The organism is Glutamicibacter sp. BW77 (assembly GCF_002332285.1).
Classification (GTDB): domain Bacteria; phylum Actinomycetota; class Actinomycetes; order Actinomycetales; family Micrococcaceae; genus Glutamicibacter; species Glutamicibacter bergerei.
The window spans coordinates 16,473-69,713 of sequence record NZ_NRGT01000048.1; the positions used below are offsets into that span (position 1 = coordinate 16,473).

Genomic DNA, 53,241 nt, shown 5'->3' on the forward strand with positions numbered 1-53,241 from the left:
CATTCAGCAGTCATACGGCGATGACGATACGAGTAGTGATCGCGCAAACCAAGAGAACAACGACTCCTAGTCGTTGGGAACCGTTGGTTCCCGTGGGGATACCAAAATTATTGATAGCAGGAGCCCTCAACTTACAAGCTGAGGGCTCCTAGCTTTACCTTCTATGCAGCCTGAAGTCTGTGGAGATATTCAGGAGCAACAATAAAATCTCTGATTGCGCGCATTCAGTTCGCTGGTTCGTCCAACTCTCCGGGCAACCTAAAAAATCATCAGCCGTCTCTGGTCGACGTGAAAAATACTGCTCTGCCTGCCTGCAGCAAGCCAACCTCGCTGAAACACCAGCGGACCGTTCGGTTTCGGCATTGAGCTTGGCCAGGACGGTTTCCCAGAGTCCAGCGGCCGCTTATTTTTCTGGGTTGCTGAGGTTAATCCGAATTGGACCGCGAACGCGGTCGGCTTCTACTGGTTTACCTTTTTGCGTGGCTACGACCTCGCCCTGCGCGGCCATTTCTGCCGTTATTTGGCGCACTTGGTTCACATAACCGCGCCAGGAATTTTCTGGTCCGCTCACTATGCGTGCCACATCGCTGGGACAGATGGAAGTGCCGGCCCTTTTGCTCAACAGGGCCCGGATGGCCGCGGCAGTCCGGTCGCTTAATGCTTTCGGCTCGGGATCCTCCCACCAGGGCTGGCCGCGTTCTCCCAGTGCAACCTTTGCGTCATTCACCCTTTTTCTGGCGTCAGCTTTGCCTTCCTTCACCGCTCGGCGGGCGGACATCAGTTCGTCGACCAGCTCCTGATGAAGCTTCGGGGGAATCCAGGGATTGGAAGCCCTCCATTTCCTGCCGTTAATGACGAGGTAATGTCCGTCGGGCGTGGTTTCAGGTGCATTCTCTTCCGGTGTCATCAGCTTCCCCGTGTTCAGTGGTTTTGTAGCTTCAAAGATCTGATTCTGGGTGTGCTCCATAGTGCTTGCCAGCCATCAGTGACACCTTGCGACGCAACTAGTTGCAATCCGGTTGCCAGTAGTCCTCGGAACCTTGGGTAAGCCCGGAGGCTGTCCAACTTCGGGCAGATCCAGGTGCATGCGAGGGCGGGGAGCCACCCACTTCCAGTGAACCGCCGAGTGCATCCGCGCTCCGCCCGCTCAAGGCGCGCGGGTAACTGCTGTTTGCACAGACTTATCACGTTAAATTCGCTACGCGAAGCCTGAGCCACCTCTTCACCGCAGCCGTCATTTGCAACTTGCAGGAGCCGTCCCACAGGACACCTGCGAATAAAGCTCGTCTCCAGCGCCTCTACAGGCAGGTGATCCCTAGGGGATCACCTGCCTGTAGACGAGGAATAGCTATTTAGCTCTGGTTTCTATAATCGTTGATGCTGCCTTGAGCTTCGTGCTGAAGATGCTCAGTCTCACTGGAAGCCTCGGACTTGACGCGATCCATGGACTGCTGGGACGAGTCTTTGAGCTCTTCGGCTGCAGTAGCCACTGGCTCTTTCATATCCTGAGCAATTTGCTGGGCCGTCTCGGTGAGCTCGGTGGCCAGTGGTTCAACTTTGTCCTTGGCCTTCCCAACCAGTTCTTCCTCGGCACGAGTCGAGGGGATCATGGAGGACGCAAGCAGGCCGGCACCAAAAGCAATCAATCCTGCTGCGAGCGGATTGCCCCTGGTCTGATCAGCCACCTTATGCGGCGCATCATGAACTGCTTCCGAGGTTTCGTGCCCCAGATGCTGGGTACGCTCACTCATCTCTTCGCCCCTTCCCATCACTGATTCCTTCACCTTGGTCACGGAGTTCTTGAATTTTTCGCTCTGCCGATGGGCAATGCGAGTGGGACTAGCCTTGTCGACAATTGCGTCAATGTCATTGCGCAGCCCTTCCCGCGTCTGGGCAATGTCTGCCCTGAGTTCGTCAGCATTCTTGCTCATGGGGTTTCCTCTCTTGGAGTAAAAGCTGAAGGGATTTTCTTTACTGTGCCAGCGGTCTGAGGCAGGCCTTTGACCTCTTTGATCTTTTTGCGTCCTACGGCGGCCAGGATTCCAGCGATAATCGCCCAGATCGCCGCGATGATCAATGCCGCCCAGCCGTAACCAAGCCACTGCGCAACACCGACCCAGGCTGCCAATGAGAGGAAGAGCAACACGAAGTGCGCTGCGATCCCTGCTCCGGCAAACATTCCTGCGCCTTGGCCAGCGTTGCTTGCTGATTCTTTCAGCTCGGTTTTGGCAAGCTCTATCTCTTGACGGACGAGAACCGAAACATTCTGCGTCAGGTCGCTGAAGAGCGTACCCAGCGACTGCTGCTCCTCGTTTCGCGGATCTCCTGGTTCGAAGTCTGAAGGCGAATGTGTCATCGGTTCCTCCTACTTGTAATCTTCGGAGCGTGGATCCGCAGGAGGATATGAACGCAAGGGATCAACCACAACGGTTTCATCCGGAACCCGCGACTGCAGCTGCACTGGCTCAGCTTGCGGTGCCGCCGATTGAGTGAAATGCTCGTCAGCCGCTACGGGCGATCCGGCAGCGGGGACGGTGTCCTTCGCTGTGGGTGAACCGTTCTCCGACGCGATTCCCTTGCCGCGGGCATCTTGCTTTGAAGTGCCGGCATTGCGCGTGATCCGTCCTGCGAGGAGACCCGCGCCCAGGGCGATACCCAGGAACGCTCCGGGACGCTTGCGCGCAAACTGCTTGACCTCGTCGACTAAGTCGCCGGGTTCTCGTTGATCGAGCCAGTCGGCAATCTGACCACTGTGATGGGAGGCTTGGTCAACCAAAGTGGCTGCAGTTCCCGAAGCCTGGGACTGATCCAGCATGGAGCGGAACTCATCACTGATGTCACGCAGATTCGTCGCGACTTTCTGCTGCTGGAGTGAGGCTTGCTCACGCAGATCGGAGCTGAGTTCGCCCAGCAGGTCCGCTGCTTGCTCTTTGGCCTGTTCTCCAAGCAGAGACGCTTCATGCTTAGCGGTGTCCAGGACTTCCGTTGCGGCGTGCTGCCCTTCCTGCGCGAGGTCCTTAGCCGTCTCAGCTGTCTTGCTGGTATTGGACTGCGACGTCGTATCCTCCCGGTCCTGATCATCAGCGATGTCCAGATGTTCCGGAAGAAACTGATCGTTGCGCAGGTTGGGTGCGGCAGGTGGGAGAGTTTCCCGCCCAGTTGCCTGTTCCGGCAAATTCGGTGATGGGCTGGAGCTTGGAAATTGGTCGTTGCTCATTTCGTGCCTTCCACTAGAGTCTGAACTTGTCCCTTACGTGAGCAAGATTAGAGACCTCCGAGAATCGCGACAGAAATTATTCGAAATCATAAGGATTCTTTCAGCTTGGTGAACTGGGACACGCTGATCGGTGATCTGGTCACCGGGTGCAGCCGGTTACTATCCGAAAGAGATTAAAACTGCCAAGAATGGCTAACGGTAAAATTTCGCAGCCAGGCGCGGTAGGGCATCGCTTGCGAGGGCGAGCTGATCCACTGGGGTAGGGGAATTTTTACTTTGGCCATCCCCTTTTTCGAGCCTATATTTCAAGAACGTTAGCCGCTGGCCAAATCTGTATTTTGTCCAAAGCCTGTTTGGTGAGTTCTGGGCTACGGCACGTGGAGAAGGGAGAAATGTTTAGTTCGGAGGCCAAGCGGCAGGGGAATCGATGGAAAAACGCAGGAGCCCCGCGCGTTTCTGCGACGGGGCTTCTGCAAGCGGTCTGAACGCCAATCACCATCTAGCAAGAAGACGGTGAGCGCGTTTTGAACGTCCCCACGTTCTTAGGTCAACCGCCGAACCTACCTCTCAGGCTAAGCCCCGAACAAACTAAGCGCCTTCCTTTTCAGGGTTTGACTAGTTTTCGACTCGACAAGTGGCAGCGCGTCGGGGCACGTTGTGAAAGCACGGCAGCTGGCCACAGCATGTAAATCTGTGCAGAAATCCAGAGAATTTTTACCCGACGACTCGTACGCTATACAGACATCTCGCGACACCGTTTTCGGCTCCGATGGCTGCAGCAGAAACAGGCCGCGCGCTGCCTCCGACACTTGATGGAATTCTTCAACTGAAGCCGTGCAGAACGTAAGCCAGTCATTTCTCCTTATTCTCTGGCCTCGGGTTTGTTCCAGTTCGCTTCCTTTTCTTCTTCTGCTTCCTCGTGCTGGCGCTCTGCGGAAATACGCAGTTCCTTTCCTTCTTGGACATCTTTCTCTTCCTTGGCAACTTGTTTCTCGCTTGCCTTGATGTCACGAGGTGGCAGCTGGATAGAGCTTTCTGCGGCAATGCCTGATTGCAGCTGGCGAGCACGTTCGAGTTCCGCGTCGAACACCACCCCGAACAGAAGCGAAAGGTTTCCAATCCAAATCCACAACAGCAAAACGATCACGCCACCGATGGCGCCGTAGGTCTTGTTGTAGTTTGAAAAATTCGAAACGTAGAAGAAGAACCCCAGAGTCGCTAGCCCTAAGATCACCAAGGAGATGGCCGAGCCGAGGCTGAGCCATCGGAATTTGGGCTGCCGGACATTTGGTGTGCCGTAGTAGAGCAAGGCAATCATGAATACCGCGGCCAGAAGGATTACCGGCCACTTGGCGATATTCCAGACCATGATCGCTGTGTCCCCGAGGCCGATGAGATCGCCCAGAGTGCGGGCCAAGGGACCGGAGACAGCCAGCAGAACCGCTACGGTCGCCGCGCACAAGAGCAGCGCGAGGGTGATCAGCAGCATTACTGGTTTCAGTTTGTAGGCTGGCCGGCCTTCTTGCACGTCGTAGATCTGGTTGATCGAGCGGCCGAAGGCGCCCACATAGCCGGACGCGCTCCACAGCGCGCCTAAGAGACCAACAGCAAGGGCGAGTCCGGCAGACGGAGTAGAGGCGAGTTGCTCAATTGGCTGCTTCAACGTCTCGACTACCTGATCGCTTGCGAACTGCTCAAGAATGCCGACAATGTTCCGCGTCGTCGCTTCCGCCTGCCCCGCAATTCCGAGCAGCGAGACCATGGCTAGAAGCGCAGGGAAGATGGAGAGCATTGCGAAGTAGGTCAGCGAGGCGGCAAGGTCCGTGCACTTGTTGCGCGAGAACTCGCTGATTGATCTTTTGAAGGCATATTTCCATGAGCTGCCATGCAATTGCGTCGGGGAATCCGGCTTGGCTTCGTCTTCCGGTTCCGGGGCATCTAGATACTTGCGGCGGGTATCGGTGGCGGTGCCGTCCTCGGTCTGGACCCGGCTTTCACCCGGATTTCCGTCTGCCGAATGTGATCTGGACATTCCAAAACCTCCGCAACGTCGTTGCTAGTCAAATTTTAAGCATTCAATCAGAAGCAATCGAACCAGATCAACGGCTTAGATAGTTTACTCAGGTAGTGCGCTAGCTTTAGCTGATGGCCACCGGCTAAGAATCGCCCACGAATGCACCTTCGCCGGCTTCGAGCACAGCTCGTTTCGACTTGGTGAGTGGTTTTACTGGTTCGTGTCCTACGCGATGGAACTGATTCAATCACGGTATCGCATATCCCAGGACTCTCTGCAGTTTCACGTCCGGGAATCGACTCAGCCTGCGAATGGATGCAAACCACATGGTGTTCTCGCCGTGAACCGCATATGTGTTTTGCTGCAGGCCGCCGGGAAATTTTCCTCTGCGCCTGAATTCTGCGTCACGGTGTTCGTGTCCGTATCCGTGTTCCTTTAGACTTACCCAGAACAATCCCATTCTGCTTCACCTCAGGATGCGCGCCATGTGATTCAGCGAGGAATATTTCCGGTCGCTTCTGTCGAACCTTGTGGGATTGCTGAGTAAAATTCTGCGGTCTTGACCTATAGGTGTTACCGGCGAGTAAAGTATGAAACCTGCAGAACTATTGGACAACCAGGAGTTCATGGTGAACACTCCCCGTAAAGACATTCATCTGTCTCTCTCAGATGACCAGTATGATGACCTGACCAGCGCGCTGGAAGCCCACCGCGACTCCATGCAGCAGTTCGCCAGGGAGTCAGTACTCGGTTTCGGATTAGATTCCACGTATTGGTCTCACCGCGTCACCGAAGTCCAAGATCTGCTGGAAGCCGTCCGCCGGCTAGCAGCAGGAGAAAGCCCCGACGCGGTCAAGCAAGACCTACAGCACCACTCGCACGAGCACCCCCAGCAGTAGCCCGGGATTCGTCGTCAGACTCAGTGCGTTTGCTGCCCAAGGCAGATTGCTTTTAGCTGCCCTGGAAAGGCTGGTACAAGGATCATGGGTACAAGCGTTTCCCTTGGCGCAACGTATCCACCACGGCATTGAATGCAGGGATCGGATGCGCTACCGCGCAGGAATCCCAATACTTCACTCGGAAAGTCACTGACCCTCGATTTTGCGTGCGAATAAACAGCTCATTGATCTGGTCCGTGTCCTTTTCCAGATCGACTGACTGCAATGCGGGGTTCGGCATGGAAACATGCAAGAAGTTGAGCTCATCGGTCCCAGCATCGAGCATGGCAACCAGCACCGAACGACCGTGCATGGACACCAAGCCCATGACGTCGTTGACAGGTTCGGTTGGAACCGTCATGATAACTGGCATTCCCTGAACCCAGCCGTAGGCGGCGAGGTGGTTACGTCCTTCACGTGATCCAAGCAGTTCGGTCACGAGTTCGGCCGTTCGAGTACGTACAAGACGTCCTGGCATTGGTACTACCTCCACTATAGTTCTTGAATTTTCCGAGTGATCCCCATCAGCTTGGAACAAGACGCAACGCAGACTGGCGGCCCATCGTTGCGGTTCTCTAGTGTGCTTCCACCTTAAAAGATTAGAAGCAGCAAAGCCAGCAATAAAGATGAATGGCAAGAAAAGTTCACGTCAACACCTCGGCATCTGCTATTTCTCGGCTTCAATTCGCCTGAAATATGGACAGTTTGGTCGAATAGATCCGAGTAAAATTCCAGTCCCATCAGCCAAATTCCCGGAACTCCACGTTGATTATCATGAGCGTCGAAATATCCTGGAATTGAGATGGATGATCGGGCCTGAAAGCATGCATTTGTGGGAGCGGGCAATCACTTAGTGTGTGCCGGGTGCCGGAGTGGCATTTGCATCGCTGTTGTCGCTGCGAACATAGAGAGGTATTTGGTGGATGGCGGCGCTATGCGCCCAGAAAGCGACGCGGAACGGCATAAGCCTGTTATTGCTGTGCCTGACACAGAGCTCGGCGAGCGTAGTCCCAGACGGCAGAGGCGGGACTCTGGTGAAGACAGGGCTGGGAACGGTGACATGCCATAGCTGCAGTTCATCGTTGGGTGCATCGGTAAGCACCAAGAGTACGGCCCGCCCATGGATGGAAATAAAGCCCATCACGTCTTCAACCATCTCGGAACCTTGCGCAAAGACTACCGGCATCCCTGAGACCCATCCGTATGCCGCGAGATGCCTTTGAGCTATGGGGCAGTGCAGCAGTTCATTGAGGCGTTGGATCGCATGCGTGTGCAGTTCAGGGGTGTTCATATCTTCCTCCGTTGACAGCAGCTGTTCGAAAGCTGCTCGACCACGAGCTTCCTGAATCTATATTCAGGCGCATTCCCCGGGTTTCGCATTGCGCGCTCGGTGATCATCGTGGAGTGATCTTCTGAGGATATCTTCCTTGCCGGAGCTTATAAAGTCTCCAGCACCTCCGAATTTGCTGGAGGAATTATCAGCAACGAAGCCGGATTTCATAAAAGGACTGATCAGCCTAAAAATCGCCTTCTTATTTGATGCGCTGGATGTGCTGGACATCTCCATGCCGCGAGCCTTCTAACGCGATGAGATCTTCAACGTCCGCACGATAACTGGTTTGGCTGTTACGCGCCGTCCACCGCTAAGTCAAGATCTTTTGGAATCTTCAGAACTGGCTCCACCTGTCGACGGACAAATGGATTTTATAAGCTGTCCGTCTAGATTCCTTCGGATATTGGGCATAGTCTGGAGCACTACAATCAATTCGTCTTTGGGGGACCGGATTATTGTGCAACGCCGACACCACGTGACCTACCTATTGCCCAGAACCCAGCGAGCACGATATAGCAAACCGCTGATGATCTGGACAACTTCCGTGCTGTCCGCACTGAGCCTCACAGGTGCTCTGGCTTGGCCGCTACTGGCTCAGCCGGCAGACCTCAGAACAGGTTCGATACCGACAGCAATTGGATCCCTGGACACGGCAAGCTTTCACGACTATCCCATAGTTGTCAGTGAATTTGCGCCGTTGGCGGTCTTCGCTGGCTCCGGCAAAGAACTTGCAATTGATGGGCGCCCCGCAAATATCCCAGTCGTTCAAATTGGTGACAGCGGCCAACTGAATGAAAACGACGGCTTAACTACGTTCCCAAGTCAGCAGCAATCTGCGCAGGAACCGGCACAACGCGCATTATTGGCAGGACGAGTTGGGTCTGTGGGCAAACTGCCTGGCGGGCTTCAACTGATGCATCCGGTCACGACCCGGAGAATTTCGAGCCCTTATGGTTGGCGCGCAAATCCAACGGGTGCAGGGAACCAGATCCATATTGGACAGGATTACCCCATTGCCTGCGGCTCCCCGGTCTACGCCAGCGAATCCGGTCGAGTAGTCGTCGCCAACTGGGCCGGCCACTCGGGCCTGCGGGTCACCCTCGATCACGGATATAACGTGCATACCGGATACAGCCACAATTCGAAGCTGCTTGTTCGAGCCGGCCAGAACGTGCAACGAGGAGAAGTCATTGCCCTGTCGGGCACCACAGGCAACTCCACCGGATGCCACGTGCATTTTGAGGTGCTCCTCGATGGCCGGTGGAATGATCCTCGGCTGTATTTGCCTGCTAACCCTGGTCAGCCAGAAGCCATGATTGATTCCACTTCGCTGACTGTTGACGCTAGGAACGCACCCAAGGCAGAGTCGAAGAACAAGATTGAAAAAGAGAAGAATCCTGATGTGGTGGTGCCAGAAGATGACACGCCGGTCATACCGAAACCGGAACCTACGGTTTCGGCAAAGCCATCTGCTCCTCCGAGACCGCCAACGGTTGCGCCGACACCATCAACTCCTGCGCCACCTTCCAGGTCGCCAAGCGCTGAACCATCAAAAACTGCCATGCCAACATCATCGCCGACGCCGAGCAAACCTGAAGAAGTGAAGCCTACGCCGTCTTCGCCGACGCCGAGTCTGAGCCCTTCGCCATCGCAGAGCCAGAGCCGGCCGCCTGAACCCAGTGCCTCGCATATGGTCAGCCCAACGTCTACCACGTCGCCGTCGCAGACGCCTTCAGTACATACACCGAGCAGCAAGCCTACGGTGCCCGAAGCATCACGGACGCCCAGGGCTACAACCAGCCCAAGCCTTCAGCTTATTGAGGAAGTTCCGAGTTCTTCCCCGGTAGCTCCTCCAAAGCAGACTCCAACCGCCCGGGCAACTTCGAGGCACGAAGAGTCCAAGAGTTCAGTCTCTTCGCCACCGACTAAGTCCGGGGAATCCGGCAAGCAATAGCTTCCGGTCGGGTGCGAGCCAAAAGCCGGTGGCGTCAGCCCCTAAACCGGGGCATTGCGTCCGCGCCGAAATGCAGAGACGGTAGGGTCGCCGGGCAACCAGAAACGCCATGGAAACTCAGATCCGCCGGCAACACCGGCGACTCCCACTCGTGGACCAATGCAAATCTGCGCCGGGTAATCCAGTGGCGATTGCAGCGAGAAAGGGGAGGAGAACAAATCCAGTCCATCATGCTCAATCCGAGTGACGCCCAGCGACTGAGCCACGTTGCCAGGCCCGCGGGCCAGCTGGCGGCCTGGAATTCTGGTGCCGCTGCCTTGGCGTTTTCTGAGTCTTCTCTGTTGGGCAATCTCGCTTCCCTCGATTATCTCGCCCGCGCGGATGAGTACTCCCGAAGCGGAACCAGCTGGCGAACAGACAAAATTGATTGCGTAGTGCATTCCGTAGCTGAAGTACACGTATGCGTGGCCCGGCTCCAAAAACATCGATGCGTTGCGTTCGGTACGGCGGTCCTTTGAATGGCTTCCAGGATCGTACGGTCCGTGGGCGCCCACACCCATATAAGCTTCCACCTCGGTAATGCGCAGGGTCACCATTCCTTCGGCGGAGTCCACAGAAAATTGGGAGCCGAGTAATTTCGGTGCAACATGCAACGCGTCCTGAGTGAAAAATTCGCGGTTCATCTCTCAAGTATTAGCAGATCCGGTCAAAGTGTCGGTTGCCGCTGTGAAGATGCTGTTATCGGATGCATGGGGCATCGGATACCTCGCACCCACAAAGGAACATCAATGAAAAAGCACATGGTGACTTTGGCCAGCTTCTTGGCCTTGCTCTTTGCCCTGACCGCCTGTGGCGTTTCCACCCAAGATTTTGAAGCGTCTCAAGCATCTACCGCCGCACTGGACAGCGAGAAGCAGGCATTGCAGGCGGAACTTGATACCGTAAACGCCCAGCTGGAAACCGTCGAGGCAGAGGCGGCCAAGCTGCGTGAAGCCGAGGAGAAGCGCGAAGCGGAATCGAAGGCGGCAGCAGAGCGTAAGGCGGAAGAGAAAGCCGAGCAGGACAAGGAAAAAGCAGCGAAGGAAGCTGCCAAGAAAGCCGAAGCGGCCAAAGCTAACAAGGCAAAGAAGATTTCCAAGCGTGCACTGGCTCAGATTGTGAAGAAGCCAGACTCGAACATAGATAAGAACGTCATCATCTATGCCAAGGTCACCCAGTTTGATTCGGCCACTGGCCCTTGCATCTTCCGCGCTGACGTCGCCCACGCGCACGTGGGAAAGTACGACTACGAGCACAACTCAATGTTTACCGCCGGTGATGGTCTATCTGACTGCGACATTCTGGATGACGTACTGGCAGATGACATCATTCAGGTCACCGCAACGGTCACCGGATCCTTGAGCTACGACACTCAAATTGGTGGATCCACTACCGTTCCCAAGTTTGAGGTCATCAAGCTCAAACAACTCTGATCATATTTTCATTACTTACAATCGGCTCGGTTCCTGCTCTGCGCAGAGACCGAGCCGATTGCCGTTGAGTGAAAAGACGGAAACCAGCCGGAAACATTTGTGAGCGCAGATTGTTACACGCAAGCGTTGATCGTCACGTCCCCGAAATCAAAAGTGCCTCCTGCCGAAATATCGCTGGTCAAGAATTAGTACTTGAAAGACCAGATTCACTCACCGATACACCTAACACTTTTGAGGAGATGGGTCCCTGATGCAGTTGGATACAGCCAGCTTATGGATCATGATCGCCGCAGCGCTAGTTCTCTTGATGACACCGGCACTTGGCCTGTTTTACGGAGGAATGACCCGGTCCACCGGTGTGGTCAATATGATGCTGATGAGCTTCTCCGCCGCAGCACTGAGCGCCATCGTCTGGATCCTGTGGGGCTACTCGCTCTCTGCAGGACAACCAGCGATTGCCGGAATTATCGGCAATCCGTTCAGCGACATCGCGATGCACAACACCGAGCCAACCGGGCTTCTCACCGCCGGTTTCTCCGGGACCTTCGCATTGATTTCGGTAGCTATCATCTCCGGGGCCATCGCTGACCGCAGCCGCTTCGCCCCATGGCTGCTCTTTGTGCCGCTGTGGGTTTCACTGGTCTACGCACCGGTGGCCTTCTGGATCTGGGGTGGCGGGATGCTGTCAGCAGACGGTTTCCTCGGAAGCATCTTCGGTGAAGCCATCGACTTTGCCGGAGGCGCGGTGGTACACACCAACGCCGGTGTTGCGGCCCTGGTTCTTGCGCTCAAGCTCGGACAGCGTCACAACTTCCATGACCGTCCCCAGCCGCATAACACTCCACTGGTGATGCTCGGCGCTGCACTGCTCTGGTTTGGCTGGTTCGGTTTTAATGCCGGGGCCGCCACCACCGTTGAACAGGCCGGATTGATCTGGATCAACACCATGGGAGCTCCAGCCGCTGCGATCCTGGGCTGGATCTTCGTGGAGAAACTCCGCGGACAGCGCCCGAGCTCGGTCGGTGTGGCCTCCGGTCTCGTCTCGGGACTCGTAGCCATTACCCCAGCTTGTGCAGACGTGGCACCGTGGGCCGCCCTGCTGCTCGGACTGATTGCCGGTGCCGGCTCTGCCTGGGCAGTCAACCTGAAATGGAAGCTCGGCTACGATGATTCGCTTGATGTGGTGGGGGTGCACCTGGTCTCCGGAGTCATCGGTACCTTGTTCCTTGGATTCCTTGCCCTGCCTACCGAGTCGAACGCCGGCGGGCTGTTCTACGGCGGGGGAATGAGCCAGCTGATTGCCCAGTTCATGACGCTCCTGGTGGTGCTACTCTTCTCGGCGGTGATGACCTGGGTTATCGCCACGGCCATCGAGAAAATCACGCCATGGCGTGTCTCGGCGCAGACCGAAATTGAGGGTATTGACGCCGCCGAACACAACGAAAGCGGCTATCTCTGGGCAGAGAACAAAGCCTGAGGAAATCTGAAACTATAAGAAGCTCGCCGGTTGGATCATCCACCGGCGAGCTTCTGCATATTTGGCCGAAGATGTGAAAATCATGGGAATTAGTTGATTTACTGGCAAGCAGTTTGAAGGTTACCTAACGTGGCTGGCATCCACAGGCAACCTATTCGAAGCTGGGAACGTGTCATGACAAATCAACCAGAACAGCCATCGAAACCGGCGCATCCGCCAGTACTATCGGGTCCCGGACAAGACAGTGAAACACTCACCACCACGCAAGGCGCTCCGGTGAGCGATACCGACCACTCATTGAAGGCCGGCGAGCGCGGCCCCACGCTATTGCAAGATCACCATCTTCGCGAAAAGATCATGCACTTTGATCATGAGCGGATCCCCGAGCGGGTGGTCCATGCCCGTGGGGCGGCAGCTCACGGAACATTTGTCAGTTATGGCAATGCTTCGCAGCTGTGCCGTGCCGACTTCCTGCAGCCGGGCAAGGAAACCCGCGTTTTTGTCCGTTTTTCCAATGTGGTAGGTTCCCGCGGTTCCATGGACACGGCGCGTGACACCCGGGGGTTTGCGACCAAGTTCTACACCGAGGAGGGAATCTTCGATTTGGTGGGGAACAATATCCCGGTGTTCTTCATCCAAGATGGGGTGAAGTTCCCGGATCTGGTTCATGCGGCGAAACCGCATCCAGATGTGGAGATTCCGCAGGCGCAATCAGCCCATGATACGTTCTGGGATTTTGTGTCGCTGCATACTCCGGCGCAAGCGCATGCAATGTGGCAGATGAGTGACCGGGGGATTCCACGCTCATACCGGATGATGGAAGGATTCGGTGTCCACACCTTCCGGATGGTCAGTGACAGCGGTGAATCTTCGTTGGTGAAATTCCATTGGAAGCCTACGCTCGGGGTGCATTCGCTGGTCTGGGAAGAATCCCAGCTTGCGGCCGGCGCCGACCCGGATTTCCACCGCCGTGATTTGGCCGAGGCCATCAGCGCGGGCCATTATCCGCAGTGGGAACTAGGTGTGCAGATCCTTCCCGATGATGGCACCTATACCTTTGAAGGCATTGACCTGCTTGATCCGACCAAGTTCATTCCTGAGGAACTGGCTCCGGTCCAGGCCCTGGGAAAGATGGTGCTTGACCGGAACCCGGAGAACTACTTTGCCCAGACGGAGCAAGTTGCCTTTCATCCGGGGCATTTAGTGCCGGGCATTGATGTCACCGATGATCCGTTGCTGCAGGCACGTTTATTCTCTTATCTTGATACCCAGTTAACTCGTCTTGGCGGACCGAACTTTGCACAGATCCCCATCAACCAGCCGAAGTCGCCGGTCAATGACATGTTCCGTGATGGCTTCCACGAACATCGTGTGCCGCAGGGCATTGCCCCATACCAGCCCAATTCCTTGGATGGAGGTTGCCCGTATATGTCACAGATGGCTTCGGGGGAACATCCGCCGTTGGACTTTCCCCAAGCACTGGGGGATAGCGAGAAGGTGCGTGCCGAGCCGGCGAGTTTCTCCGATCATTACAGCCAGGCGCGGTTGTTCTACCTGAGCCTCACCGCGCAGGAGCAGGCCCACGTACAGCAGGCGTACTCCTTTGAGTTGGGTAAGTGTGCCGATGTTGCGGTTCGCCAGCGGCAGGTGGACTGCCTGACGCACATTGATCAGCAGCTGGCCTCCTCCGTGGCTGAGGCCTTGGGACTGGAAGCACAGCGGGCCCCCGCAGACCTGCCGCAGCCACAGCCCAGTGCAGCACTTTCGCAGATTGGAGATCGTTGGCCGGTTGACGGGCGCAATGTTGCGGTGATCTTCAACCGGGGCAATGAAGAGCACGTGGCGCAGATTTCCCAAGACTTGACCGGTTTGGGCATGAACCCCCTGCTGGTCTCCTCGAAAGGCGGACAGATAGCGGATGGGCTGCCGATTGACCGCACGTATCTGACCGCCCGTTCCATAGAATTTGATGCGTTGGTGCTCATTGGACCGCTTCCGCCGGCCGGTGATTCTTCGGTAGCGCTTGATGCGAAGGCCGGGGCACCCAGCGCAGGATTCATTCCAGTAGATCCAAGGGTCTCGTTGCTGGTCAATGAGGCTTACCGGCACAGCAAAGCCATTATCTGCATTGCCGGCCAGGGTGACGGTCTGCTGGATGCGCTTGGTATTGTCGATGACGCTCCGGGGGTCAGTACCGTTGACGTTGGCGCGGTCGCTCAAACGGCCGAGGACTCATTGGCGGAACATCGTGCGTGGGAGAGGTTCCCTGTCGCTGAGTAAAGCTTCAGGCATGAGGACGGGTAAACCCTGTACGGGGTTTGCCCGTCTGAGTGCTGTTCCTGATAGTTCCCGGGGATAGGTGGGTTGGCATCCCACGGTGCAGTACGTTCGAGGCATTAGTAACTTGGAGGAGAAATCTTTGAGATACGAAAGGATGGGTTGACTATGAGCCAATCCCATAGCCGTCCTCGTGGTGCTGCTTTGATAGGCATGAGTCTGGTGCTTGGACTCGCTGGATGTTCGCAGGCGATTCCCGTGGATCCGGAAGGCACGCTTGACTCGGTACGCAACGACACCTTGCGCATTGGGCTTTCTCCCAATGAATCTCTGGTGGAAATCAAGGGGTCCTCCTACCAAGGCAGCGAAGTCCAGTTGGCCAAGGACTTCGCGCAGAGCCTAGGCGCCAAAGCTGAGTTCATTGTCGGGGGAGAAGAAAGTCTGGTCAAAAAGCTTGAAGAGGATCAGGTTGATTTAGTGGTGGGCGGGATCAGCAGTAAAACTCCGTGGTCCAAGAAGGTCGGCATGACCCGTCCTTACACACAGATCATTGATGAGAAGGGCAAGAAAGAAAAGTTGGTTCTGTTGGTTCCTCCCGGAGAGAACGCTTTTCTTGGCGAGCTTGAGTACTTCTTGGATCAGACTCAGGAGATGCCATGAAGCCGGAAGCTGGAACGCACCTGCCCGAAGAGCAACAGCAATTGATGCGCCGGGCGACCAAGCTGGAGTGGATCAGCATCGGCTATGCCGCCTGCACTATTACTCTCGTCGCGTTGGTGGTCGGTAATTCCCAAGCAATGCGTACTGCCTGGGTTGAAGACATGCTCTCGGTTCTGCCGCAGGTAGCCTTCCTAACTGCCGGCATCTACGTTCGTAAATCCCGGCGTCCAACTCATCCCTATGGGTACCACCGGACCATGAGCGCCGGACACCTGGTGGCGGGAGTCGCCTTGCTGGCCATTGGCGCGCTTTTGGCATATGAAGCAATTTCAGCGCTGGTCAAGGTGGAGCATCCAACCATCGGAACCATGAACCTGTTCGGGTACACGATCTGGCAAGGCTGGCTGATGATCGCAATTATGACGATGCTAGCCATACCTGCGGTGATTCTAGGGCAGTTGAAAATCAAGACGGCCAAACCGCTGAACAATAAGTTGCTCTATGCAGATGCTTCCATGGCCAAAGCAGATTGGCAGACTAACGTCGCGTCCATTGTCGGGGTCGGCGGCATCGCGTTCGGCTTATGGTGGCTAGATGGCGTCGCAGCGCTGGTGATCTCGGTGGGCATCGTGCGCGACGGCTGGACGAATACCCGCTCGGCTACCGTGGATCTGCTGGACCGCCGGGCTACTTCCTATGAGGGAAAAGATCCCCACCCACTGATCCCGGAATTAGAAGCGCAATTGCAGTACTTCGGCTGGATCAAGGACTGCGGGATCAGGGCCAGGGAACTGGGCCAGGTCCTGCACGTCGAAGCGTTTATCGTTCCAGTAGCCGTGGACCTGACCATGTCCCAAATCCACGAAGTGCAAGCTGCCTTGGAAGATACGGATTGGAAAGCCTATGACGTGGTGGTGACGCCGGTACTTGAACTACCGGACTTCTTTTCTCAGCCGCGCGAAGTGAAGAAATGAATCCTGCGCGGTCACCGATGCCAGGAAATCGGACCCCCGGAGCCATGCTCCGGGGGTCCGCAACGTTTCCGCAACGTTTCCGCAACGTCAGGTCAGCAGATTAATGAGCTCGCGCCTAGTCGGAGCTCTTACGTGTGCGTTCCATGTCTGTGTAGACCTCAAGCAGCTGCAAGGCGCGCTCGCCGGTTTGCCCTTCTGATTTCAGGCCTTTGCGCATATTTTCCAGCGTCCGTTCTCCTTGCGGGAATGGGGCCAGCAAAGGGACATTTGGATCGGTATGCATTTCCAACAGCATGGGGCGGTCACAGGCCAAGGCCTGCTCCCACGCGTCGGCAATCGAGTCCGGGTTGGAAATGCTCAGAGCCGACAGGCCCAGCATTTGTGCGTATTCGGCGAAGGGGAAGCCTGGAAGATCCTGGCTTGGCCGATAGCGTGGCTCGCCTTCGGTTTCCCGTTGTTCCCAGGAGACCTCGGCGAGGTCTCGGTTATTAAAAACGCAGATGATGAAGCGCGGGTCCTCCCACTCTTTCCACAGCTCGGAGAGTGTCACCAATTCGGCATTGCCGCTCATCTGCATTGCCCCATCCCCAGCCAGGACAATCGTTGGGCGCCGCGGATCACGCAGCTTTGCCGCCAGCCCATAAGGGACGCCAGCGCCCATGCTGGCCAGGGTGCTGCATAGATGCGCCGGCACCCCCGGTGGCAACCGAAGCTGCCGGGCATACCAATACACGCAGCTTCCCACATCCACGGCTACCTGCGCCTCGGATGGGATCAACCCGGATAGCTCATGCACCACCCGTTCCGGGTTGATGGGATGTGCCGGAGTCATTGCGCGCTTCACCGCCACGGACCGCCACTTGGCAACTTCCGCACGCACCTGATCACGCCAGGGCTTGCGCCGCGCGGTCGCCGGGGACAACCGTTCTTCCAATGCACGCAAGGTATGTGCGGCATCGGCAACTAGTGCCACGTCTACCGGATACCGGTTGCCCGGACGCCGGGCATTGATATCAATCTGAATGGCCTTTGCCCGGGCACCTGGCGGATAGAACTCGGTCCACGGATCATTGGACCCGACAATCAGCAGCAAATCGCAGGCCTCCAGAAGGGCTGCGCTTGCGGTGCTGCCCAAGTGGCCCATCACCCCGGCTGCCTGCGGCCAGGATTCGTCAACATAGGGTTTGCCCAGCAAACTCGTGACAATACCGGCATCCAGAAGCTGAGCCACGGAGTGAACTTCTTTTGTCGCACCGCGCGCGCCCTGGCCCACCAGCATCACGATTTTCTCGGACTCATTGAGCAGCTTGACCGCTTGCTTCAGTTCCGGCTCCCGGGGTACCACCAACGGCGCTTCCCACACCACCGCGGTGGGAATCTGCGCGTGTGTGGTTCCAGGCTGTGCAGCGTCGGCTTGCTGTACGTCGTGCGGCACAATCACTACCGCTGGACCGGAGGAAGCCAGAGCGGTGCGGATTGCCCGGTCCAGCACGAGGTGCAGTTGCTCTGGCGCGGTAATTTGCTCGCAATAGACCGCAACGTCTTTGAACATCGCTTCCAGATCCAATTCCTGCTGGTATCCGCTGCCTAAGGCGGTGGTGTTCTGCTGGCCGACAATGGCAAGCACCGGCATTGAATCCAATTTGGCATCATAAAGCCCGTTGAGCAGATGCACGGCGCCCGGACCTTGGGTTGCAAGCATCACTCCCAGATCCACTGCCGCGTTTTGGTCTGCCGTGTGTTCATCGGCGTACTGCCCGAGCCCGTATTTGGAATGGGCCACGGCCATGAACGCGGCATTTTCCTCGTGCCTGGCTTGGACAAAACTCATGCCGGACTCGCTGCGCCGCAGGGCACCGAGTATCGGATTGATTCCGTCCCCGCTGTATCCAAAGAGCCGGGTAACACCCCAGGTGTGCAATCGTGCGATAAGTTCGTCGGCCACGCTCTGGCTGCTCATAGATCTGTGCTCCTCCTCCCTGATTGGGGCATGCCTAGGCGGCTATTCGCCTGACTGGGTTGGCTCTGGCTCGTCCGGGGCAGCTGCAGGATCATCTGTAAAATTCTCGCGCAGTGTCTGGTTCAGTTCTGCGGAAGACTCGGTGGCTACGGCCAGCGGATCGGTGGCTTGCTGGTCTTGGGCCATGGCCTCGTCGCTGCGCAGCGGATCGGATGCTTCCAAGGTCTGCGGGGCATCGGAGGAACCTTCGGACACCGGCTGGCCGTCGCGGCCATCTAGTGGTTCATCTTCCAGGCCCTCTTGATTCACGGCTTGGAATTCTGCTTCGTTGAACGACATTTTTACTCCTAAGATTGAGGACGGACACCGGATGAAGCCCGGTTAGCTGGTCAATGTACTAGACGCGCTTGCCGCGTGACATTGCCTTGAGCAAACTCCCAGTATCCACCGCAGGCTGGCGGTGGCGTTCTGCTAATTGGTGCAGGGTGGTTTGTTCAAAATCCGGGTCTGCAGAGGCAACCGCCTGACTGGCAATGGCTACGCGGTAGTTAGCTGCAAAGGCATCTGCCGCGGTCGCTGCGATGCAGGAGTCGGAAGCCACTCCGGCCAGAATCAGCGCACGGATCCTATGGAACTGCAGAAGCCCGTCCAGGCCGGTTTGCCAGAAAGCGCTGTCGCGATGCTTGATAACTTCCACCGCGCGGGATAGGTCCAGTTCAGCAAGGTTGTGAGTCTGCACTGTTCCTTCAAAGAGGAAGCCCTGGTCATCTTCGAGCATGCTCAAAGTCCATGTCGATTTATCGCGCTGGTGAATGGTGCGGACATTGACTATCAGCAGATCATGAGCACGGGCTTCGGCCAGCAGCCTGTTGCACTGCCCGGCCACCTGCTGGCGCAGCTTCGCCAGTTCGTCGGTCTCGAAGAAAGCATTTTGCATATCGACGATGACCAGCGCCGGACGGGAGAAGTATTCGGGTTTCCACAGGCTCATTGCTTACTGCCTTGGCTTCAGATGCAGCTGATGATGGGGACAGCAAATATCTGTCCCCATCATCAGTGGGTTCTGGTTAATCGTTTTCACTAGAGGCCTGCGTCGCTGCCGCCACGTGGGTGGTCAAGGCTGCTTGGACCCTTGATCATTCTGAAGAGGCCCCAGATGGCCATCAGTGCGCCCCACGCGACACCTATCCACATCGGGGAGAACGACCTGTCAGCATTCTGCGGAATCAGCAAGAACGACAAGAAAAAGGCCAAGATGATCAATCCGCCAATCAGCAGCCCCAATCCCAGGTGTTTCCTGCGGGGAGCCTTTTCAGGCTGTCGCGAAGTCATGCTGGTACTCCTTACTGCCGGCTATCCGGCATCAAATCGATTGGGATCCTCTGCTTCTTCAGCCGTGGATTCCCCGTCTTGGTCCGGGTCTGAAATCGGTCCCCGGCGAACCACGTTCTTTTCCTCCGGCTCGTCCGTCGGATCAGAACCGTCACTGGAATTTGCGCGTTCAGTCATCGTTGATACCTCGTTCCAGTCAATTAGCTGTCTCGGAGCATGTCTATTAGTTCGTTCTTGCGTTTGTCTGAGTAGTTTTCCAGGCCGATTTCCTTGGCTCGTTCTTTGAGCTCCTGAACGGTCCAGTCCTCATAGCTGCCGGACTCACCACCGCGTTCGCCCACTTTGCCGCGGCCATCGCGGGCCGCGGCGTTGGCAATCCGAGCGGATTTCTGCTTGGAATTGCCCTCGTCGCGGAGCTCTTCATAGAGTTCTTCATCCTTGATTCGGTTGGAACTACTTTTCTCTGCCATCTCTTCTCACCTCTCTGCTGGCGGGGATCGATTGGAAGAACCTGCCAGGTACCGCACACGCTAGGCTTCCGCCGGACGCTTCGCCAGTGCCGGCGCTTTTCTTTATGGTAAATCCCAGAAACTCGGACTGCACTGGGTATATGGCCTAGCACAGTCCGTCTTTTGGTGCGTGTAAAAGCAGAAAAATCCAGCTAATTGGGGGAGGTTTCCGAGTTGCTGGATCTTGAGTGGGGACCGGGCAAATGGCATTCTGAGGCTACAGCTGGACAGCTGAACAGAAGGTCCGCATTCAGCACGCTAGGGAAATCATTGGCCAATGGCCCACTGAAGGGAGAGGAACATGAGTACCTTCGGTATCGAAGAAGAATTCTTCATGATCGATGCGGAAACCGGGCTACCGGCCGAACCGGATCCCAACCCGTTCAAAGAACTGCTCGACTCGCAGCGGCGTGGAGAGGTGCAGCATGAGCTGCTGGCTTGCCAGCTGGAGTACGCCAGTGCCATCTGCGAAGACAGAAATCAGGCGCTGGCGGAACTGCGTGGTTTCCGTTCTGCTTTGGCCCACCAAGCCGAAGCGTCTTCAATGATTGTCGCCGGGCTCGGTGCGGCACCAATGATCGCGCAGAAAACTCCGACGGTGACCGATAACGAGCGATACCAAGACATCCATGCGCTGCTTCCGGGAATCACCTCGGAGCATTACATGTGCGGACTGCATATTCATGTGTCCATCCCTGATCGTGACGCGGGGGTAAGGGCATTAAATTTCCTGCGGCCGTGGTTGCCGTTATTCTGCGCCCTGGGCGCCAACTCGCCCCTGTGGCACGGAGCGGACAGCGGATTTTCTTCCTGGCGCACTATCCACTACCGCAAATGGTCCGTTCAGGGGATCCCCCCGCATTTCAGCGACGCATTGGACTACGAGAGTAGGCTGCGTGTGCTGGTCGACACGGAAGCAGTACCTGATCAAGGACATATCGGATGGGCCGTACGGCTTTCAGAAACCCATCCCACCATTGAGCTGCGCGTCGCAGATTCGCAATTGCGTGCTCATGACTCAGTTCTCATTGCCGTACTGGCCCGGGCGGTCGTGGATACGGCACTGAAACCCGGGGCAACGTCCTACGAGTATCTTCCTGAAAGACTGGACATTGCCTTCTGGCAGGCTGCCAAGCATGGGCTTACCGGAAACCAGATCAACCCCGGTGACGGAAGTACCGTCAGCAGCAAGGACCTGATGAGCCGGTTGTTGCGGCTGATTGAACCGGCGCTGCGAGAGAGCGGAGATTATGACTTCGCCGTGCACTCCCTGCGCAATATCTTGGAAATGGGAAACGGCGCAGTCCGTCAGCGGGCAGCCTTTGAGCGTGGTTCCATCAGCCATCTATTGGCCAATGCCCATAGTGAAATGCGTATGTAGTGCTGCCGATTGCGAATGATCAAGCTGGGAGCGCCCGAAGAAAACCGCTACCGGGGTTTCCCTGCGACGGATAAAGGTCTAGAAAAGAAACACCAACCAGAAAGGAGTGCTTCCATGGCTCTCTGCGACACGTGCGGTAACGAATACGACAAGACGTTCACCGTGACGAGAGGCGAACAGACAAAAACCTTCGATAGCTTTGAATGCGCCATCCACCTGATGGCACCGAGCTGTGCCCATTGCGGGTGCCGAATTCTAGGCCACGGGGTGGAAAGCGGCACCGGAATCTACTGCTGCGCCAGTTGCGCCCGCCATTCGGGCGAAGCTCTACTTGCAGACCGCGCTTGAGCGGCCTCGGGCAGCAAAAGGTACGTGGGACCAGTTCATAGTGAACTGGTCCCACGTACTTTTAAAGCTCAGCGTCTAAGGCTTACGCGTTTCTGCGCTGATGAACCAGGCCTGCTGCTCGAGTAGGGCAATGTATTCATGCAGGATGTCGGCGGTGGTTGGGTCTGCCTCGTCCACCGGATCATGTACTTCACGCATGACGCCAACCGTTGCTTCCAAGGCCTTGACCACGATATCTACAGCGGTCGTGGTGAGGATTTCACCATTGGTTGGTTGGTCCAGCTCCGTGTACTTGGTGATGGTGGCTGCCAGTCCGTCTGGGGTCACATGCACTGCACGCATGCGCTCGGCGATTTCATCGGAACCTCGGCGGGCAATGGCCACGATCTCATCGAGGTTCTGATGCAGGTCGCGAAAATTGGGCCCGACGACATTCCAATGAATCTGCTTGCCGACCAGCTGCAGGTCGAGCAACTGGATGAGCACCGATTGCAGCGAGTCGCGCAGAACTGCCGGGGCAATAAAGCCTCCCTCAGCATTTTCCTTGCGGGTCTTGCTTGCTGGAGTGTTTTTTGTGTTCGACATATTTTTCTCCTTTGCAGTGAATCTGACATGTTCGGCGGTGGTCCCGAGGGGACACCAGCTAAATTGGACGCTACTACTGATGCCCTGTGGGTGTAAAACAGCAAGGGACATTCTCACCTCGCTCCAAGCTTTGCCCTGCGTGCGAAAAATTCATTCAGATCCGTGAAAACTGACCGACAAGCTTAAGCCCCATCAGCACCCGGCCGGAATCTGGGAAACCGCCGCTTCCATTAGCTGGCAGTATCCGGATAATGCTGGCGGACAGGTAGAACCAGCCGGTATCGTCCACCGCAGTACGTTGCCCCGAATGAATCCAAGGAGAAACATGGTGCATGACCCAGCCCCTAACGATCCAGTCGAGCAGAATACTTCCCAGACGGAGAACACGGACGAAGAAATCTTGCAGAACGAAGAACTCGTCCGGGAGTGGGAAGATGAGTCGTTCCCGGCCTCTGACCCGCCAGCGAATTTCTAGCCAGACTCCAGCTCCGGTAACCGCATGCTAAAGGCAGCGCCCTTGGGGACGCTGCCTTTAAAGTGCTAGACCCTTGGAATACGGTTAACGGGTCTCCAAGGAATTGCGGTGATCGGGATGCTGGCCGCGCCGTGTCAGCAACAGGCCAAGGGCCACCATTCCTACGCCGAGGACCAGATGAAGCCAATTATCTGCATCGTTGAGCGGGATGAAGTTGGCTGCGCTGTCAAAGTCGATGATCAGCCCGTAAATCCAGAGCAGCAGATAGATGATTCCGCCGACCACGAGGTAGCTTTTTGCCGCCGGGATGCTGCGCGCCATGATGAGTCCGGCAATGCCGAACAAAAGGTGCACTGCGTTGTGCAGGTAGGAGACTTGGAAAATCCCGAGGAGGTTCGCCTCGGAATGGTGCCCTGCTCCTGAAAGCGAATCGTAGTTTGTCGTGACTCCCGGAATGAATCCCAGGACGCCGACGAGGAGGAAGACTATGCCTATCAACAGAGCGGCCTTCTCCACCGCAGATCGGACATCAGAGGGGGTGTTTCGTGTGTTCATGGTGGCTCTCCTTCGTTCTTGATCAGCAACAGAACGGATGACGCTCACGCGCCGCACGGTGTTTTCCCGCGTGTCAGACACGCTAGAGGTCTGGAGCGCGCGCGGGAAGCAAGAGCCTAGGTGCACAGGAAATACTCAGGTTTCAAGGATTGCCGGCAGCCCGGTGTTTAGGGCCGGGGACAGTTGCCTTCGGCAAATAGCTGAGGCCCGTGGCGCGATTCTGGGAATTCATCACTGGTGCGGCGGTCGCGCCAGCCTGATTTCTCCACGTAATGCCATCACACTCGATGGCAGTGTATTGGCTCTGCCGGGATTTTTCACAGGAAGCGTTGTCCCAGCGCTTCGACGAATGGACAGTCTCAAGGGAATCTGTGGATCTCACGCGAAGCCGATGCTTGCTACTTGGCGGTGCGAGAATGACAGAAGGCCATAACGAGTAAGTGCAAAGACGAAAAGGATTCGGAAAATGAGCAGAAATCATCTGCATGTGCTGGTCAAAGACCCCGGACAATGGACTGTTTCCCTCGGCGGACAACACGTGACAACGAGCAAATCCCAAGCAGAGGCCTACCAGCAGGCGTTGGCCAAGGCTGAAGAACTCGGAGACGCGGTGATCTTTGTCCATGATGACGAAGGAGAGCTGGAGTTCGAGGAAACGTATCCGTAGCCTGCCGTAAATTTCTGCAGCTGCGATGTCGGCACTAAGCGTTCGCAGCACATTGCAGGGCTGTCAGATGACCCACACGTCCGCCAAGGAATTACTTCAAGGTATGCCGGATAGGGCGCTGGGTTGCCCGGCTCTGCTTCGACAGTTCGCTTGGGCTTGGATGGTGAAAGCAGTGTCCGTAAACCTGAAAGTCAGCTGAGCGTCCCGGTTTGTAAACGTGGGCTTTTGCGTTGCCACTCGTGAACTGACGCCAGCGGGGGAGCGCATTCGTAGCGGGTCCTCAAACTCCGTGTTCTCAGGCATGAAGAGCGGTTGAAGAGGGCAGTGCCTGCAGCCGCCAATAGTCCGCTACCGTGCAAGAGCGGATTTGGCAACATGGATCCGGTCTTGCGAAGTGGTGTAACGAATTGATAACTTGTGTTTACTGACTTGGACTTTTGGAATTTGTTGCATGTGTGGACATCGCGTGGCTGCAAATCCAGATTCTAATCAGACACGGTTTTCCGGAGCACGGGAACAGTGCGGCGTAAAGGGAGTACTCGAAGAGTTACGAACAAATATGGAGGTAGTGCACGTGGCGGGACGTATTGTGAGGTCGAAAACTGCCGAACGAGTAACTGAACTCTTAGGTTCCCGTGAAGGACGCAAGCACTTGTCCCAGTATGGCTGGGTTGAAGGTATGCCTGTGGTGATGTCCGAATCCCAAGAGGCACTTGAGGACGTGATGGCATTGGTATCCGTGCACGGGCGGGCAGTGCTCGTTGCCATGCTTGATCCACGCAGTGCAGACCCGTTGTTCTTGCATGTTTCAGCTCCGAACCCGGCGCTGAGCATTGTGAACAATGTTGCGCAGGGGACCAGCATCGGCGCGCTCTTTGAGGCGGCCGAACACGAAGGAATGATGACTTTCCGGGTCAAGTACTGGAAATACAGTGCCGTGGCCCACCTCATTCCGGCCTATCGGGCAACTGCCACAGAAGCACAACTTTCTTACAGGAACTAGATGCCGCTCTAGCCACCTCGGCGCGGGAGGCCGCTGACAAGCATTGCCACCAAGTGGGGCATCTGCCTTCGGGCCGATGCCCCACACTGCTTAATCCGGAGTTTAGTGAAGACCAAGAAATTTTGAGGCGCCGACAAGGGCCGGCATACTGAACCGGTCCTTGTCGGAAGTGCATCCGCCAGCCTCAGCTGCGGCCGGCGAACATCAGTTTAACGGTTTGGCCCGTCATCCAAGCCGTCGGTTTCAATACGTTCCTTGCGCAGTTGCTCATCGATACGCTCGTCCTCGACGACCGTTTCCTTGTCCAAGCGGACCCGCTCGACGGGAACGGCTTCCTTGTCAACCACTGGACGTTCGGCATGGAGCGTGACTTCCTGTTCCTCGGAACCCAGATCGCCACCTGCCACTGTGTCCGAAGTCTGAGCTCCGGTAATCGGCTCGCGTTCGAGCCTGACCTCTTCATGGCTGACGGGAACGGTTGTGGTCACGTCCTCGGTCACTACGTGCTTGCGCAACCGGACCTTGCCGGTCTGCACCTGCTCGGTGCCCACACGCAGCTGTTCTTCGGAACGGATCATGGACTGATCGGCTGCTGCAACTTCATCATCGAGACCTGGCCGCTGCAAAGAACCGGTGGATGCCTCGCCTGCAGTCGACTCGGTGTCGACGCCGGTTGGTTCCGCGAAGTCATAAGCCCGGCCGTAGTACTCGAAGAGCTCCTGCTCCTCGGAGGGGCTCAACTGTGTCTGGGCATCGACTCGCGGAGCCTCCTTGACCGTCTTCTTGTCGAAAGGAACATTCAAGGTGTCTCCGGCAACGCTGGCATCGGCCAGGGGACGAAGTTTTCTGACAGGCCGAAGAACCCGGTGTTCACGGTAACCCACTCAGGTTCACCGGTTTGTTCGTCCAGGAAAACTTGGCCGAGCTTTCCAATCTTCTCCCCATCGTTTCCGGTGACGGTGCCGCCGATAAGGCTTAATTCGTGTAGCTGGTCTGTGTTGATCATGAGTTTCTCCTTCTGCTGCGTTCGTCAATGAAATCATCAAATCCAAACAGCCTGACCGGCTGTGGTGCCGGACTGCTGAAGCTGCGCCTCGATAGGGGCGTGACTCGAGAAAACTTCTCTCAGGCGGCCATGACGTTGCCGCGCTGAGTCGACTATTGCATGGAATGCAAATGAGGATTTCCAAGCTTGTGCCTGCATACCCGCAAGCTCCGCAATGCCTGTGAATCTCGCGGGTATCCTTACATTGGCCACTGGAACGACTCCACAATCCGTGCGGTCAGGCGAGTGGCTGGTAGGTTCAATCGGGAAAACCTATGGCACCTGTGTGTGGAGGATGCACGATTCTTACACCGGGTCCTCCGGATTTGTTCCCTAAGGCGTCCAGCCCAAACGGCACTGAACGGTGCTGATCCGCATTCCCAGCGAGTGCATAGCTGTGCCCGCGGAGGCTAGCTCTGGAGCGGCTGGAATCCGACGTATCTGCGGGTTGCCAGATGCCGAGACCGCGATGAGCACCGGACCACCCTGGATAGAGCCCGGCTGCACAGTTGATTCTGCCCTGGATCTAAAATCCCAGCACAATCCGAGGCAGGAAAATCTGCCTATTTTGAAGCGTCAGTGCCGTTTGAGCCGATTGCTTGAGCCGGAATTGCCGCTGGCATGAAACATCTTTCAAGGAACGGAAAAACTGCCTGACGTGGCATGCGGCACCAACATGTCCAGCGCCGCGCGCACAGCGAGGAATACTTGTGCTCCGCAAAACCGGAAGAATGCTGGGAAATTCTGGGATCTGCGACACCGGGTATGGACGGAGGGATACTCTGCGGTGGATCAATACTCTCCGTGGGGAGAAGTCATAGAAAGGCGGCTAAGCACGTGTCAATCCAGTTACTGGACGCGCCTGACCCACTTCGCATTGCGGTTCTTGCGCATCTGCACCATCCAATCCGCGCACCTTTTGCCGGCGGGATGGAAGCGCATACCGCGCATCTGGTCTCGGATCTCAGTTCGCGCGGACACCATGTCACGCTGTTCGCCAAAGCAGGCAGCGAAGCGCTTTGCCCGCGAGCCACGCTTCGGATCCATCCGGTGATCTCCGGGACTTTCGAGGTCCGGGGATATCCGGATGACCAAATGAAAAATGCGCAGCACCGGAAGCTGGACGGTGCGATGAAGTCAGCGGTAGAGCACATTCGTGCCGGTGACTTCGACGTGGTCATCAATAATTCGCTCAGTCCAATACCGCACGCGCATTTGCAGGGAATGGCTGTCCTGCACATTCTCCACACCCCTCCGCTTCCTAGGATTACCTCGCTGCTGGACAAGCAGAAAACCGATGAGCGGCACCGTTTCGCTACGGTTTCGGCCGTTAATGCCAGGGCATGGCGCCGCTGGCTGCCGCAGCTGGAGATCATCCCCAATGGAATTAACATGGAATTCTGGGGAAACCAGCCCCATGCCGAGGTCAGTGCGGGAACCGCGGCCTGGACCGGACGCATCACCCCGGAGAAAGGCACGCATCTGGCCATCGCTGCGGCCCGGGCTAATAATCTGCGATTGGCAATGGCCGGGCCCATCCAGGACCGGGAATACTTTAATGAGCTGATCGCCCCGTCCCTGGCCGAGGACGCCAGATACCTGGGGCATCTGCCGCAAGAGGAACTGCGGCAGCTCATTGGCTCCAGCGAGGTGTTCATTTCCTCGCCGCTGTGGGAAGAGCCCTTCGGACTGACCACACTTGAGGCGATGGCCTGTGGCACCCCGGTCGCCGCCCTGCCCGCCGGAGCCATGGCAGAACTGATCGGAACGACCGGCGGCGCGCTCGCCACTGCGCGGACCGCCGCGGCGCTTGGCCACGCCGTGGCAAGGGCCTTGGCCATGGACCGCCAGAAGGTGCGCGAACGTGCCGCGGGTTTTTCGCGTGAACTGATGATTGAAGCCTATGAATCCCTGCTCGCGCAGATCGCTGCGCCCCTGGCGCTTCGAGGCCGGGAATCATGAGCGCACCGCGGATTTCCTACTATGCCCACCACGTGGGTTCCGGCCACCTGCGCCATGCCCGCAGGATCATCGACGCCTCCGTCTTCGAGGTGCAGGTCACCAGCACCGGGCCGAACCGAGGGACGCTGCTGCCGGCCGGGACAAATTACGTCTCCTTAACCGCAGATGTGCACCCGGAGCAAACGAACCAACCGGCCGCGGGCGGATACCTGCATTACGCGCCGGTGGGCAGACACATCACCGAGCGCTTCGCCACGCTGAACCAGGCATGGAAGCGGTTTGCCCCCGATCTGGTGATGGTCGATGTATCGGTGGAAGTAGCACTCTTCGCCAAGCTCAGCGGCTACCGCGTGGCGATGCGGCGCATGCCGGGAAAACGCAGCGATAAGGCGCATGCCATGGCCTACGACATCGTTGACGCTCTTTTTGCCTACTATCCGCAGGAACTGGAAGATGCAGGTCATCTGGAGCGGTACGCGCATAAAAGCCACTATCTGGCGGTGCCGCGCCCCGCCACGAATTTGGCAGAGAGCCAGGATTCCAGCGGATCTGCCGATGCTGGAACACTGCCGGGCAAGGTGGTAGTGCAGACCTCGCTTGGTTCTTCCATCGGGCAAGCGGACATTGTCCGGGCAGCGACCTGCGCCAGTCAATGGTCTTGGGAGGTGCTCGGGTCGGTAAACCCGGACGGCTCAAGGATCCCGGACAATCTGCGATTCCATGGGGTGGTGCCGGATGCAGCACCCTTCCTTGCACAGGCCGCGGTAGTAATCACCTCATCCGGGCACAACGCGGTTTCTGCCGCGGCGGCCTGCGGCCGGCCAGTGCTGCTGATACCCGAAGAACGGCCCTTCGACGAACAGCGCTGCTATGCATCAATACTGCAGCGAGCCACCGGATGCCTGATGCTCGACTCGTGGCAGAGCCCCGCGGACTGGAACATGATCCTCGAGCAGACGGCACAGACTGACGGCTTCGCACTGGCCCGGGCCCTGTTCATTGACCCGGAGGAATTCACCGGGCGGCTTCGGTCTATGGCCGGGGACCTAGTGGCAGGGATAAGCAGATGCTAATAGGGTTCCAGGCTGTGTGCCTGCTCGATTTCGCTAACGGTGGGATGGCGCAGGATCTGCAACGGCTCAGCCTCAGCGTTCCAGTTGATCAGACCCAGTTGCTGGAAGGAAGCGAGCCATCCTTGCATAGGCCAGATTCCCCAGCGCTGCCGGAAAATCTTGGCATTCTGGACGATGTCCGCAAAATGGTCCAGCGGCGGCTTGTACACTCCGTGGTGCTGGTGGAAGATGACCGCGCTGCTGAAAGTCACCGCAAGATCCTGTGCACGCGCGGCCAGGGCGAAATCGGTGTCTTCGCCTCCGTATCCGCCGTAGCCGGTGTTGAATCCGCCAAGCCGCGCGAAGTCCCGGGCGTGGATGGCGAATCCCAAGGACCAGAACATCTCGTGATGGTCGCAGGGAGTGTTGCGTGGAAGATCTGCCCGCGCGTGGTGCGCGACCGAAAGCTCGGCAAGCCGCTGATCGGCAGGCGTGGGCCCGGATTCCAAAGGCTGGCGCAGATAGCGCGGTTCGGCCATCACCAGCCCGCGGTGCTCTGCCAAGGCTTCGAGCAGTTCGGACAAAGCAGGTTGCGCGGGGATGCAATCGACATCCAGGAACACCAGCCGTTCCGAGCGTGCAGTGTACGCTGCAGCATTGCGGGCGCGGGCCAGCGGAAGTCCGCTTTCGTGCGGCAAGGAAGGCAGATGGATAATCCGCAGCCCAAGCGTGCAGGCCACCGGCTCAGGCCGCGGATCATCCATGTACACCACCACCACTTCCTGCGGCCGACAGGTGCTGCGCTGCACCCCGTCTAGCAGCCGCTGCAGGTGGCCGGCACGGCCATGGGCAATCACCAAAACTGAAAATTCCATGTTGTTCTTCGGCTCCCTGGCACTTACCCGGCTCTGCCGGGCAGATGGACAAATCCGTACGGCTCGACATTACTCAAAAGAACACTCGCAAAGCAGGATCCATCATGACTTCTCAGATTACGTCCAACATCATCCGCGTCGCTTCGGTACCCAGCGACCAGATCTACATCCGCCACCTGGAATCCTGCCACGGCCAGCCGCGCCCGCAGATTCTGCGGTTGCCGGATCCGGTGCCTGCCCGGGGTCCGCGCAGCGGACAATCGCCGTGGTGGCCGCCGGTCATGCTCAGCGCCCCATGGGTCCGGGACCATCGTGACTCTTTTGACCTGATGCATGTCCACTTCGGTTTTGATGCGCTGGATCCCCAGCAGCTTCGCGAAACCATGGCAGAGTTGCGGCGCTGGGGCAAGCCGCTGGTATATACCGTGCACGACTTGATCAATCCGCACCAACCGGATTCGGCCGCGCATCTGGCCTTGCTGGATGTGCTCATCACCGGTGCAGATGAGCTGATCACCTTGACCGACGGGGCAGCGGCCGCGATTGCTGCCCAATGGGGCCGGCAAGCTCATGTGCTGCCACATCCTCATGTGCTGGACTTTGCAGTGATGGAGCGGATTCGCCAGAGCCGGGAAAAGCAGCGGGCACAGGATCCGCAGCGTCTGAGGCGGGTGGGTGTGCATTTGAAGGGGCTGCGCGCCAATATTTCTCCGGCGATCCTCGAACCGCTGGCGCGGATTGTCGCGGAAATCCCGAACGTGGTACTGCAAGTTAATATCCACCGCCAGGTGCTGGATCCAGATAGCAGCGAATACCGCGAGGAGCTGGCACGGCTGCTCACCGGCGGCCAGCTCCAAGGAAAATGGGAGTTGGTTTCCCACGAGTACTTCAGCCACGAGGAGCTGTGCGAGTATTTTGCTTCTCTGGACGTCAACGTCTTGCCTTATCAGTTCGGGACGCATTCGGGCTGGCTCGAAGCCGCTTTGGACGCCGGGACGGCGGTGGTTGTTCCCTTGTGCGGCCAGTATGCAGGTCAGCATCCCTCGCTGGCCGCGTACCGCTGGAACGCGGACCAAGTCGAGGAGGAGTCGCTGCGTGCTGCAGTGCGCCGGCAGGTCGGTCTGGCTTTCATTCCGGGCATGGGGGCCGCCGAACGCCAAGAGCAACGCGAAGCGCTGGCCGAAGCCCATCAACGCATCTATTCGACTTCGCTGGGCAGACGCAAGACATTGCCTCAAACCGGCTCCAGTGCCGCCGGTGCTCGGTGATCTGCGCGGCTAGCTTCCGAGCAATGCCGGCGGTTGCTTCGATTCGCAGCGGTGTGTGGACCTGCTAGCTGGCAATCCACTGAGTACGGCTTTGCACGGCGCTGAAAATCTGTAGCGTGGAAAGCGACCTGAACATCCCGATTCCAAGGAGCTGAAGCATGGCCAACGAAGAGGTAGACAAAGTTATCGGCATCATCAACGATGTGCGCATCGGCATGGTCGCGACCCAGAGCCAAGGGCGTCTGGTCAGCCGTCCGCTGACGGTCATCGACGTGAAGGAAGACGGAGATCTATGGTTCTTCTCTACCGCGCAGTCGGATATCGTTCGTGAATTCGAGACGCAGGACCTGGTGAACGTCTCGTTCTCCGGAAACAAGGAGTGGGTCTCGGTCAGCGGACGCGCATCGGTGGTGCGCGACGTGGCGAAGAAAAAGGAGCTATGGAATCCCATGGTAGAAACCTTTGCCACCGATGGCCCGGAATCGCCGGATACGGTGCTGCTGCGCGTGGATTCCGAATCCGCGGAGTACTGGAAGAATCCAGGTGGCGCAGCAAGCCTGGTCGCCGGGTGGGTGAAGCATAAACTCACCGGCAAGAATGCCGAGCCGGGGGATTCGAACACCGTGCAGCTATAGCCGTGTGAACACCTTCTCACCGCATTGATCCATAACACTAACGGCCTCCGATTCCCGCGAGGGTTCGGAGGCCGTTGCCGCTTAGTGCGCTAGGCAGGAGGTCATCGCGCTTCCAGCGGTGGTGCCTTCGCCAAGGCTTAAAGGCTGGCTACCAAAGGGGTAGACATGCACATGGCGCCCCATGATCCGAAGATCCATGGGGCGCCATGTGCGGGGCAACTACTTCGTCAGGTCGTCTTTGACATCCTTGGCAGCGTCCTTGACGTTTTCGCCAGCCTGCTTGGTGTGCGCAGCCGCCTGGTCCTTGGCGCCCTCGGCCTGCAGACTTTCGTTGTCAGTTGCATCGCCAATCGATTCCTTGGCTTTTCCAGATACTTCCTGAGCCTTGTTCTGGATTTTATCTCCGATACCCATGGTCACTACCTCCTGTTTGGATCTGGTACTTACAATTTGAACTATAGAACTAATCGCACATCCGCTGTTTTAAACTGAATACCAGCTGGGAACCAGCGGCTCCCAGGGCGGATAAGCCTGGTGATCTTTACTTCCGGTCCTTCACGCGCAACCCAAAACGTGGGCTTGAGCTAGCCCTTTGCACCATCGGCACGTAAAAGGCGTATGGTGTAAGCAAGTTTTATTTACCAGCATTCAACGCACGGCGGAGTCAACGCAATGACCGATATCAATCTCGACTTGGCGCTATCCAAGTCCCAAATTTCAGACCTTGTTAATGCCTTGGAAGATCACCGCGACGATTTTCTGCGTAAGGCAGTCGAAGCCCAAAATGGCTTCGGACTGGATCCCGAGTACTGGGAGTCCCGGGCAGGAGAAATCGACGCGACATTGCTGACCGTGCGATCCGCTATCAGGATGAGCATCGGCCAGGACTAGCTTTTTGAGGTTCATGAGCAGCGAATTTCCGGCATGCGTGCTGGCGTTGCCTGCCGCTGATGCCGGTATTGCCAGGTTCTAAAGGCGTGTGGAGGTCCGCTGATACACGGTAGCCTGCTGGAATTCCGAGGGGTCAAAGACCGGCAGGATATGGGCGACCGCGCTGTATTTCCAGTAGCGGATTCTGAACGTCGCCATGCCGCTGAGTTCCAGAGCATCAACAAAATTTCCGAAGGACATACTGCGTGCCGATTCCTCGACGACCTTCAGCGCGGCGGAAGTCTCGGAGACGTGGATAAAACGCAGGTCTTGGGAATCCTCGTCGACCATCGCGACAAGTACGGCGCCCGGATGAACCGACACGAGTCCCATGACATCTTCCAATGGCTCCGCGGGCAGAGTCATCACGATCGCCATGCCTTCTTTCCAGCCGTGGCGTGCAAGATACTTCCGGCCCTCGCGCGAGTCCAGTAAAAGGGCCACGCGCTCAGCGGTTTTGGATCTGACGATACGTCCGGGCATTAGAACTACCTCCACTTGTGAACGATATTTCGAGTGCTCCCCATGGTGTGCCGCGAAAACACCCACTGCCATCGAGGAAGGAATTCCTGCGCCTGCTATCGGTGAATCTGGCACTGCCTTGAATGTAGCAGGTGTGGCACGGTTCATATTTAAGTGGTTAATCCTTCTCAGATTATTCACAGCCATAGAGCGGCTCGTCACCAGATCGACTTGAGCGCGACCCAATCGGAAGCACCCGTATCAGGGGCCTATCAGCTTGCTCCATGTCCCGGGCGATTGCTCTACACTGGCCCGAAAGTGCAGGAGGATATTCATGCGACAAAGGCCAGTGAAATTCGGTCCAACGCCCGGATGCGCGGACTCGGAACCAGAAACTGCGTGGTGGCCAGCCGGGCCGTCAATACTCGAAGCCGCCGGCGAATGCCAAGGCAACCCAGCCACCGTGCTCCGGGCGCTGGCACGCGCCACGGTGGATCCGCCGGTACCTGGACAGGGAAGCACCGTTCAATTATGGGAATTCCTCGCCTCGCTTGGCGCCATCGACTTGGTGGCCGCGCGCAGCGTGGAACCGCACTTCGATGCCGCAGCCATCCTGGGCGAAGCGGGCAAGCCGTGGCAGCCGAGTCAAACGTGGGGTGTCTATGCGGCCGAAGGTCCCGGCAGCACACTGGAGGCCACCGCAGATGATCACGGTCAATGGGAGCTGAACGGGGTTAAGCCATGGTGTTCGCTCGCAGGCCAGATTTCCCATGCACTGATCAGCGCGCACACTGCCCAAGGGCGCAGGCTGTTCACCGTGCAGCTGGACCAGCCCGGCATCCAGGTCGAAACCGGCAATTGGATCAGCCGTGGCATGGCCCGGCTGCCCAGCGGGTCCGTGCGCTTTGCCTCGGTGAAGACAAAGCCGGTAGGCCCGGCTGGTTGGTATCTGGAACGTGCGGGCTTCGCCGTAGGCGGGGCCGGCGTGGCGGCATGCTGGTTCGGGGGAGCAATTGGAATCTTCCGCCACCTGCTGGAGAGCTCCGCCAAGAGAGAGCCAGATCAACTGGCGTCGGCCTGGCTCGGCGAAGCTGACCGGCTGCTGGCCGGCGGTGCCCAGGTACTTCATCATGCGGCCGGACTAGCCGACCGCGGTGCACTTGACGCAATGCATGCAGCCCGCGTGCGCGGCCACATCGCGCAGCTATGCGGACGGGTCCTGCAGATCAGTGCCGAAGCAACCGGGCCAGGCCCGCTGGCAACAGATGAAAACCACGCACGGCGCGTGGCCGACCTGGGGATCTATGTGCGCCAGCACCATGGTGCCCGCGACGACGCGGCACTGGGACGGATGGTTTATCAGCAGCATGCTCAAGCAGGTGCACGGCCATGGTGACATTCAGCCACACTGATCAAGGCACCGCGGCCGCGCAATGGAATGCCCATGGCTTGAAAGACCTGGAGCAGCTGGATCTTTCCCGGGTATTTACGCAAGGCACCAAGCTGGTAGTCCTGGCAGCGCATCCAGATGACGAGACACTCGGTGCAGGCGGACTGATCCACCAAGCGGTGAAAATGGGCATCGAGGTGACGGTCCTGGCCTGCACCTCAGGCGAGGCGTCGCATCCGGAATCTGCCACGCATTCGCCGGCCCAATTGGCCGCCGTGCGTGATGCAGAACTTGGGCAGGCCATGGCGCTGCTGCGCGCTGAGGCCAAGGCAAGCGGTGCAGTGCACTTGCGCTGCCTTCGGTTGCCCGATGGCCACTTGCCTTCGCACGCCACCGAGATAGAGGCAGCGCTGCGCGAAATCAGCGAAGGCGGGCCCTGTGTGGTAGCCAGTACTTACCGCAGTGACGGGCACCCCGATCATGAGGTACTAGGTCGCCTTGCAGCGAAAATCTGTGCCGAGCTGTCCTTTTGCCTTCTGGAATTTCCCATCTGGTACTGGCATTGGGCTGCCCCGGGCACCGAGGTGCGCTGGCGGCATTGGACCCAGCTTTCCTTGGATGAACAAACGGTGCAGGCCAAACGCCGGGCGCTGGCCGCGCACACATCCCAAACGCAGCCGCTATCGAGCCTGCCCGGGGATGAGGTGCTGCTCGATAGCCAATTTCTGGAGCACTTCCACGGCCCGCGGGAAATCTTCCGGCTTACCTGGCCAGGCGACAAGGATGCGGCTGCCGCCTCCCAGGTGTTTGATGAGCTGTATGCCCAGCGGCCGGACCCGTGGAACTACAAGGACAGCCACTACGAGCAGCGCAAGCAAGAAATCATGATGGCCTCGCTACCGCGCCGCCGCTATCGCTCCGTCCTGGAATTAGGGTGTTCCATTGGAATGCAAACGGCCGCGTTGGCTACGCGAAGCGGCCAATTGCTGGCTGTTGATGCCAGCGCCGAGGCACTGGCCCACGCAGGCGAGCAGGTGACCGGCATGGAACATGTGAGCCTGCGCCAAGCGACGTTGCCGGGGCAATGGCCGCACTGCGACCCCGGATCAATGGACTTGGTGGTGCTCAGCGAAATCGGCTACTTCTTGGCCGCGGATGAATTAGCCGAAGTTCTCCAGCACTGTGCCACGGTGCTTGAACCCGGCGGCGAACTGGTGCTGTGCCACTGGCTGCATCCCATTGAAGGCTGGCCGCTGGATGGAAAAGCCGTGCATCGTATGGCCGGCGAGTGGAATTGGGAAGCCGCAGTAGTTCATCAGGAACAAGATTTCTTGCTTGAAATACTGCGCAAGCCGGCAGGCCGCCATGGGTCGTAATACGTTAGACGCCATCGCCGTCGTTGTTCCGGCGCACAATGAGGCTGACCATGTTGACGGGTGCCTTCGGTCGCTGGGATCTGCCATGGAGCGTTTTGCCTCAACCCATCCGGAAGTACTTGTGACAGTGACCTTCGTATTGGATTCGTGCACCGATAAAACTTCGGAAATAATCCAGCGCCATGGCGCCGCCGACCCGCGGATTGCAGGACTTTGTGTCCAGCATCGCAATGTCGGTGCCAGCCGTGCTGCTGGCGTGCGGCACGCGGTGAATGAACTGGCTCCGCTCGCCAGCGGCGGCTCACTTTGGGTTGCTTGCACCGATGCAGATACCCGGGTTCCGGAGCATTGGCTGGATTCCATTGCCAGATACCACGCGGCCGGAGCGGATGCGGTCACCGGAACCGTCGAACCGGATCGCCGAGAGCTGGATCCTGGTATCTTTGCGCTGTGGCAGGCAGCCTACCGGCCGGTCGACGGGCATCACCACATCCATGGAGCCAACTTCGCGGTCAGCGCCGCGGCCTATGAGGCGGTGGGTGGTTTTGAACCGTTGGAGGCAGGGGAGGATATTGCGCTGGTCAGCGCACTGCGCCAGGCCGGGTACCGGGTGGATGCCTCGGCGTCGCTGCACGCGGTGACTTCAGGTCGGATGCGTGGCCGGCTCCGCGAGGGTTTCGCGGATTATCTGGCCACCTTGGCGGGCCACGGCACCCGCGTCGAATCGCGGGCCGGCAAGTGAAAGCTGGACGGGCGCCGGAAAATGATCCGGCGCCCGTCCAGCCTCAGGTCTTGTCCTAGTGCTTGGCAGCCTTGAGCTCCAAGTTCCGTGTCCAACGCTTCGTCAACGCCTGGATGCAGGCGGCGCTCGCACCGGAGATCACCGCGAATGCCACGACCTTGCCCAGCGTCGCTTGCTGCTGTTTGTCCGGGTTTGCCAGCGACGGAGGCTGCTCGCCGGTGGCCTTTTTCCAGACGCTGCCCACCACTTTGGCACCCAGCCAACCGGTGATCAGCGAGGCGAGGGTTCCGAGCAATTTGACGATGATTTTCATGAGTTTTCCTTCCATAGGTTACTGATGGTCAAAATTTTTAGGGGTGCTCCCAGGTAACTTCGTCGGGAGACTTCTCCGTACGCCAGCCGCGCCACACCGGATGGCGCAGCCGGCCTTCGCGGGTCAACTCGCTGTAGCGCACTTCGGCCACAAATTTCGGGGTGACCCAGTGGGCATCGCGGCGATGATCGGCAGGAATTCCTTGAACTGCCGGGGTCTTGCGGATCACGGTGTCGAGCCGATGACGTGCCGTTGACAATTGCTTGTCGCTGAAACCGGTACCGACGCGTCCCACATAGCGCAATTGTCCATTCTCAGGTACTGCCAGCAGCAGCGAGCCGAGACTGCCGGAGCGTGAACCGTTGCCTTCGCGCCAGCCGATGACCACAACTTCCTGATGCAGTTCATGCTTGAGCTTCAGCCAGCTGCGGCTGCGCTTGCCCATTTCGTACCGGCTATCAGTTTCCTTGGCCATCACGCCTTCAAGGCCCAGCTCGCGGCTCGTTTCCAGCGCAGCGTCCAGGGAGCCGGGATGCGCCTGCGGGATTTTCACATGATTGTCAACGGACACTTGTGCTTGAAGCCGCTGGCGGCGTTCATGATAAGGAAGTCCCGTGAGGTCCTGCATCCGCCCTGACTCCGGATCGGGAAGCGCAATCGCGTCGAAGAGCAGCAGCTGGACGGCAGGTAATTCCTTGGACGCCCGCAGCGACTTGCGGCTAGCGGAAAGCCGTTGCTGCAGCAAGGAGAAATCCGGACGGCCGGCAGAATTGAGGGCTACTATCTCGCCGTCGAGAATGGATCCGGCAGGTGCCAAACGGGTCAGCTGCGCCAGCTCGGGGAAATGAGCACTCAGATCTTTTCCATTGCGGCTGGACAGGAAGACGCTGTCCTCACCCACGGTGGCCAGCGCCCGGTAACCATCCCATTTCATTTCAAAGCTCCAACCTGTGGCTGCGCCCAGCTCATTGGGTTCCCCGATGCTCGCCAGCATCGGGGCGGGCGAAAAATCCTTGCCCAGGTCTGCTGGCTTACGTCTGGCGGTTTCTTCGGCACGGACCGAACGTGGCGGCGCTACGCGGGTACCGGGCTCCGGTTGCTCACGCATCAGCTGCAGCAGCCAGTTCTTCTTCTCGCCGATACCCTGCGCGCGCACGAGCGCAAAGCGGCGGGGGACCCCGCCCAGCCCGCCGTCTTCGCGCCCGTGAAGGACCGCGATGACTTCCTTGTCTTCGCACCATTTTTCTATGACGCAGCTGCCAGCATCCCAGATGCTCACCTCTCCGGCACCGTATTCTCCCTTGGGAATGCTGCCTTCAAAACTTCCGTAAGACAGGGGGTGGTCCTCGGTCATGACGGCCAGTCGCCGGATGCCTTCGGCCAATGGCGGACCCTTGGGAACTGCCCAGGAGACCAGCACACCGTCGTGTTCCAAGCGGAAGTCCCAATGCAGGCGGCGTGCGTGGTGTTCTTGAATCACAAATGCCTTGGCGGCATCGCCAGATTCCGCTAGCCGGTCTTCAAATTCGGGCACGGGTTCCGGAGTCCGCTGCGCGTCGCGCTTGGACCGGTAGGTCTCCAGCCTGTCGGTTGCCCGCGGGGCCAAGGTACCCAATGGCGCCAGCGGTTCGAGCCCGGCATCCACGCGTTCAAGGACTTCGCGGAAATCCAGCTGCGCCAGCTTGGGATCCGCAATTTCCTCCCACGTGCGCGGGGCTGCGACCGTCGGATGCAACCTGCCGCGCAGCGAGTAGGGGCAGATGGTAGTTTTCGCTGCGTTGTTCTGGCTCCAGTCCACCAGGACCTTGTTCTCGCGCAGCGAGCGTTTCATGCTGGACACCACCAGATCCGGATGTTCGCGCTGCAATGAGAGCGCCAGCTCCTTGGCGACCGCCGAGATCTGCTCGGAGGTGTGCGTTCCATCCAGTGCGGCATACAGGTGGATGCCTTTGGAACCGGAAGTGACCGGATAGCATTCCATGTTCATGCCTTCCAGGATCTCCCGGCAGAGCAGCGCCACCTGGGCGCACTGGGCCAATCCCGCCCCGGGTCCGGGGTCCAAGTCCAAGACCAGCCGGTCGGGGTTCTGCGGTTGCAGTGAGCTGTCAAATTTCCACTGCGGGACATGCACTTCCAAGGCGGCGACCTGGCCCAGCCACGCTAGTACGGCCGGTTCGTTGACCAGCGGGTAAACACTCACACCGCTCCTGTGGGTGATGCTGGCCGTGGGGATCCAGCTTGGGGCGGAATCTTCCAGATCCTTGCGGAAGAACACAGCACCGGGAGAGGTTTCGGTGCCTACGCCATCTACCCAGCGTTTGCGGGTTGCCGGACGCCACATGGCATGGGGAATCAGGCTGGTCGCCACCCGGGCATAATAATCGAGCACTTCGCCCTTGGTGGTTCCGGTACTTGGGTACATGACCTTGTCCAAGCTGCTCACCTTCAAGGTTCGCCCCTGGACCGATACTGTTTGCCCGTTCTTGCCCATCTGCCGCTCCTTTGCCTACCCAGCCCAATGTGCCTTAGCCAGAGCCCATATTCCAGTATTCCTAGGAAGCTTTGTGTTTTGATCTGGAGCAATGCGCAAAACCTGGCAAAACCGCGCAGCCGTTGCCATGGCCGCAGGCTATCTGGTTCACTCGACCCATGAGGGCTATCTGGACAGGATCCATTGCATTCGGACTCGTAAACGTCCCGGTCAAGGCTTATGGGGCAACGAGCGACCACGATATCGACCTGCATCAGGTCCACGAGAAAGACGGAGGGCGGATCCGCTATCAACGGCGCTGCGAAATCTGCGGGGAGAAAGTCTCCTACAAGGACATCGACAAGGCCTATGACGATGGCGAGCAAACCGTGGTGCTAACCGATGAAGAGATGGATGCCCTGCCGGCGGAGAAGAGCAGAGAAATCGAAGTGGTCCAATTTGTTCCGGCCGCACAAATTGATCCGCTGACTCTGGAGCGCAGCTACTATCTGGAAGCCGATTCGAAATCCCCGAAGGCCTATGAACTGCTGCGGCGCACCTTGGAAGACACGGAGAAAACCGCGATCGTCAGGTTTGCGCTACGCCAGAAAACACGCTTGGGCGTGCTGCGCGTGCGCGACAAAGTGCTGGTGCTGCAGGCCATGATGTGGGCTGATGAAATCCGGGCCGCCGACTTTGCAGTGCCGGAAACATCGCCTCGGATCAGTGCCCAAGAACTGAAAATGTCTGCCTCGCTGGTTGAGCAGTTCAGCGCCGACTTCACCCCGGAAGATTTCGAGGATGACTATCAGGTGCAGCTGCGCACGCTGATCGAGGCGAAGCTCGCCGAGGGCGAGGCACTGGACACCGATGCAACGTTCGGCCAGCAAGAATCCGGCGAGGATTCCGGGGGAGAGGTCATCGATCTGATGGAAGCACTTAAACGCAGCATCGACTCGAAGTCTTCGAAAAGCAGCCAGGCGAAACCGGCCAAGGAAAAACCGGCCAAGGAAAAAGCAGCCAAGGCCAAGCCGGCGAAAAAATCTCCGGCCAAGAAGTCCACGTCCGCCAAGACGGGCAGTTCCACGGCAAAGAAAACCGAGAAGGCCCCAACGACTCAAAAGAAGAAGAAGGCCTCCTCGGCAACGGACAAACGCAAAGAAGCCTAAGGGGTCATGACCACCTTGATGCATTTGTCGTGTTTCTTCTGGAAGGTCTCGTACATCTGCGGACCCTGTTCCAAGGAGACCTGATGGGTCACCAGATCATCGAGACCCAGCGGATCCTTCGGGTCCTCGGTGAAAGGCATGAGCGTTTCGGTCCACGAGCGCACATTGCACTGGCCTTGGCGCAACTGGATTTGCTTGTCGAACATTTCCAGCATAGGCATCGGAGTAGCCGCGCCTGAATAGACGCCGCTGAGCGAGACCGTCCCGCCGCGGCGAACCGCCGAGATCGCTGCATGGAGCACCACGGTACGGTCCACCGACATGTTCTCCATGGCTTTCTGCGCAACGACATCCGGCAGCAGCCCGGTGGCTGACTGCAGCAACGCCGCGCCGGGGGAGCCATGGGCTTCCATGCCAACCGCATCCAACACGGCATCCGGACCGCGTCCGGTGATTCCGCGCAGCTCACCGACGGTGTCCTTGGCAAAGTCCAGCGTCTTGATGCCATGGCGCGAGGCCATGGTGCGGCGTTCGGCTACCGGATCAATGCCGATGACCTCATACCCCAGATGCGTGCCAATGCGCGCGGCGAGCTGCCCCACCGGACCCAGGCCGAAGACGGCCAAGGTGCCGCCGTCGGGAACATTGGCGTACTGCACGCCCTGCCATGCGGTGGGCAGAATGTCCGAGAGGAAAAGGTAGCGGTGGTCCGGCAGCTCGTGGCCGACCTTGATGGCACCGTAATCGGCATGCGGGACACGCAGGAATTCGGCTTGGCCACCGGGCACCCGGCCATAGAGCTCGGAGTATCCGAAGAATGCAGCGCCCTTGCCGAACTCGCGTACCTGAGTGGTTTCGCACTGGGACTGCAAGCCGCGCTGGCACATCCAGCAATGCCCGCAGGAAATATTGAAGGGAATGACTACGCGGTCCCCGGCCTTGAGGCCGGTGACCTCGTTGCCTACTTCCTCGACGATTCCCATGGCTTCATGGCCCAGTACATCACCGGAATGCATGTAAGGTCCAAGCAACTCGTAGAGGTGGAGATCCGAACCGCAGATGGCGGTCGAGGTGATGCGCACCAGCGCATCTTTGGGGTCCTGGATCCGTGCATCCGGAACCTCGGTGTAGGAAACGCTGCGTTTGCCCTGCCACGTCAGTGCTTTCATATGTCTGCCTCCTAAAACTTCATGGGAAAGTTATTCGGTTTCGTATTGGTCCTTGGTTGAGGGATCCAGATCAGGATCAGCGCCGATAGCCGGCTCTTGATCAGCAGGCAGGCCCGCTCCGGCGTCCGAGGACTCTTCTTCACCGACTCCTGGCTTGTCCGGGGCGTCGAACCGGTCCTTGATTTCCTCGAATTTTTCTTTTGCCTTATCCATGAACGACATGTTTTGTCCTTATCTTGAGAAGGGGCGTGCGCAAGCGCGCTAGCCGCTGGATATCACCGACACTTCCAGAGCTCGCGCACTGGCACAAGAGTGAACGCGTTGGCATTACCTGTGAATTTCAAAGTCCGGAATTTCGGGGTTTTTTGGCCGGTTTTGGCCTTTGAATCTGCGAACTTGCTGGAAGTCTTTGGCTTGAGCCGGGCCGAATCTCTAGGGTGTTGCTCAGCGCGCCCTAGCGCTCAAGCAATTCGGAGGTGCGCCATGGACAAGACCGAGACTGATACACGCACAGTGGGTCTGCTTGCAGATCCCGGCATCGCGCAATCGCTGGCGAACCGGGTGGCCAGCAGACTGGAAACGGTGCTGAATGAAAAATATGAAGACGGGACTCGATGGGTGATCGAGGTCGATCCGGTGTCGCTGCCCATGAACGAATCTGGCCAGGTGATTGTCAATAAGCACGTGGCCAGGTTGCGCGAGAAGTACGGTTGGGAATTCGTGATCTACCTGACCGACGTGCCGCAATATGAGCGAGGTCAGCCCGTGCGCTCTATTATCAACGAGGCACACGGCGCCGCCACCTTGGTGCTGCCCAGCATGGGGGTGCCGCGGCGGCGTGCGGTAGTCAGATTTTTTGTGCAGGCCTTGCATGAGCTGGCCGGCGGAGGAAAGCCGCCGACCCGGCCTACCTCGCTGGGCCGGGTGTTAAGTGTTCAAGTGCGTATCGAGGACTCCGCTGACTCGGGGGACCACTATGACAGCATTGAGGGCTTGCGCGGACGGGTGCTGCTCGTTGTTGGCATGATCCTCAGCAACCGGCCGTGGCGCTTAGTGCCGCGGCTTTCCTCGGCGTTGGCGGGCGCGGCAGCCACCGGAGCATTCGGTGTGTTCTATACGAGCATCTGGTCCATGGCCGATTACCTCAGCTTCAGGCGACTGGTGCTGATTACGGTGGTGAGCATCTTGGTGCTCACCACTTGGCTGCTGTTCCACAACCGCTTGTGGGAGCGCCCCAAAGGGGCACGGCGGCGGGAGAAACTGCTGCTTTACAATATCGCCACGGTGTTCACGGTCGCGTTGGCGGCCGCGGCCATGTACGCCCTATTGTTCATCGCATTACTGGTCGGTTCGCTCGTGGTCATTGATCAGGCATTCTTATCTTTTGAACTGGGTCATGAAGCAACTATGAGCGAATACCTGAACCTCGCGTGGCTGGCGGCTTCTCTAGGCACCTTGGGCGGCGCTATCGGTTCAAGCTTTGATGAGGTCAAGTCGGTGCAGCGCGCTACCTTCAGCCACCGCGAATTCGAGCGGCGGAATATCGAGTTTGGGTCCTCCGACGCTGAAGAGCCCTGAGTCTTTACGGGAAAATACCAGCGTCTTGGAGGCGAGCAACAGGAATCTGGCAATCTCCTTAGTGTCCGTGCAGCGAGAAAATCGGGGGCGTAGCCTCGTATCTTGAAAGCGGGACGAAAGAATAACCCAGCAGGGCCCACACAGGCAGGAGGCAATCGCATGCCTAATCAGATCCTTCATCTTTCCTTGACCAAAGATCAGCTCGCCGACTTGGTGAACGCACTGGAAGACTATCGTGATGATTTCCGCACCAAGGCGGCGGACGCTACGCGGGGATTCGGGTTGGACAAGGCTTACTGGGACTCCCGGGTGGCGGAGGTCCAGCTGGTTCTGGAACTGGTGTCAGTTTCTGGCAGGCTCAATAGGCATTAGCCGCCGCAGACGACGGCTAATGCCTATTAAGCAGAGGCAGATGCCGCTTAGCTTTCTCCCGAAATTTTGGCCTGTTCAGGCTGAGGGAAAGAATGCGCCTCGTAGTCAAAGACCGGAATAGTGTGGGCCACCGCGCTGTACTTCCAGTACTTCACGCGGAACATCGACATACCTGCACGCTCTGCCTGCTCGAACAGGTTGTTGATCGCGTGATCTTGTCGGCACGGTTCGACCACCATCAGGGCTGGCGACGGCTCGGAAATATGCAGAAATCTCAAGTCATCGGTGCTCGGCTCAGTCATAGCCACGAGCACAGGCCCCTGATGCACTGAAACCAGCCCCATGACATCATCCAGCTTTTCTGACGGCTGCGTCATGATCACAGGCATTCCCGGCTTCCAGCCGAATGCCGCGAGATGTTCTCTTCCTTTTCTTGATCCCAGCAACTGTGCGACACGATGCGCGGTCTGGGACCTGACTAGCCGGCCTGGCATGTGAACTACCCTCCACTTCTAGACGATACTTCCAAAAATACTTGAGCAGTGCTGCGCACGCTCCGGTTCACCGAGGCAGGACATGTGCCTGCAAAGGGAATCAACAGGAGCATGGCAAGAAATTATCACTTGCGACGCAAAATTTCTGACTCAGTTCCCGAATTCTCAGGTAATTTTCAGGTTGTATCGCAACTAGTCAGCAGTGCGTTCAGTCCCAGAATAGTTTCGAGCTCGAATGATCCTGGGTATTCACTGGCCGAAGTGCTCGCGAGCCAAATCCAGCACCGCTTTGTCGCCGCCTGATAACCACGCCGAACGCTGGCGCGGGGTCCCGGTGCCGTTTTCCTGCCACTTGGCCACCGCGGCCTGCACCCGGCTTTCATCCCCATTGGCCCGCAGGGCGCCGGAGGCATAGTCCAGCAGCGTTCCTACGTGATCCATGGCTGGGACATTTTCACCCGTACTAGCCTCAAGCAGCTTGCCCCGCAGCCCAGATCTGGCTGCCTGCCAGAGGGCAAGCTGGAGCGCCTCGGAAGAAGCTGTCGGCGGCACCGGCGGGTGATCGAGCACAGTATCCACCACCGCGCGGACTAGAACCGCCAGCGCCACAGCTTCACCGCTGGTCATCTGCACATCGCTGGCCCGGATTTCAATCGTGGGGAACTTCTCCGAGAGCCGTGCGCTCCAGCCGATATGCCCCGCGTCCAGCAGCGATTCCGAGCCAAGCAGCAGTTGTTGATGGCTTCGATAACTCGCGGCATCAGGAAAATGAGGCGGAATCCCATTGATGGACCAGCGCCGATACTGGATGGTGCGCCACGAGGCGAAGCCGGTATCCTGCCCGCGCCAAAACGGGGAATTGCTGCTCATCGCGATCAGTGCCGGCAGCCAGGGCCGAAGCCCATTGAGCGCGCGCACCCCGGATTGGAGATCCGGGATGCCGATATGGATATGCATTCCGCTGAGGTAGTGCTCGGCGGCCAGTCCCGGAACCAGTTGCTGGACCAAATCGTAGCGCCTGGCGTCCGTGATCCGTGCCGGCTGGGCAGGCAAGGCCGGTGGCGTACCCAGCGCCGCGGGAAAGACCCCGATCTGCTGGCACCGTGCCTGCAGCAGCTGCCTGGTGGCACGCAATTGCTCCACAGCCAGCTCGGCATCCTGGAAGACTGCCGTCGCGATCTCGATTTGCGCCGCCAGGAACTCGGTCTGCACATTGCCCGGATGCACCTGCGTATTAAGTTCGAGCAGCTGTGTGGATTCTTCCGGGTTCAGTGGGGCCAAGCTGTAGGTGTGCGCGTCAAAGAGGAAAAATTCCTCCTCGATGCCAAAAGTTCTGGACACTATGCGCCTTCGTTCCGGGGGACGGGCAATTGAGGTGCCGGCGTCGCTGCAGCGCGCAACTTAGCTGTTCTTCTCGAAGTCATTGAGCTTGTGCGAACCATCGCAGTACGGCTTGATCGCCGAGGCTCCGCACCGGCACAGGGCAACGGTGCCGCGGGTGCGCGGGACGGGTTGGCCCGCGGCATCAAGAATCTCAAAATCTCCGCGCACCAGCAACGGTCCGCGCGGGCAGACCACAATGCTTGCCTCCGGCTCGGACGCACTCATCTGGACAGCTCCCCGGCGCGCAGCGAGCTGCGCCCTTGGTCCCAAGCATCCATTTGCCAGCGGCCGAGCAGCTCGTCCATGAAGCACACCGCGCGGGCTCCGAAGAACACGGCTGGGCCAAGCTGCGGATCGGCTTCAATCAGCCCGCCGGCCAGATCGCGGCCGGCGATCTGTTCATGGACCGCGTCGGCCTCCACATGCTCGTCGAAATATTCGGTCACCTCGGTGCCGAACCCCAGACGGCGCAGCCCCCGCGCATAGCGCGAACTGGGAATCGATGAAGTCATTTCGTAAATGGCCAGGTGTCCTGCAATGGCGCCGCGCAGCCGGCGGTGCAAACCGAAGAGCGACATCATGTTAACCGAAGCCAAGGTGATCGCCGGAATGGCGTTGATGTATGCGCCGAAGCCAGTGTCAAGGCCGAGCCCCGCCATGGTCTGGGCGAAGAGTTCGCTATGCATTTTGCCCGGCCGCCCACTGCCGTACTCGTCGAATTGGATCTCCACCAGAGCGGACTTGCCCCGGCCAGTGAGCCGGGGGATGGCCCAGGTATGCGGGTCCGCTTCTTTCAACTGGTAAATGGACTTCTGGATGAGGAACTGCTGCACCTGCTCGATGCTGGCGTGACGCGAGACGAAGTCGGCGACTGAGCGGCCTTGCGAGGAATTTGCCAGCTCGAAGAGCTCCATCGCGACTTCCTCGGCCGTGCCGGGAACTTTCGTGATACTGCCGACGGCTTCGCGCAGCCGGGATTCAAAGGCGGCTTCCAGCCGGGCACGGAACGCGAGCAATCCCGGATGCCACTCCCACCGGTCGCTGACCTCATCGAAGCCTGCATAGTGCAATTCGTACAGGGCAAAAAGACACAGCTGCAGGTCTTCGTCATAGAGGATATCGGTATCTGGCAATGCCAGCGTGGCTGCCTCATTGAGTCCCTGCAAATCAGGTGAGAGATCGTCCTGTCCGAGGATTTCGAACAGCAGGGCGCTAGCCGGTCCGCGGTGCGCTGGAAGTTTCATGGGTCCATTCCTCACGTGCTACAGGGATTGTTGGAACACAGCCTAGAACAATGTGCCATCACCGTTTGATTCCTCCCACCGGCTCCCGGAATTCTCTCAGCTTCGCCTCAGGTCTCTGAGTGCCTGGTGCGCCGCATGCCAGCCGGCCATGCCATGCACCCCGCCGCCGGGCGGGGTGGAGGAAGAACACAGATACAGCCCCGGCACACCCAAACGATAAGGCGATAGCGACGCGGTAGGACGCACAAACTGCTGCAGGCCGCTCAGCGATCCACCGCCGATATCCCCGCCCACCAGATTCGGATTCCATGCTTCAAGCTGTGCCGGACTGGTTTCTGCCCGGCGCAGGATCCGGTCCTTGAATCCCGGTGCGAAGCGTTGAATCTGCGCATCGATCAGTTCTCCCGCGTTGCCGGTATACCCTTGCGGCACGTGTGCGTAAGACCAGATCACCTGCTGCCCGGCAGGGGCTCGGGTTTCATCGGCAGAGGAGGGCTGAACCACCATCACGAAGGGGCGCTGCGGCATGCGTCCGGCCGCTACTTCGCGTTCAGCTTGGGCTAGTTCTCCAGCCTCACCGACCACGTGAACCGTCCCCGCATTGGCCGTGCGCGGGTCACTCCACGGCACCGGGCCATCGAGCAGGTAGTCAACCTTGTACACTGCCGTGCCATAGCGCCAGCGTTCGAGCTGCTTGCGGTAGTGCGCAGGCAATCGGGATCCGGCAATATCCAGTAATTGGCGCGGGGTGACGTCCAGGAAGGTCAGCTCCGCCGGTGGCAGCTGGGCAATATCGGTGATGTGCGTGCCGGTATGGATCTGCACATCCAGTGCCTGGAGGACCTTGAGCAGGGCTTCGATAATGCTGCCGGTCCCGCCGCGGGCCACCGGCCAGCCCCACGACTGGCCCAATGCGCCAAAAAGCGCTCCGAAGCCGGAGGTAAAGGGATGCTCGAGTGGCAGCATGGAGTGCGCACTGGAGCCGGCAAACAGCGCCTTGGCCTCGCGTGTACGAAATGCTGCGGCACCAAGCAGCCTGGCTGGTGGCAGCGAGCGCAATCCGAAGCGCGCCATGAGCACCGGGTGCGGTGGAATGCCCAGCAGCGGACTGGTCGCATTATCCAGGGTGTCGTGCGGGCGGGCGATCAGCGGTGCATGAAGTGCCTGCCACGCGCGCGAGTCCTTTGGGAATTGCTTGACGGTCTCGGACAGGTCCTGATGCAGAAGCACCGAATCGGCGCCATCAAGCGGGTGGGCCAGCGGGTAGTCGTGGAATTTCCATTCCAGACCCTGCCCGGTCAGGTTGAAGTGCCTGAAGGCAGGGGATCCGAAGGCGAAAGGGTGGGCGGCGGCACCCAGATCCACCACGATGCCATCACCTAAGGTGTTGCCTGAGGCGGCAGCGCCTCCGGGTTTGGCGTTGCGCTCGAAGACTTGCACCTCAAAGCCTTGTTCGGCAAGCACCGCCGCGGCGACCAGACCGTTGGGTCCGGCGCCGACGATATTAGCCCTGCGCGTCATTTGCCTCCTCCAGCGCTGCCCTCCGTGGGTTCGGGGGCGAAGCGGTCCTCCCAGGTTTCATCGCTGAGCAAAACCAATTGGCTGATCTGGGACACTGCACGTTGCTCCAAGTCTTCCAGCAGCGCCCGGTCCAGCCGGGGTTCTTCGCCAACCATCAATTGCAGCGTCTGCCACATGCGCAACTTGGCATTAAGCAGCCCGGTGAGCACGTCCAGCTGAACCTGCGCTGCCGAGATCTTGCGCTGCCTGAAGGGGTTGAACGGGTTGACCATTCCGGCAAGTTTCGCCACCGGAGCGGCGACTTGCGCCAGGGGTCCGCGGCTGAAACCTAAGCGGTCCATGAGCGATTCCAGATCCTGCTGATCTTTTTCGACTTGCTTCCACAAGGAGTTGAAGCGCTCCTCATGCGCGGTTCCGGCCCAGGTATCTTTCGCCGCTTCAAAATGATTGAGCCCGGATTCGGAGCCCAGCAGATGCTGGCTTAGGTACCTGTGCAGTTTTTCCTGGTCGATTAGGTGGTGCGCCATCACGGTGTTCCTTCGCTCAGTGGGGCAGCTTGCGGCTGGCTGGTAGGTCGTACGCTATGTTGCTTGCCGGATTATTCCAAGGCCTCGCCTCGATTGCCCGGTAATTCCCATAATTCTGGGAGCCTGGTCGTGCCGGTGGCTAGGAACTGGGGAACGGCTGGGATTTGAGCAACGCGGCGAGGTGCGCACTATTGCGCGTTGAAATATCGGTGGCGTTGGCGGTGACCTCGGGAGTCTGCTCGAGATCCTGGAAATCGGTGGTGTGCATCGCCTCGCCAACCCAATAGGTGGAGCCCTGCGCAGCGATGCTGAAGCCGACGTCGCTTAGTCCTTGGGACAAGTCCGCAATCACGTGGTGAGCCCCATCCTCATTGCCCACCACCGCCATCATTGCGACCTTGTCGAACAGTATCGGGCGTCCCTGGCTGTCCGTTTCGGAGAGTTCTGCATCGAGGCGTTCCAGCACCTTTTGGGCGACACTCGAAGGGTGGCCAACCCAGATCGGGGTGGCCAGCACCAGAATGTCCGCCGCCAAGATCTTTTCCCGGATTCCGGGCCAGTCATCACCCTCGCCCATGTCTTTGAGTACGCCGGGCATGACGTTGTAGTCTACAACCCGCAGAATCTCGGGTTGGACGCCGTGTTCCGAGAGCTTCTGTCCTACCTGCTGTGCCAGCAAGTCGCTGCTGGATTTTTTAGGAGAAGGTGACAAGGTGCAGACAAGGATCAGTGCTTTCAGGCTGTTCGAATTCATGAGAATCAATTCCTAAGGTCGGTGGATTCTTGCGTGGAGGTTCGCCGCGTGCTTTCACCGGCCATCGGTCGGGGCAGCTCGATGATCGATTCCCGCGGTGATCCGGTCGATTTCTTCCCGGGCGTCAGTGAACTGCTCAACCTTTTGCCACAGTTGCGGATGCGCCCGGTGCACCTCGGCGAGGCTGGTGCCGTCGGTTGCCAGTTTGGACAGGTCGAAGCTGACGTTGGTGCGCGCGCCGGTGACTGCGGCGCGCAGAGCCCCCAGCCCCACCGCCACGTCGGCGATCAGTGACGGATTGCCGTGTTCGGCAAGCCATGCCAGATCCGCGATGGCCGTGATAGCCAATTCACCTAGCGCGGCCGAAGCCTCAGCGGCCTGAACCGAGGCGGCTTCAACGGCCTGCTGCCTGCCGGGACCGGGCTCCATGCCAAACGCTGCCCCGAATGTGTTGGTAGCTGCCGCATCCTGGTCACCGAGTTCCAAGGCCTTGCTTTTGAGCTGTTGCGCCCGGGAATCGATCGAAGACAGCGCGTCTTGCTGGTTCTGATCGTCCGCGGTGGTGTATCCGCACACCATGGAGGTCAGCGAGGCCGCGATGGCCAGCATGATTCCGGAGGCCGCCCCGCCACCCGGAGCCCCGTCGGATATCGCCAGCGCATTGATCCAGCTGGCAATGGTGGAGTTCGCTGTCGAGGCGGTTTCGGTATTATCCATGGCTCGGGATCACCGGCGGATTATTCGCCATGTCCTTGGTCCTGGCTCATCGAACCTTCACCGGGCGGAGTTTCTCCGGGCGGAACGCCTCCACCGGGTTCCAACCCGGTGATCTTCTGCTCCACCGGATCAGGGTTGGAGCTTGCCGCAGCGTCTTCGTCTTCGGTGTTGGATTCAGGATTCGGGGACTTGTGAAGGTCAGGGGTGGTCATTGAATTCATCCTTGCAGCTAATGGATCTGGACATTGTGGCTGGTGCTTGGGACGCAGCAGCTCCTACGGGGTGGATTTGCCGCCGTTGACGTTCAGGGTTTCGCCGACCACGTAGCTCGATTCGGCCGAGGCCAGGAATACGTAGGCGGGAGCCAACTCGACCGGCTGTCCGGCACGTCCCAGAGGGACGTTGTGGCCGAACTTGGGCAGTTTGTCTTTCGGCTGGCCATCTGAAACCTGCAGGGGTGTCCAGATCGGTCCGGGTGCTACGCCATTGACCCGGATGCCGCGCGGAGCCAACTGGACCGCGAGTCCTTTGGTGAATGCGTTAATTGCAGCCTTGGTCGAGGCATAGTCCAGCAATGTCGGCGAAGGATCGTAGGCCTGCACGGAGGTCGTGTTGATGATGCTTGCGCCGTCGGGTAAATGCTTGAGCGCCGCGCGCGTGATGGTGTACATCGCCAGGATATTGATCTGGAACGTTTCCATAACCTGCTTATCGCTGAGATCTTCCAGCTTTTCAATCGCAATTTGCTTGCCTGCGTTGTTGACCAAAATATCCAGTCCACCAAGTTTTTCGGCAACCATATCGGCCAGTGAATTGCGGTAATCTTCATCGAGCAGATCGCCGGGCAATCCAATGCCCACACGTCCTTCGGCTTCGATCAAGGAAATGATCTTCGCGGCATCTTCCGCCTCGGCTGGAAGGTAGGCGATGGCAACGTCGGCTCCCTCACGGGCAAAGGCGATGGCCACTGCGGCGCCGATACCCGAATCACCACCGGTGATCAAAGCCTTGCGGCCCTTGAGCCGGCCGGTGCCGACGTAGGAGGTTTCACCATGGTCTGCGGTCGGTTCAAGTTTTGCGTCTAGCCCGGGTTCAGGCTGATCCTGCTTGGGCGGTGAAATCTTCGGGTGGCGGGTTACCGGGTTATCCAGCGAAAGCTGTGCCTCGTTACCTTGGGAAGCGGATTCGGGCGTAGTCATCAGAGATCCTCCTACTCGTGCGCGGAACTGCTCGAATCTCTCACGCTAGGACACATGAGAGCAGGTCTCAAGGCATTGGCAAGACTCACGGAGAACGTTCGGGAAACGGGTTTGATCCGTGTCCGCGGTACGGCGCACTTGCATGATTAAGAGGGCATAAACCCCAGGTTTTCAGGGGGATGGCTAACCTGGCGAATCCAAATGTTCTCGCACTACCTTTTTCAGCTGCTGATCGTTGAGCAAACGGAAGTGGCCCATGGTGGGCAGCCTGACATTGCTTACGCTCCAATGCCACCTCGTGCAGACCGCCATCTGCCATATCTTTCGAGACGTTATCGGACCGGGTGCTAGGTCGCCCCGGTTGTTGGGCAAGGCTGAGACCCGAAGCATCCGATGTCCTGACTGCTTCACCTAGCCTGCGATGAGAATCATGAACCACCAGCTTTCCCGGATGCCATAACGCAGAACAACATGCCCGGCATGCGCATCGGTAGTCGCGCTCAATTGCTTAGCCAACTTCCACGGGAGCAGAGCGCGCAATTGCCTAGTATTGGCATAGTCGCAGTTCACCAGTCATACAAATGCTTGCTCTGCGCACATCAAGGCACATATCAACACGATCTGATTTTGGGTTGACTGGCGCTGCTTCTCATCTTACATTTTGTATCCGATCGGTGTCATAATGTTTATATGAAGATCATTGATTCAGCGCAAGCTCTTGGCCAGGCTATTCGCGGCGCGCGTATCGCGCTCGGACTAACTCAGCAAGCTCTGGCCGAATCTAACGGACTGTCGCGGAAGTTCATCGGAGAGCTCGAATCGGGTAAGGGTTCGATTGAGCTTGGTTCGGCGCTCAAGGTCGCGAAATCGTTGGGAATAATCTGGGGAGCTCCCGATCCAACCCCGCAGATGGTTTTAGACAAAGCTGCCCGCGACATTGCCGAGGAGCTGTCCGCCGGTGATCGAGAATTCGCCTTGAGACTGGCTATGGACGCACTCAAATACCTGAAAACGATGAAGCCAGAGCGTCTGAAGAAACCTCGGCCCACTGGCAGCGAGCAATTCGACGCTCTGCTCGCTGCAGGTGCACGGCTCGTGATAGAAGGAAGCTCACCACATATGCCGCGCTGGGGCAAAAAGCTATCCGCTGCCTGGTTCCCTGGCAGTGACACCCGGAACATGGGGGAGGCGTTCCGTCGCCTGACCATAAAACGTACGCCCAAGATATTTGCTGATTTCAACATTTACATTAAAGACAATTCCTTGGAAATCACATGAGCCGGGAGCTGACATTAGACGAGATTAAAAGCCTCTTGAGGGAGCTCAGTTCCAGGCTCGAGAGCGCTGGACACAATGCAACCTTTCGACTTGTCGGGGGAGCCGCCATGGCTCTGTCTGGTAGGGATCGGCGCGTAACGCAGGATATCGATGCATCCTATTCATCGGCTGCTGATGTGGAACGG

General features: G+C 58.4%; 63 protein-coding genes (1 of these 63 cut by a window edge). 24 read left to right on the plus strand and 39 right to left on the minus strand.

Translation table 11 applies throughout. From position 1 onward, the window contains the following. Positions 1–403: 403 nt before the first annotated feature. The 5 genes from CIK74_RS06370 to CIK74_RS06390 all read right to left on the minus strand — a co-directional run bounded on the left by CIK74_RS06370 (position 404) and on the right by CIK74_RS06390 (position 5,249). Complete coding sequence (locus CIK74_RS06370; RefSeq protein ID WP_240520473.1) at positions 404–967, minus strand: DUF3253 domain-containing protein; 564 nt, start codon at positions 965–967, stop codon at positions 404–406. 385 nt (positions 968–1,352) lie between these two features. Further along, positions 1,353–1,931: a DUF3618 domain-containing protein gene (locus CIK74_RS06375; RefSeq protein WP_096254948.1), complete on the minus strand. Its 579-nt coding sequence runs from the start codon at positions 1,929–1,931 to the stop codon at positions 1,353–1,355. Continuing rightward, positions 1,928–2,356, minus strand: coding sequence for a phage holin family protein (locus CIK74_RS06380; protein WP_096254949.1), 429 nt, complete (start codon positions 2,354–2,356; stop codon positions 1,928–1,930). Before CIK74_RS06380 ends, CIK74_RS06375 begins: the two co-directional genes overlap by 4 nt. A 9-nt stretch (positions 2,357–2,365) precedes the next feature. Further along, positions 2,366–3,217, minus strand: coding sequence for a hypothetical protein (locus CIK74_RS06385; protein WP_096254950.1), 852 nt, complete (start codon positions 3,215–3,217; stop codon positions 2,366–2,368). 862 nt (positions 3,218–4,079) lie between these two features. Then, entirely contained in the window at positions 4,080–5,249 is a 1,170-nt protein-coding gene (locus CIK74_RS06390) for a YihY/virulence factor BrkB family protein (RefSeq protein WP_096254951.1), read from the minus strand. 572 nt (positions 5,250–5,821) lie between these two features. Between CIK74_RS06390 and CIK74_RS06395 the strand changes: the two genes are divergently transcribed. Beyond that, entirely contained in the window at positions 5,822–6,130 is a 309-nt protein-coding gene (locus tag CIK74_RS06395) for a hypothetical protein (RefSeq protein WP_096254952.1), read from the plus strand. Between the two features lie 82 nt (positions 6,131–6,212). Here CIK74_RS06395 and CIK74_RS06400 read toward each other — a convergent pair whose 3' ends face one another. Together CIK74_RS06400 and CIK74_RS06405 are read right to left on the minus strand one after the other, a co-directional pair. Further along, a complete protein-coding gene (locus CIK74_RS06400; RefSeq protein ID WP_096254953.1) occupies positions 6,213–6,647 on the minus strand; it encodes a hypothetical protein in 435 nt (144 codons plus the stop codon). Positions 6,648–7,019: 372 nt separating this feature from the next. Beyond that, a complete protein-coding gene (locus tag CIK74_RS06405) occupies positions 7,020–7,460 on the minus strand; it encodes a hypothetical protein (RefSeq protein WP_096254954.1) in 441 nt (146 codons plus the stop codon). Positions 7,461–7,596: 136 nt separating this feature from the next. Between CIK74_RS06405 and CIK74_RS18700 the strand changes: the two genes are divergently transcribed. Next, on the plus strand, positions 7,597–7,752 hold the full coding sequence (locus CIK74_RS18700) for a hypothetical protein (protein ID WP_170947770.1): 156 nt from the start codon (positions 7,597–7,599) through the stop codon (positions 7,750–7,752). A 609-nt stretch (positions 7,753–8,361) separates the two neighbouring features. Here the strand turns inward: CIK74_RS18700 and CIK74_RS19005 are convergent. From CIK74_RS19005 to CIK74_RS06415, 3 genes are all read right to left on the minus strand, one after another. Next, positions 8,362–8,739: a hypothetical protein gene (locus tag CIK74_RS19005; protein WP_240520474.1), complete on the minus strand. Its 378-nt coding sequence runs from the start codon at positions 8,737–8,739 to the stop codon at positions 8,362–8,364. Between the two features lie 62 nt (positions 8,740–8,801). Then, positions 8,802–9,215 (minus strand): hypothetical protein, encoded by a 414-nt coding sequence (locus CIK74_RS19010; protein ID WP_240520475.1) that lies wholly within the window; start codon positions 9,213–9,215, stop codon positions 8,802–8,804. Between the two features lie 282 nt (positions 9,216–9,497). After that, positions 9,498–10,139 carry a DNA-3-methyladenine glycosylase gene (locus CIK74_RS06415; RefSeq protein ID WP_096254956.1) on the minus strand — a complete coding sequence of 214 codons (642 nt, stop codon included), beginning with the start codon at positions 10,137–10,139 and terminating at the stop codon, positions 9,498–9,500. Positions 10,140–10,244: 105 nt separating this feature from the next. Here CIK74_RS06415 and CIK74_RS06420 point away from each other — a divergent pair, with 105 nt between their 5' ends. From CIK74_RS06420 to CIK74_RS06440, 5 genes are all read left to right on the plus strand, one after another. Continuing rightward, a complete protein-coding gene (locus CIK74_RS06420; protein ID WP_096254957.1) occupies positions 10,245–10,928 on the plus strand; it encodes a hypothetical protein in 684 nt (227 codons plus the stop codon). 250 nt (positions 10,929–11,178) lie between these two features. Beyond that, entirely contained in the window at positions 11,179–12,405 is a 1,227-nt protein-coding gene (locus CIK74_RS06425; RefSeq protein ID WP_096254958.1) for an ammonium transporter, read from the plus strand. 174 nt (positions 12,406–12,579) lie between these two features. Then, positions 12,580–14,685 carry a catalase gene (locus CIK74_RS06430; protein WP_096254959.1) on the plus strand — a complete coding sequence of 702 codons (2,106 nt, stop codon included), beginning with the start codon at positions 12,580–12,582 and terminating at the stop codon, positions 14,683–14,685. A gap of 165 nt (positions 14,686–14,850) precedes the next feature. Continuing rightward, the gene (locus CIK74_RS06435; protein ID WP_240520476.1) at positions 14,851–15,342 is read left to right on the plus strand and encodes a transporter substrate-binding domain-containing protein; all 492 of its coding nucleotides are present in this window, start codon (positions 14,851–14,853) and stop codon (positions 15,340–15,342) included. Beyond that, positions 15,339–16,316, plus strand: coding sequence for a cation transporter (locus CIK74_RS06440; RefSeq protein ID WP_096254960.1), 978 nt, complete (start codon positions 15,339–15,341; stop codon positions 16,314–16,316). The genes CIK74_RS06435 and CIK74_RS06440 overlap by 4 nt, the downstream gene beginning before the upstream one ends. A 115-nt stretch (positions 16,317–16,431) precedes the next feature. Here CIK74_RS06440 and CIK74_RS06445 read toward each other — a convergent pair whose 3' ends face one another. The 6 genes from CIK74_RS06445 to CIK74_RS06465 all read right to left on the minus strand — a co-directional run bounded on the left by CIK74_RS06445 (position 16,432) and on the right by CIK74_RS06465 (position 20,078). Next, positions 16,432–18,276, minus strand: coding sequence for a thiamine pyrophosphate-requiring protein (locus CIK74_RS06445; protein ID WP_096254961.1), 1,845 nt, complete (start codon positions 18,274–18,276; stop codon positions 16,432–16,434). Positions 18,277–18,318: 42 nt separating this feature from the next. After that, positions 18,319–18,615 (minus strand): hypothetical protein, encoded by a 297-nt coding sequence (locus CIK74_RS06450; RefSeq protein ID WP_096254962.1) that lies wholly within the window; start codon positions 18,613–18,615, stop codon positions 18,319–18,321. A 58-nt stretch (positions 18,616–18,673) separates the two neighbouring features. Then, a complete protein-coding gene (locus CIK74_RS06455; RefSeq protein ID WP_096254963.1) occupies positions 18,674–19,267 on the minus strand; it encodes an isochorismatase family cysteine hydrolase in 594 nt (197 codons plus the stop codon). Between the two features lie 89 nt (positions 19,268–19,356). Next, entirely contained in the window at positions 19,357–19,608 is a 252-nt protein-coding gene (locus tag CIK74_RS06460; protein WP_096254964.1) for a hypothetical protein, read from the minus strand. A gap of 21 nt (positions 19,609–19,629) precedes the next feature. Then, on the minus strand, positions 19,630–19,785 hold the full coding sequence (locus tag CIK74_RS18705; protein WP_170947772.1) for a hypothetical protein: 156 nt from the start codon (positions 19,783–19,785) through the stop codon (positions 19,630–19,632). Between the two features lie 23 nt (positions 19,786–19,808). Then, the gene (locus tag CIK74_RS06465; protein ID WP_096254965.1) at positions 19,809–20,078 is read right to left on the minus strand and encodes a Rho termination factor N-terminal domain-containing protein; all 270 of its coding nucleotides are present in this window, start codon (positions 20,076–20,078) and stop codon (positions 19,809–19,811) included. A 340-nt stretch (positions 20,079–20,418) separates the two neighbouring features. On the opposite strand from CIK74_RS06465, the gene CIK74_RS06470 reads away from it, so the two are divergent. Continuing rightward, positions 20,419–21,498, plus strand: a complete 1,080-nt coding sequence (locus CIK74_RS06470; RefSeq protein WP_096254966.1) for a YbdK family carboxylate-amine ligase — start codon at positions 20,419–20,421, stop codon at positions 21,496–21,498. 423 nt (positions 21,499–21,921) lie between these two features. Here the strand turns inward: CIK74_RS06470 and CIK74_RS06480 are convergent, their stop codons facing one another. After that, positions 21,922–22,431 carry a DNA starvation/stationary phase protection protein gene (locus CIK74_RS06480; protein WP_096254968.1) on the minus strand — a complete coding sequence of 170 codons (510 nt, stop codon included), beginning with the start codon at positions 22,429–22,431 and terminating at the stop codon, positions 21,922–21,924. Between the two features lie 154 nt (positions 22,432–22,585). Continuing rightward, complete coding sequence (locus CIK74_RS06485; protein ID WP_096254969.1) at positions 22,586–22,765, minus strand: hypothetical protein; 180 nt, start codon at positions 22,763–22,765, stop codon at positions 22,586–22,588. Here CIK74_RS06485 and CIK74_RS18710 point away from each other — a divergent pair. After that, positions 22,757–22,906, plus strand: coding sequence for a hypothetical protein (locus CIK74_RS18710; RefSeq protein WP_170947773.1), 150 nt, complete (start codon positions 22,757–22,759; stop codon positions 22,904–22,906). The genes CIK74_RS06485 and CIK74_RS18710 overlap by 9 nt on opposite strands. Positions 22,907–22,990: 84 nt before the next feature. Here CIK74_RS18710 and CIK74_RS06490 read toward each other — a convergent pair whose 3' ends face one another. Further along, positions 22,991–23,461: a DUF4383 domain-containing protein gene (locus CIK74_RS06490; RefSeq protein WP_170947774.1), complete on the minus strand. Its 471-nt coding sequence runs from the start codon at positions 23,459–23,461 to the stop codon at positions 22,991–22,993. Between the two features lie 466 nt (positions 23,462–23,927). Here CIK74_RS06490 and CIK74_RS06495 point away from each other — a divergent pair, with 466 nt between their 5' ends. Next, on the plus strand, positions 23,928–24,128 hold the full coding sequence (locus CIK74_RS06495) for a DUF2188 domain-containing protein (RefSeq protein WP_096254970.1): 201 nt from the start codon (positions 23,928–23,930) through the stop codon (positions 24,126–24,128). Positions 24,129–24,594: 466 nt separating this feature from the next. Continuing rightward, on the plus strand, positions 24,595–25,131 hold the full coding sequence (locus tag CIK74_RS06500; RefSeq protein WP_240520477.1) for a hypothetical protein: 537 nt from the start codon (positions 24,595–24,597) through the stop codon (positions 25,129–25,131). A 209-nt stretch (positions 25,132–25,340) separates the two neighbouring features. On the opposite strand, the gene CIK74_RS06505 is transcribed toward CIK74_RS06500, so the two are convergent. The 3 genes from CIK74_RS06505 to CIK74_RS18715 all read right to left on the minus strand — a co-directional run bounded on the left by CIK74_RS06505 (position 25,341) and on the right by CIK74_RS18715 (position 26,683). Beyond that, entirely contained in the window at positions 25,341–25,934 is a 594-nt protein-coding gene (locus tag CIK74_RS06505) for a YsnF/AvaK domain-containing protein (protein ID WP_343251919.1), read from the minus strand. After that, complete coding sequence (locus CIK74_RS19185) at positions 25,931–26,137, minus strand: PRC-barrel domain-containing protein (RefSeq protein ID WP_343251920.1); 207 nt, start codon at positions 26,135–26,137, stop codon at positions 25,931–25,933. The genes CIK74_RS06505 and CIK74_RS19185 overlap by 4 nt, the downstream gene beginning before the upstream one ends. A gap of 372 nt (positions 26,138–26,509) precedes the next feature. Then, positions 26,510–26,683 carry a hypothetical protein gene (locus CIK74_RS18715; protein WP_170947775.1) on the minus strand — a complete coding sequence of 58 codons (174 nt, stop codon included), beginning with the start codon at positions 26,681–26,683 and terminating at the stop codon, positions 26,510–26,512. A gap of 330 nt (positions 26,684–27,013) precedes the next feature. Here CIK74_RS18715 and CIK74_RS06510 point away from each other — a divergent pair, with 330 nt between their 5' ends. Both CIK74_RS06510 and CIK74_RS06515 read left to right on the plus strand, forming a co-directional pair. Beyond that, on the plus strand, positions 27,014–28,138 hold the full coding sequence (locus tag CIK74_RS06510) for a glycosyltransferase (RefSeq protein ID WP_170947776.1): 1,125 nt from the start codon (positions 27,014–27,016) through the stop codon (positions 28,136–28,138). After that, on the plus strand, positions 28,135–29,211 hold the full coding sequence (locus CIK74_RS06515; RefSeq protein ID WP_096254972.1) for a hypothetical protein: 1,077 nt from the start codon (positions 28,135–28,137) through the stop codon (positions 29,209–29,211). The genes CIK74_RS06510 and CIK74_RS06515 overlap by 4 nt, the downstream gene beginning before the upstream one ends. Here CIK74_RS06515 and CIK74_RS06520 read toward each other — a convergent pair. After that, a complete protein-coding gene (locus CIK74_RS06520; RefSeq protein ID WP_096254973.1) occupies positions 29,208–30,065 on the minus strand; it encodes a glycosyltransferase family 2 protein in 858 nt (285 codons plus the stop codon). The genes CIK74_RS06515 and CIK74_RS06520 overlap by 4 nt on opposite strands. 104 nt (positions 30,066–30,169) lie before the next feature. On the opposite strand from CIK74_RS06520, the gene CIK74_RS06525 reads away from it, so the two are divergent. Together CIK74_RS06525 and CIK74_RS06530 are read left to right on the plus strand one after the other, a co-directional pair. Then, complete coding sequence (locus CIK74_RS06525) at positions 30,170–31,333, plus strand: glycosyltransferase (protein WP_170947777.1); 1,164 nt, start codon at positions 30,170–30,172, stop codon at positions 31,331–31,333. Between the two features lie 158 nt (positions 31,334–31,491). After that, a complete protein-coding gene (locus tag CIK74_RS06530; protein WP_096254975.1) occupies positions 31,492–31,968 on the plus strand; it encodes a pyridoxamine 5'-phosphate oxidase family protein in 477 nt (158 codons plus the stop codon). Between the two features lie 219 nt (positions 31,969–32,187). Here CIK74_RS06530 and CIK74_RS06535 read toward each other — a convergent pair whose 3' ends face one another. Beyond that, on the minus strand, positions 32,188–32,382 hold the full coding sequence (locus CIK74_RS06535) for a CsbD family protein (protein WP_096254976.1): 195 nt from the start codon (positions 32,380–32,382) through the stop codon (positions 32,188–32,190). Positions 32,383–32,640: 258 nt separating this feature from the next. Here CIK74_RS06535 and CIK74_RS06540 point away from each other — a divergent pair, with 258 nt between their 5' ends. Then, positions 32,641–32,859: a hypothetical protein gene (locus CIK74_RS06540; protein WP_096254977.1), complete on the plus strand. Its 219-nt coding sequence runs from the start codon at positions 32,641–32,643 to the stop codon at positions 32,857–32,859. 78 nt (positions 32,860–32,937) lie between these two features. Here CIK74_RS06540 and CIK74_RS06545 read toward each other — a convergent pair whose 3' ends face one another. Continuing rightward, the gene (locus CIK74_RS06545) at positions 32,938–33,528 is read right to left on the minus strand and encodes a hypothetical protein (protein ID WP_240520478.1); all 591 of its coding nucleotides are present in this window, start codon (positions 33,526–33,528) and stop codon (positions 32,938–32,940) included. A 166-nt stretch (positions 33,529–33,694) separates the two neighbouring features. Between CIK74_RS06545 and CIK74_RS06550 the strand changes: the two genes are divergently transcribed. The 3 genes from CIK74_RS06550 to CIK74_RS06560 are packed head-to-tail and all read left to right on the plus strand — an operon-like array spanning position 33,695 to position 36,868. Next, on the plus strand, positions 33,695–34,756 hold the full coding sequence (locus CIK74_RS06550; protein ID WP_141392892.1) for an acyl-CoA dehydrogenase family protein: 1,062 nt from the start codon (positions 33,695–33,697) through the stop codon (positions 34,754–34,756). Continuing rightward, positions 34,750–36,126, plus strand: coding sequence for a bifunctional PIG-L family deacetylase/class I SAM-dependent methyltransferase (locus CIK74_RS06555; RefSeq protein ID WP_096254979.1), 1,377 nt, complete (start codon positions 34,750–34,752; stop codon positions 36,124–36,126). Before CIK74_RS06550 ends, CIK74_RS06555 begins: the two co-directional genes overlap by 7 nt. Then, entirely contained in the window at positions 36,116–36,868 is a 753-nt protein-coding gene (locus tag CIK74_RS06560; RefSeq protein ID WP_096254980.1) for a glycosyltransferase, read from the plus strand. Before CIK74_RS06555 ends, CIK74_RS06560 begins: the two co-directional genes overlap by 11 nt. Positions 36,869–36,923: 55 nt before the next feature. On the opposite strand, the gene CIK74_RS06565 is transcribed toward CIK74_RS06560, so the two are convergent. Together CIK74_RS06565 and CIK74_RS06570 are read right to left on the minus strand one after the other, a co-directional pair. Next, entirely contained in the window at positions 36,924–37,181 is a 258-nt protein-coding gene (locus CIK74_RS06565; protein ID WP_096254981.1) for a DUF4235 domain-containing protein, read from the minus strand. Positions 37,182–37,218: 37 nt separating this feature from the next. Then, positions 37,219–39,672 carry an ATP-dependent DNA ligase gene (locus CIK74_RS06570; RefSeq protein ID WP_096254982.1) on the minus strand — a complete coding sequence of 818 codons (2,454 nt, stop codon included), beginning with the start codon at positions 39,670–39,672 and terminating at the stop codon, positions 37,219–37,221. Positions 39,673–39,830: 158 nt separating this feature from the next. Here CIK74_RS06570 and CIK74_RS06575 point away from each other — a divergent pair, with 158 nt between their 5' ends. Next, the gene (locus CIK74_RS06575) at positions 39,831–40,820 is read left to right on the plus strand and encodes a Ku protein (RefSeq protein ID WP_096255057.1); all 990 of its coding nucleotides are present in this window, start codon (positions 39,831–39,833) and stop codon (positions 40,818–40,820) included. Here CIK74_RS06575 and CIK74_RS06580 read toward each other — a convergent pair. Together CIK74_RS06580 and CIK74_RS06585 are read right to left on the minus strand one after the other, a co-directional pair. Continuing rightward, on the minus strand, positions 40,817–41,989 hold the full coding sequence (locus CIK74_RS06580; RefSeq protein ID WP_096254983.1) for an alcohol dehydrogenase catalytic domain-containing protein: 1,173 nt from the start codon (positions 41,987–41,989) through the stop codon (positions 40,817–40,819). The two genes, CIK74_RS06575 and CIK74_RS06580, sit on opposite strands and share 4 nt — an antisense overlap. A gap of 30 nt (positions 41,990–42,019) precedes the next feature. After that, positions 42,020–42,211, minus strand: a complete 192-nt coding sequence (locus CIK74_RS06585) for a hypothetical protein (RefSeq protein ID WP_096254984.1) — start codon at positions 42,209–42,211, stop codon at positions 42,020–42,022. A 261-nt stretch (positions 42,212–42,472) separates the two neighbouring features. Here CIK74_RS06585 and CIK74_RS06590 point away from each other — a divergent pair, with 261 nt between their 5' ends. Both CIK74_RS06590 and CIK74_RS06595 read left to right on the plus strand, forming a co-directional pair. Continuing rightward, positions 42,473–43,567: a hypothetical protein gene (locus CIK74_RS06590; RefSeq protein ID WP_096254985.1), complete on the plus strand. Its 1,095-nt coding sequence runs from the start codon at positions 42,473–42,475 to the stop codon at positions 43,565–43,567. A 159-nt stretch (positions 43,568–43,726) separates the two neighbouring features. Then, entirely contained in the window at positions 43,727–43,939 is a 213-nt protein-coding gene (locus tag CIK74_RS06595) for a hypothetical protein (protein WP_096254986.1), read from the plus strand. A 47-nt stretch (positions 43,940–43,986) separates the two neighbouring features. On the opposite strand, the gene CIK74_RS06600 is transcribed toward CIK74_RS06595, so the two are convergent. From CIK74_RS06600 to CIK74_RS06645, 10 genes are all read right to left on the minus strand, one after another. Next, positions 43,987–44,316 (minus strand): hypothetical protein, encoded by a 330-nt coding sequence (locus CIK74_RS06600; RefSeq protein WP_240520479.1) that lies wholly within the window; start codon positions 44,314–44,316, stop codon positions 43,987–43,989. A 366-nt stretch (positions 44,317–44,682) separates the two neighbouring features. Beyond that, positions 44,683–45,774, minus strand: a complete 1,092-nt coding sequence (locus CIK74_RS06605; RefSeq protein WP_170947778.1) for a YbdK family carboxylate-amine ligase — start codon at positions 45,772–45,774, stop codon at positions 44,683–44,685. Between the two features lie 60 nt (positions 45,775–45,834). Next, entirely contained in the window at positions 45,835–46,041 is a 207-nt protein-coding gene (locus CIK74_RS06610) for a CDGSH iron-sulfur domain-containing protein (RefSeq protein ID WP_096254989.1), read from the minus strand. Further along, the gene (locus CIK74_RS06615) at positions 46,038–47,060 is read right to left on the minus strand and encodes an iron-containing redox enzyme family protein (RefSeq protein WP_096254990.1); all 1,023 of its coding nucleotides are present in this window, start codon (positions 47,058–47,060) and stop codon (positions 46,038–46,040) included. The genes CIK74_RS06610 and CIK74_RS06615 overlap by 4 nt, the downstream gene beginning before the upstream one ends. A 96-nt stretch (positions 47,061–47,156) precedes the next feature. Then, positions 47,157–48,581 carry an NAD(P)/FAD-dependent oxidoreductase gene (locus CIK74_RS06620; RefSeq protein WP_096254991.1) on the minus strand — a complete coding sequence of 475 codons (1,425 nt, stop codon included), beginning with the start codon at positions 48,579–48,581 and terminating at the stop codon, positions 47,157–47,159. Further along, a complete protein-coding gene (locus CIK74_RS06625) occupies positions 48,578–49,108 on the minus strand; it encodes a hypothetical protein (RefSeq protein WP_096254992.1) in 531 nt (176 codons plus the stop codon). Before CIK74_RS06625 ends, CIK74_RS06620 begins: the two co-directional genes overlap by 4 nt. Positions 49,109–49,247: 139 nt before the next feature. Beyond that, positions 49,248–49,862, minus strand: coding sequence for an NAD(P)H-dependent oxidoreductase (locus tag CIK74_RS06630; protein WP_096254993.1), 615 nt, complete (start codon positions 49,860–49,862; stop codon positions 49,248–49,250). A gap of 54 nt (positions 49,863–49,916) precedes the next feature. Further along, positions 49,917–50,579, minus strand: a complete 663-nt coding sequence (locus CIK74_RS06635) for a cyclodeaminase/cyclohydrolase family protein (RefSeq protein ID WP_096254994.1) — start codon at positions 50,577–50,579, stop codon at positions 49,917–49,919. A gap of 20 nt (positions 50,580–50,599) precedes the next feature. Beyond that, a complete protein-coding gene (locus tag CIK74_RS06640) occupies positions 50,600–50,791 on the minus strand; it encodes a DUF6480 family protein (RefSeq protein WP_229677094.1) in 192 nt (63 codons plus the stop codon). A gap of 63 nt (positions 50,792–50,854) precedes the next feature. Continuing rightward, positions 50,855–51,778, minus strand: a complete 924-nt coding sequence (locus tag CIK74_RS06645) for an SDR family oxidoreductase (protein WP_096254996.1) — start codon at positions 51,776–51,778, stop codon at positions 50,855–50,857. Between the two features lie 690 nt (positions 51,779–52,468). On the opposite strand from CIK74_RS06645, the gene CIK74_RS06650 reads away from it, so the two are divergent. Then, entirely contained in the window at positions 52,469–53,056 is a 588-nt protein-coding gene (locus tag CIK74_RS06650; RefSeq protein ID WP_096254997.1) for a helix-turn-helix domain-containing protein, read from the plus strand. Further along, on the plus strand, positions 53,053–53,241 hold the 5' end (the start) of the coding sequence (locus CIK74_RS06655) for a DUF6036 family nucleotidyltransferase (RefSeq protein WP_096254998.1). Its footprint extends 360 nt past the window's final position; 189 of the gene's 549 nt are visible here — the first part of the coding sequence; the start codon lies at positions 53,053–53,055; its stop codon lies off the right edge, out of view. The genes CIK74_RS06650 and CIK74_RS06655 overlap by 4 nt, the downstream gene beginning before the upstream one ends.

What these genes read in the sequence shown, in the direction of transcription:
- CIK74_RS06370 (WP_240520473.1), bottom strand. Translation starts at nt 967, where the DNA reads ATGGAGCACACCCAGAATCAGATCTTTGAAGCTACAAAACCACTGAAC.
- CIK74_RS06375 (WP_096254948.1), bottom strand. Translation starts at nt 1,931, where the DNA reads ATGAGCAAGAATGCTGACGAACTCAGGGCAGACATTGCCCAGACGCGG.
- CIK74_RS06380 (WP_096254949.1), bottom strand. Translation starts at nt 2,356, where the DNA reads ATGACACATTCGCCTTCAGACTTCGAACCAGGAGATCCGCGAAACGAG.
- CIK74_RS06385 (WP_096254950.1), bottom strand. Translation starts at nt 3,217, where the DNA reads ATGAGCAACGACCAATTTCCAAGCTCCAGCCCATCACCGAATTTGCCG.
- CIK74_RS06390 (WP_096254951.1), bottom strand. Translation starts at nt 5,249, where the DNA reads ATGTCCAGATCACATTCGGCAGACGGAAATCCGGGTGAAAGCCGGGTC.
- CIK74_RS06395 (WP_096254952.1), top strand. Translation starts at nt 5,822, where the DNA reads ATGAAACCTGCAGAACTATTGGACAACCAGGAGTTCATGGTGAACACT.
- CIK74_RS06400 (WP_096254953.1), bottom strand. Translation starts at nt 6,647, where the DNA reads ATGCCAGGACGTCTTGTACGTACTCGAACGGCCGAACTCGTGACCGAA.
- CIK74_RS06405 (WP_096254954.1), bottom strand. Translation starts at nt 7,460, where the DNA reads ATGAACACCCCTGAACTGCACACGCATGCGATCCAACGCCTCAATGAA.
- CIK74_RS19005 (WP_240520474.1), bottom strand. Translation starts at nt 8,739, where the DNA reads ATGCACGTGGCATCCGGTGGAGTTGCCTGTGGTGCCCGACAGGGCAAT.
- CIK74_RS06415 (WP_096254956.1), bottom strand. Translation starts at nt 10,139, where the DNA reads ATGAACCGCGAATTTTTCACTCAGGACGCGTTGCATGTTGCACCGAAA.
- CIK74_RS06420 (WP_096254957.1), top strand. Translation starts at nt 10,245, where the DNA reads ATGAAAAAGCACATGGTGACTTTGGCCAGCTTCTTGGCCTTGCTCTTT.
- CIK74_RS06425 (WP_096254958.1), top strand. Translation starts at nt 11,179, where the DNA reads ATGCAGTTGGATACAGCCAGCTTATGGATCATGATCGCCGCAGCGCTA.
- CIK74_RS06430 (WP_096254959.1), top strand. Translation starts at nt 12,580, where the DNA reads ATGACAAATCAACCAGAACAGCCATCGAAACCGGCGCATCCGCCAGTA.
- CIK74_RS06435 (WP_240520476.1), top strand. Translation starts at nt 14,851, where the DNA reads ATGAGCCAATCCCATAGCCGTCCTCGTGGTGCTGCTTTGATAGGCATG.
- CIK74_RS06440 (WP_096254960.1), top strand. Translation starts at nt 15,339, where the DNA reads ATGAAGCCGGAAGCTGGAACGCACCTGCCCGAAGAGCAACAGCAATTG.
- CIK74_RS06445 (WP_096254961.1), bottom strand. Translation starts at nt 18,276, where the DNA reads ATGAGCAGCCAGAGCGTGGCCGACGAACTTATCGCACGATTGCACACC.
- CIK74_RS06450 (WP_096254962.1), bottom strand. Translation starts at nt 18,615, where the DNA reads ATGTCGTTCAACGAAGCAGAATTCCAAGCCGTGAATCAAGAGGGCCTG.
- CIK74_RS06455 (WP_096254963.1), bottom strand. Translation starts at nt 19,267, where the DNA reads ATGAGCCTGTGGAAACCCGAATACTTCTCCCGTCCGGCGCTGGTCATC.
- CIK74_RS06460 (WP_096254964.1), bottom strand. Translation starts at nt 19,608, where the DNA reads ATGACTTCGCGACAGCCTGAAAAGGCTCCCCGCAGGAAACACCTGGGA.
- CIK74_RS18705 (WP_170947772.1), bottom strand. Translation starts at nt 19,785, where the DNA reads ATGACTGAACGCGCAAATTCCAGTGACGGTTCTGATCCGACGGACGAG.
- CIK74_RS06465 (WP_096254965.1), bottom strand. Translation starts at nt 20,078, where the DNA reads ATGGCAGAGAAAAGTAGTTCCAACCGAATCAAGGATGAAGAACTCTAT.
- CIK74_RS06470 (WP_096254966.1), top strand. Translation starts at nt 20,419, where the DNA reads ATGAGTACCTTCGGTATCGAAGAAGAATTCTTCATGATCGATGCGGAA.
- CIK74_RS06480 (WP_096254968.1), bottom strand. Translation starts at nt 22,431, where the DNA reads ATGTCGAACACAAAAAACACTCCAGCAAGCAAGACCCGCAAGGAAAAT.
- CIK74_RS18710 (WP_170947773.1), top strand. Translation starts at nt 22,757, where the DNA reads ATGGTGCATGACCCAGCCCCTAACGATCCAGTCGAGCAGAATACTTCC.
- CIK74_RS06485 (WP_096254969.1), bottom strand. Translation starts at nt 22,765, where the DNA reads ATGCACCATGTTTCTCCTTGGATTCATTCGGGGCAACGTACTGCGGTG.
- CIK74_RS06490 (WP_170947774.1), bottom strand. Translation starts at nt 23,461, where the DNA reads ATGAACACACGAAACACCCCCTCTGATGTCCGATCTGCGGTGGAGAAG.
- CIK74_RS06495 (WP_096254970.1), top strand. Translation starts at nt 23,928, where the DNA reads ATGAGCAGAAATCATCTGCATGTGCTGGTCAAAGACCCCGGACAATGG.
- CIK74_RS19185 (WP_343251920.1), bottom strand. Translation starts at nt 26,137, where the DNA reads ATGATCAACACAGACCAGCTACACGAATTAAGCCTTATCGGCGGCACC.
- CIK74_RS06515 (WP_096254972.1), top strand. Translation starts at nt 28,135, where the DNA reads ATGAGCGCACCGCGGATTTCCTACTATGCCCACCACGTGGGTTCCGGC.
- CIK74_RS06520 (WP_096254973.1), bottom strand. Translation starts at nt 30,065, where the DNA reads ATGGAATTTTCAGTTTTGGTGATTGCCCATGGCCGTGCCGGCCACCTG.
- CIK74_RS06525 (WP_170947777.1), top strand. Translation starts at nt 30,170, where the DNA reads ATGACTTCTCAGATTACGTCCAACATCATCCGCGTCGCTTCGGTACCC.
- CIK74_RS06530 (WP_096254975.1), top strand. Translation starts at nt 31,492, where the DNA reads ATGGCCAACGAAGAGGTAGACAAAGTTATCGGCATCATCAACGATGTG.
- CIK74_RS06535 (WP_096254976.1), bottom strand. Translation starts at nt 32,382, where the DNA reads ATGGGTATCGGAGATAAAATCCAGAACAAGGCTCAGGAAGTATCTGGA.
- CIK74_RS06540 (WP_096254977.1), top strand. Translation starts at nt 32,641, where the DNA reads ATGACCGATATCAATCTCGACTTGGCGCTATCCAAGTCCCAAATTTCA.
- CIK74_RS06545 (WP_240520478.1), bottom strand. Translation starts at nt 33,528, where the DNA reads ATGAACCGTGCCACACCTGCTACATTCAAGGCAGTGCCAGATTCACCG.
- CIK74_RS06550 (WP_141392892.1), top strand. Translation starts at nt 33,695, where the DNA reads ATGCGACAAAGGCCAGTGAAATTCGGTCCAACGCCCGGATGCGCGGAC.
- CIK74_RS06555 (WP_096254979.1), top strand. Translation starts at nt 34,750, where the DNA reads ATGGTGACATTCAGCCACACTGATCAAGGCACCGCGGCCGCGCAATGG.
- CIK74_RS06560 (WP_096254980.1), top strand. Translation starts at nt 36,116, where the DNA reads ATGGGTCGTAATACGTTAGACGCCATCGCCGTCGTTGTTCCGGCGCAC.
- CIK74_RS06565 (WP_096254981.1), bottom strand. Translation starts at nt 37,181, where the DNA reads ATGAAAATCATCGTCAAATTGCTCGGAACCCTCGCCTCGCTGATCACC.
- CIK74_RS06570 (WP_096254982.1), bottom strand. Translation starts at nt 39,672, where the DNA reads ATGGGCAAGAACGGGCAAACAGTATCGGTCCAGGGGCGAACCTTGAAG.
- CIK74_RS06575 (WP_096255057.1), top strand. Translation starts at nt 39,831, where the DNA reads ATGAGGGCTATCTGGACAGGATCCATTGCATTCGGACTCGTAAACGTC.
- CIK74_RS06580 (WP_096254983.1), bottom strand. Translation starts at nt 41,989, where the DNA reads ATGAAAGCACTGACGTGGCAGGGCAAACGCAGCGTTTCCTACACCGAG.
- CIK74_RS06585 (WP_096254984.1), bottom strand. Translation starts at nt 42,211, where the DNA reads ATGTCGTTCATGGATAAGGCAAAAGAAAAATTCGAGGAAATCAAGGAC.
- CIK74_RS06590 (WP_096254985.1), top strand. Translation starts at nt 42,473, where the DNA reads ATGGACAAGACCGAGACTGATACACGCACAGTGGGTCTGCTTGCAGAT.
- CIK74_RS06595 (WP_096254986.1), top strand. Translation starts at nt 43,727, where the DNA reads ATGCCTAATCAGATCCTTCATCTTTCCTTGACCAAAGATCAGCTCGCC.
- CIK74_RS06600 (WP_240520479.1), bottom strand. Translation starts at nt 44,316, where the DNA reads ATGACGCAGCCGTCAGAAAAGCTGGATGATGTCATGGGGCTGGTTTCA.
- CIK74_RS06610 (WP_096254989.1), bottom strand. Translation starts at nt 46,041, where the DNA reads ATGAGTGCGTCCGAGCCGGAGGCAAGCATTGTGGTCTGCCCGCGCGGA.
- CIK74_RS06615 (WP_096254990.1), bottom strand. Translation starts at nt 47,060, where the DNA reads ATGAAACTTCCAGCGCACCGCGGACCGGCTAGCGCCCTGCTGTTCGAA.
- CIK74_RS06620 (WP_096254991.1), bottom strand. Translation starts at nt 48,581, where the DNA reads ATGACGCGCAGGGCTAATATCGTCGGCGCCGGACCCAACGGTCTGGTC.
- CIK74_RS06625 (WP_096254992.1), bottom strand. Translation starts at nt 49,108, where the DNA reads ATGGCGCACCACCTAATCGACCAGGAAAAACTGCACAGGTACCTAAGC.
- CIK74_RS06630 (WP_096254993.1), bottom strand. Translation starts at nt 49,862, where the DNA reads ATGAATTCGAACAGCCTGAAAGCACTGATCCTTGTCTGCACCTTGTCA.
- CIK74_RS06635 (WP_096254994.1), bottom strand. Translation starts at nt 50,579, where the DNA reads ATGGATAATACCGAAACCGCCTCGACAGCGAACTCCACCATTGCCAGC.
- CIK74_RS06640 (WP_229677094.1), bottom strand. Translation starts at nt 50,791, where the DNA reads ATGACCACCCCTGACCTTCACAAGTCCCCGAATCCTGAATCCAACACC.
- CIK74_RS06645 (WP_096254996.1), bottom strand. Translation starts at nt 51,778, where the DNA reads ATGACTACGCCCGAATCCGCTTCCCAAGGTAACGAGGCACAGCTTTCG.
- CIK74_RS06650 (WP_096254997.1), top strand. Translation starts at nt 52,469, where the DNA reads ATGAAGATCATTGATTCAGCGCAAGCTCTTGGCCAGGCTATTCGCGGC.